Below are 57,671 nucleotides of genomic sequence, written 5' to 3'. Positions count from 1 at the left end.
CAAGCCGCGGGCGATTTGCCGCCGCTCGATTCCTTCAGCATCGAACCCCGTGGCGTATCGATTCAAGCGCGGGTTTACGCCGAAAATCCGGCCAAAGACTTTCAACCTTCCAGCGGCACACTCACGGCGGCGGAATTTCCCGCAGCGGCGCGCGTTGAAACTTGGGTCGAGCGCGGCATCGATGTATCCGCGTTTTACGATCCGATGCTGGCGAAAATCATTGCGCACGCGCCGGACCGGGAAAAAGCCATCGCGCGGTTGCAGGGTGCATTGGAAAGCAGTTCGTTACAAGGCATCGAAACCAATTTGGATTACTTGCAGCAAATTCTCAGCAGCGCGCAATTCCGCAACGGGCAATACACCACCGGCTTTCTCAATGGCTTTCATTATCGCGCGCATACCTTGGACGTTTTAGTCCCCGGCGTGCAGACCACCGTGCAGGATTACCCTGGACGGCTCGGTTACTGGCAGATCGGCGTGCCGCCCTCCGGGCCGATGGATGCGCTCGCGTTCCGCTTGGCCAACCGGCTGGTGAATAATGCCGCAAACCAAGCGGCGCTGGAAATCACCTTGACCGGCCCGACGTTGCGTTTCAACAGCGATTGCCTGATCGCCGTGACCGGCGCGGCGATCGAAGTCTATCTGGACAGCGCGCCGCTGCCCCTATGGCAGTCGCACGAAATCAAGGCCGGGGCGGTGCTGCAATTGGGCAAAATCAAGGATCAGGGTTGCCGGGCATACCTCGCGGTGCAAGGCGGATTTCAAGTGCCGGACTATCTGGGCAGTAAATCGACTTTCACGCTGGGGCAATTCGGCGGCCACGCCGGGCGTGCGCTGCGGGCGGGCGATGTGCTGCACATCACGGCAAAATACGAACCGGCGCAAACCGTGCTGGTGCCGGAATTGATTCCTCACTACACGCATCAATGGGAAATCGGTGTTTTGTACGGCCCGCACGCCGCGCCCGATTTTTTCACCGCTGCGGATATCGAAACGTTCTTCAACACGGATTGGAAAGTGCATCACAATTCCAGCCGCACCGGCGTGCGCCTGCTCGGCCCGAAACCGCAGTGGGCGCGCAGTGACGGCGGCGAAGCCGGTTTGCATCCGTCCAATATTCACGATACCGCGTACGCCATCGGCGCGGTCGATTTTACCGGTGACATGCCGATCATTCTGGGGCCGGATGGCCCGAGCCTGGGCGGTTTTGTCTGTCCCGTGACCGTGGCTCATGCCGAATTATGGAAGGTCGGACAACTCAGACCGGGTGACCAGATCCGCTTCCGCCCGCTGACGATGGAACAAGCGCAAACGCTGGAAAAACAGCAGAACGAATCGATCCGGTCGTTGCATGCGCCGCCCGCATTAGCATCCAGCGGTGCGATTGCAGCATTGCCGAGCCCGATTCTGCATCAGATCGCCGAAGGCCCGCAACAAATGGCGGTGACGTACCGCCAATCGGGCGATCACAACTTGCTGGTGGAATACGGTCCGATGGTGCTGGATCTGGACTTGCGCTTTCGCGCGCATGCCTTGATGGAATGGCTGCAACACGTCAATTTGCCCGGCATTATCGATCTCACGCCGGGAATCCGCTCGCTGCAAATTCATTTCGATGCGCAAATTCTGCCGCGCGACAGCCTGCTGCAAACCTTGCTCGCCGCGGAACAGTCGCTGCCGGACAGCGCCAGCATGTCCGTGCCGTCGCGTATCGTGCATTTACCGCTATCCTGGGACGATGCGGCGACGCGCCTTGCGATCGAGAAATATATGCAATCGGTGCGCAGCGACGCGCCGTGGTGCCCGAGCAATATCGAATTCATCCGCCGTATCAATGGGCTGGATAGTATCGAGGCGGTGCATCGTATCGTGTTTGACGCCAGTTACTTGGTTCTGGGTTTGGGCGATGTGTATTTGGGCGCGCCGGTCTCGATACCGGCCGATCCGCGGCATCGCCTGGTCACCACCAAGTACAATCCGGCGCGAACCTGGACACCGGAAAATGCCGTGGGCATCGGCGGTGCGTACTTATGCATTTATGGCATGGAAGGCCCGGGCGGTTATCAATTCGTCGGGCGCACGCTGCCGGTATGGAACCGCTACCGTCAAACCGCCGATTTCAAGGATGGCAAACCTTGGCTGCTGCGTTTCTTCGACCAGATCCGTTTTTATCCGGTCAGCGAAAGCGAGCTGCTGAAATTGCGCAAGGATTTCATCCGCGGGCAATTTCAACTGCGCGTTGAAGAAACCACGTTCAGTTTGCAGCAACATCACCAGTTTCTGCAACAAAACCAAGCGGCGATCCATGACTTCAAAACCCGGCAGCAAGCCGCCTTTGAAGCCGAGCGCGAACGCTGGAGCATCAACGGGCAAATGGAGTTCGCCAGTGAATCGGATCTCGATGAAGCCGATGCGCAAAGCGAGCTGGATTTACCCGAAGGCAGTCACGCCATCGCCTCGCCGGTCACCGGCACCGTGTGGAAAATACTGGCCCAGGAAGGCCAGCAGGTTAAGGCTGGCGATGTCTTGATCGTCATCGAAGCGATGAAAATGGAAATTGCCGTGGAAGCTCCGCTCAGCGGCACCGTCGAACGCATTCTGTGCCGCCAGGGAGATGGTGTCTCCGCCGGGCAATTGCTCGCCGTACTGAAGAAGACTGCGCCATGATTGACGATAATCCGCAACAACACAGCAGAAAAACATACTGGCTGGAACGGTGGGAGCGGAATGACACCGGTTTTCATCAGAACGGGACCAATCCGTATTTGCTTGAATTCTGGCACACATTGCAACTGAGCCGTGACAGTACCATCTTCGTGCCGCTGTGCGGCAAGAGTCAGGATATGCTGTGGCTGCGTCAACAGGGACATGCGGTGCGGGGTGTCGAGTTAAGCACCACGGCGGCGCAGGCATTTTTCAGCGAAAACGCTTTGACAGCGCAAAGCCATTCGCATGGCCGGTTCATGCGTTGGGAAGCGGATGATATCGCTATTTTGTGCGGCGATTTTTTCGATCTGAGCACAGAAGACATGCGCAATGTCAGCGCTGTATACGACCGCGCCGCGTTAATCGCGTTACCGCCCGATCTGCGCAAACGTTATGTGGAGCATCTGCTGCGGATTGTTCCGGCGAATACGCAAATCCTGCTCATCAAACTCGATTATCCGCAGTATGAAATGACCGGCCCGCCCTTTGCGGTATCCTTGCATGAAGTAACTTCGCTGTTCCGGGCGCATGCCGGAATTACCCTGCTGTCGCAGCACAATGTACTGGCACAAAATCCGCGTTTCAGTGAGCGCGGAGTCAGCCGCTTGGAGGAAAGCGCGGTTCTGCTGAAAACATTGCCGCGGTGACGGTACGGAAAACCGCCAGAATTGCCGGTCAACTTACGCTTTTTTGCGGTTTTCCTGATCGATCAATAATTGCTCAAATTCTTGCTGGGGAACTGCGACCGAATAAAGAAAGCCCTGCACATAATCGCAACCGAAATGCGTCAGCAGATCCTGCTGCGCCTCGGTTTCAACCCCTTCCGCGATGGTCTTGATATCCAATTTATGCGCCATGACGATGATAGCCTCCACCAGCGCGCGATCGGTCGCATTGCCCATTAACTGATGCACAAAGGAGTAATCGATTTTTAGAAAATCGATATCGAACTTTTTCAGATAAGACAATGAGGAAAACCCGGTGCCGAAGTCATCGATGGAAACTTCAATGCCATTATTGCGAAGTTCCAGCAAATTCTGCTGCACCACGGTGGAATCCTTTAGCAACAAGCCTTCGGTAATTTCCACGTTGATGCAGTCACCGGGCAATCCCAGCTGGATCAGACTGTCGAGCCAGCGGTAATCGTTCATGTGCTTGAACTGGACCGGCGAAATATTCACGCTGATTTGTATAACATAACCCAGTCTCTTCCGCCATTGATCGATCAGATCGATCGATTCCCGGAATACCATTTCACCGATTTCCAGAATGAGACCACTCTCCTCCGCCAGCGGGATGAAGATGGCCGGACTGATCATGCCTCGTTTCGAATGATTCCAGCGCAGCAGTGCTTCGGCCTTGACAATGCGTTCGCTGGACAACTCCAGGATCGGTTGATAATAAACACGCAGTTCATTCTTGACGATGGCCTGCCGCAAATCTTGCATCAACAGCATTTTTTCATGCGCCGCTTGCTGCATGGAAGGAGTGAAGTAGCAAAAACGGTTACGCCCTTCCAGTTTCGCCGCATACATCGCCTGATCCGCATGCTTCATCAGGCTTTTCCGGTCGGCGCCGTCTTGCGGATAAAAAACGATACCGATACTGGGGGAAATGTAATGATCAGCCCGGTTATGACGGAGTTTAAAAGGTTTGTTCAGTTTCTGTGTAACCTGTTGCGCGATTGTTTCCGCCGCCTTATTGTCACCGCACTTCGACAGAATAATCGCAAATTCGTCCCCGCCCAAACGCGCAACGGTATCGGTTTTGCTGGCGCAGGATTTAATGCGCGAGGCAACTTCTCTCAGCAGTTCATCCCCTTTGTCATGCCCCAGCGTATCGTTGATATCCTTGAAATGATCCAAGTCCATCAGTAATAACGACAACGGTAATTTGCTGCGCTGCGACTTCTTGATTTCCTGATCCAGCAGCTCCTTAAACAAATTGCGGTTGGGCAATCCGGTTAATGGATCGTAATTGGCTTGAAACAGAATGATTTCGTCTTTTTTCTTTTTCTCGGTGATATCGGAAAACTGCGAAACATAATAATGGACATGCCCGGATGGATGACGGATCACACTGATATTGAGCCATTTGGCATAAATCGAGCCATCCTTGCGCAGATCCCAGATTTCTCCCTGCCAATGGCCTTCATCCAGAAGCTTGCGCTTCATTTCCTGATAAAAGGCTTCATCATGCCGGTTTGAGCGGAACATGGCCGGATCTTTACCCAGTACATCCGCCATCTCGTAGCCGGTCATGCGGGTGAAGGCCGGATTAACCTGAATAATCCGGTTATTCTCATCCATGACCATAATGGCTTCATTGCTCGACTGATAAATCGCCGCCGCCAGGCGCATCGAGTCACTCGCCTGCTTTTGCTTGGAAATATCCTGATAAATTCCGAGCACGCCGATGATTTCCTGCTGGGTACTGAGCAGCGGCACCTTGGAAGTCTCTATCCAAAGCTTTTCACCGGCGGCATTATTCAACGGTTCTTCGTAATACAGCATGGATTTTCCCGAACTGATCACCCGCTTGTCGTCATTACGATAGCGGTCCGCTTGTTCCTTTGTCCAGCTCAGATCGTAATCAACTTTACCGATAATTTCCTGCGGCGATGTCATCCCGGCATCCCGCGCAAAAATAGGATTGCAACCGAGGTAACACGACTGCTCATCCTTCCAGAAAATCCGCGCCGGAACCGTATCGACAATCGTTTTCAGCAGATTGCGCGATTCCGCCAGCTCGGCTTCCTTTATTTTCAGGTCGCTAATGTCGGTGATGGTGCCGACGAAACCCCGCACATTACCATTCTGATCGCGTTCCGCCTGCGCCTGTCCCAGAATCCAGGCCGTTGTCTGTTTATTAGTTTGAAAACGATACTCGCACATGAACGGCTGTTGCAATTGCACGGCTTCATTCCATGCCGCGATGACTCTTTCCCGGTCTTCCGGATGAATGGCTGCAATCCATCCATGACCTGCCGCTGCACCAGCATCCAGGCCGGTCATATGGCGCCAGCGTTCATTCACATATAAGCATTTACCCGCCGCATCGGTGCGGAAGATACCGACCGACGCGGCTTCGGTCAGACTGCGGAAAAGCTGCTCATTTTCCCGTAATGCGGTCTCCATTTGTTTCTGCGGGGTGGCGTCAACCAATACACCGTGCCAACGCGTATTGCCATCGGTTTCCCGCTGCGGTATCGAATAACCGCACAACCATTTCATCCCCATCGGGGTTTGCACGGGAAATTCATAAAACCAGGGGGTTAGCTTTTCCATGGAATCCCGGATGGATTCTTCCAAAGCCGGTACCGCATGGCCGGGTATCATTTGAAACAAAATTTCAACATCCGCCATGCAGTCGGCCGGCGTGCGTCCAACTAAATTTTCTATCCCGTCACTCATGAACGGAAGCGAACGGCATCCGGCGGCATCGACACAAAATTCATACACTGCGCCCGGTATGCTGGCGACCAAATTGCGGAAACGCTTTTCACTGGCTTGCAGCTCGGCAGTCCGCTGAATTACGGTGTGTTCGAGATTTTGCTTCAATGCCAGACTTTCCGCTTCGGCCGCTTTGCGTTCGGTAATATTCCGGAAAATGCCGCGCGTCGCAACCGGCTGGCCATCTGTAGCGTACAGGCTGACATTGCCTTCGACCATGATGGTTTGCCCATCCTTAGTCTGAAAGGGGATCTCGATTAATCCGGCATTCTCTCCCGCCATGATCCGCTGAATGAACGCTTGACACTGCGCATGGTGATTGGGATGAACGACATTGAAGATAGTCAATGTCGCCACTTCGCCGGCTGTATAACCGAGCGCTTCGCGCCAGGCGCGATTGACAAAAAGAAGACGGCCATCCGGTGCAACGCTCTGAATTAAGTCTTTCGTATCATCGAACAACTCTCTCAATTGTTTTTCACTCAGAACAATCGAAGCGAGAATTGCCACATCACAATCTAAAGGGTCCTTCGGAACAAAACCATCACTATTCATGCAATGAACTTACAATAAGAAAAAATTCGGAGCCGTGCTGCTGCTTAATCTTCGGATAGTGAGAGATAAAATTTCTCTCTAAAATACAAATGCCTGCGAATTATAGCGTATATGCGGCTGTTAAAAAATAGGGAATATATCCTATAGAAATAGGTTGAATTAACGGCTACTATCACTCGCCGCAAAAACCGGTGACCGGCATCAAAGCAGCGCTACCATACTCAGCGGCACGGCATAAATGCTGCAAAAAGCAGGCCAGCGCTGAAAATACACCGCGTTGAGGGTATTTAACAGTAAATCATCCGATATACCAATTTCAGGATGTAAATACTTTCAAATTAACCGGTTAATGAATCTTTATATCAAGATTACACCCGCATGTGACAAAAGTCACAAGCATAATTTGAATATATGGGTATATTTCCTCTCTGTTTTCATCTTCAAAGGTACTCAGTAGGTATTAAACTTAAAATCAGTTATCGCAATATCGATAGAGATATCGAAGCCGGAATGTAAAAATTGTCGTGATACTTTTACTGAGGAAGATGTTTTTACATTCGACCGTAGCTTGTGCGATGAATGATTTTATGACGAGGCCCTTTAATCCCTATTGCTTGCAATAGGGATTTTTTTTGCCCCGGCTTAGTCGGTCACCAGTACGGGTGTTATCGCCAGTTGCTGGCTGATGGTGTTGGCTGCCAGTTTCGCAACCGTTTGGTCGGGATAAGGACCGGCGTGAATTTTATACAAGCCGTTATCTTTTGTAATACTGACGGCATTCTTGAGCGACGGAAGCTTCTGCCTGACTTGCGTGAGAAAATTATGCGCGTTATCGGATGAGCCAAATGCGCCCAATTGCAGGTAAACCATATTCATCATCGCATCGCTATCGGCTGCGGGCAGCGATGCGGAGGGTTTGGCGCTGCTGGCCAATACGGCGGAACCTTCCGGCACGATGCTTTCGACTTCAACACGGCCGCTGCCGCCCGCCAGAATGCCCAATTTATAGGCTGCGGTATACGACAAATCGATCAAACGGTCGGACAAAAACGGCCCGCGGTCATTCAAACGCACGATCACGGATTTACCATTATCCAGATTGGTCACCCGGACATAACTGGGCAAGGGCAAGGTAGGGTGAGCCGCGGTCATGGCATACATATCGTAGACTTCGCCCGAAGCGGTATTATTGCCATGATAACGGCGGCCATACCAGGAAGCGATTCCGCGTTTTTTATACGACTTCAATTCCGTCATTGGTTTGAAATTCTTTCCCAATGCGACATAGGGTTGCATATTGGCCTGCCGCAACGGTTCAGCCTTGGGCACGGCATCCGGAATCAGATGCAAGTCAGCCGGGGGATTATCCTCCGGGCCATCGTCCAGATAATATCCTCCGCCTTTTCTGGCGGCTGAACCGGGGCCCTTGCCGGTATCCGGTAGGGACGCAACCCATTTGTTTTTTTGCTTCGAGGCGGTAGTGCCGGGGTACTGCGGTGTAGTGCTGCAAGCGGTCAATAACGCTAACACCATCACCGAGGCCATTCCAGCGCCCGGCGCGGTTCTTCCGGACAAATAGTGATGCGCCTTGTGAAATCTTGAATACAGGTTTGTCATGTCTTTACAAGTTTAGGATGTGTCTGAATACTCATCAAAATACCAAAACCAAGCAACATTGTCACCATCGACGTGCCGCCATAGCTGATCAATGGCAGCGGAACACCGACGATCGGAAGGATACCACTAACCATGCCCATGTTAACGAAGATATAAGTACAAAAAGTCAGTGTAATTGAACCGGCAATCAAGCGCGTGAACTGTGTCGAGGCATTGGCGGTAATCACCAGGCACCGGCCGATCACCAATAAATACAGCAGCAGCAATACCGTATTCCCCATTAAACCGAATTCTTCGGAAAAAACTGCAAAGATAAAATCAGTGCTTTGTTCCGGCAGAAAATCCAGCTGCGTCTGCGTGCCGTTCTGCCACCCTTTGCCCACAACTCCGCCGGAACCGATGGCGATGGACGATTGGATGGTGTGATACCCTGCACCGAGTGGGTCCTGTGAAGGATCAAGCAGCGTGATGATGCGCCGCCGCTGGTAATCATGCATGACCGTCCAGAATACCGGCAAACTGCCCGCCACCGTCACCATTAATCCGGCAATAATGCGCCACGACAACCCCGCCAGAAACAGCACGTAAAAACCGCTCGAGGCAATCAAAATGGCGGTGCCAAGATCGGGCTGGCGCAGAATCAGCAAAACCGGCAACAATAGCAGCACCGTTGCACCGATATAGTCTTTCAGACGCAACGTGATCTCATGTTTATCGAAATACCAGGCCATCATCAGCGGTATAGCGATTTTCATCAATTCGGACGGCTGAATGCGTGTCACGCCGATGTTCAACCAGCGTCTCGCGCCATTGTTGATTTCACCGAACAAAGCCACGCCGACCAGTAAAACCAATCCCAGGATATACATGGGCAAAGCCAGCCGCATAATCTGCTGCAATGGAATATTCGCAACCAGCCACATGATCACCAGCGCAATCAGCATGTTGATCACTTGATTGCTGACCCTGGCCATATTCGCCCCGGTGGCGCTGTACAGCACGATCAATCCGACAGCCATCAATGTCAGCAGCCCGATCAATAAAAAACTATCGATATAGCGTGTCAGAAAATGCCAGATTTTTTTAATGTCGTCCATGCTGGAGAGTTTCAGTATATTGGCGGATGCATCATCCGTAATCGCCTGCCGGTTTGTATTACCTATAAATGTTCATGATGGTGATGATGATCATGATCCGCGGCCGGTTCGGCCAATTGCGCAATCGCCGCTTCGGATGGTTTTCCCAACAGGAAATAATCGAACACTTGCCGGGCTATCGGCGCTGCGGTAGACCCGCCGGTTCCGGTATTTTCCACCAGCACCGCCAGCGCAATCTTAGGATTCTCGGCCGGTGCGTAAGCGATAAACATCGCATGATCGCGATGCCGCTCGTTGATCGCTTTTTCATTGTAGCGCTCCCCTTGCTTGATGGCGATCACTTGCGACGTGCCGGTTTTACCGGCGAAAGTATACGCCGCATTGGCCCCGGCTTTTGCCGCGGTGCCGCCGGGACGGGTCACATCCACCAGTGCGTTCTTGACCACTTCCAGATTCTTCGGTTTGAGATTCAGGCTGTACAGCAGCTTCGCCGGGATATCCTCCACTTCCCCGGTCTGGCTGTTTTGAATCTGTTTCACCAGACGTGGCGCATACGCTTTGCCGTTATTCGCAATGACCATGGTGGCGAACGCCAGCTGGAGCGGCGTGGCCAGATTATAGCCCTGCCCGATGGATACCGAGATGGTATCGCCAGCGTACCACTTTTGTTTATATTGACTCATCTTCCAGGCCGACGATGGCAGCAATCCAGCCACTTCGCCTTCGATATCGATCCCGGTTCTTTTGCCCAGACCGAATTGACCGATAAAGCTATGGATATTGTCGATTCCGAGATCGTTGGCGAGACTGTAGTAATAGGTGTCGCATGAAACAACCAGCGATTTATGCAAATCGACCCGGCCATGCCCGCCCGGTTTCCAGTCGCGGTAACGGCGGTCGACGCCCGGCAGGGAGAAGAAACCGGGATCGCTCATGCTATATTCCGGCGTGCGTTTTCCCAGTTCCAGCGCCGCCAGCGCCATGAACGGTTTGAATGTCGAACCGGGCGGATACACACCGCGCAGCGCCCGGTTGTTGAGTGGCCGGTCAATCGACTTGTTGAGCAGATTCCAGTTTTCCTGATCGATACCGCCGATAAAAAGATTGTTGTCGTACCCCGGCTTGCTGACAAATGCGAGCACTTCACCGTTATTCGGATCCAGCGCAACCAGGGCGCCGCGGCGGTCGCCGAATGCTTTTTCCGCGGCTTCCTGTAACCCGAGATCGAGCGATAGGATCAGATTACTGCCGGAAAGCGGCGGCGTGCGTGACAATACCCGAATGGAGCGCCCCGCCGCATCGGTCTCGACTTCCTCAAAACCGGTGATGCCGTGTAATTGTTTTTCATAACTTTGTTCGATGCCGATTTTGCCGATGTGCTGGGAACCTCGATAATTATGCAGCTCGCCGTTATTTTCCAGTTGATCGAGATCCTGATCGTTGATGCGGCTGATATAGCCGACAATATGCGACACAATCTCTTTCTCCGGGTATTGCCGCAGCACGCGCGCCTTAATTTCAACCCCCGGAAAACGGTAACGGTTCACCGCAAAAGTGGCGATTTCCTCATCGGTCAAGCGGCTTCGAACCGGCAAACTTTTAAAGCGCTTACTTTCCTTCAGCAATTTTTTGAAACGCTGGCGGTCGGTCGGTGTGATCTCGATAATGTCCGCCAATTCATTCAACGTCGCTTCAAGATCCTTGATCTGACTGGGTATGACTTCCAACGTGTAGGCTGAATAATTCTGCGCCAGTATCCTGCCGCTGCGGTCATAAATCAGCCCGCGGTTGGGCACCAGCGGCGAAATGGAAATCCGGTTCGCTTCCGCCAGCGTTTGATAGTGCTCCTGTTGCATAACCTGTAAATAGTAGAAACGCGCATACAAAATCAAAAACAGGATCAATACAAAACCCGCGCTGATGCTGAGGCGAAGACGGAATTTATGTAATTCGGCCGGATGATTTCTCAGTTCAACATGCTGCTTCATAACGCATCAGGATCTGGTTTTTGCCGCAGCAGCAGCGTAAACAGATAAGAAACAGGCACCCAGAGCAGCGCCCCCGCCACCGTAGCTAAATAATATTGCCAATCCGGCAATAAAGAATCCGTCGATAGCGCTACCAAGACAATGACCCATTGCATCATCAGCAGCACCAAACCAATCTGCGGCGCTTGTTTTACCGGCGTAAACAGCCGCAATCGGCGGCCAAAAACCAGAGTGAGATAGACCACGATACAATAAGCCAAGGCGTGCTGCCCCAGTATACCGGCGTTGCCGACATCCATCATCAATCCCAGGCCGAAAGCAACGCTCATACCCATTTTGTGCGGATAATTAATATTCCAATACGCGATCGTAATCGCTAAAAAGTCCGGGCGTAACAACAGGAATTCGCCCTCTAGCGGCAAGAAATTCAGAATCAATGCAACAATCAAACTGGCGGCGACAAACCAATTACTGGCAGGCACGAACACATCCTGTCTGATGAACTGGTCCTTGTTGGCATGGCCCGCTTTAATTTTTCCCGGGTTCAATTGCAGGCGTCTCTTGAGATTCATTGGATTCGGGTTGCACCAGTGCCAGAATCAAAACTTGCCGGTTCCGGTCCACACCGGCAACGGGTGTGCTGATAATCTGCGCGAAATCACCGGTCGGATCGCGCTCGATTCTTAACACCGCCGCAACAGGAATACCGGGAGGATAAACCCCGCCGATTCCGGAGGTAACCAGCAGATCGCCACGTTGAATATCGGTGTTCACGGATAAATAGCGCAATTCCAATTCATCGTTTCTACCGGTGCCGGACACCACCGAACGTAAACTGTTGCGCACCACTTGCACCGGCACCGAATGATCCTTATCGGTGAGCAGCGTGACTTCCGATGACCAGGGATACAACTGCGTGATTTGTCCGACGATGCCTTGATCGTCAATCACCGCTTGACCCAGCTGGATATGATGCTGACTGCCTTTATTCAAAGTAATCTTATGACTGAACGGATCGCGCGGCGTGTACAGAATTTCCGCCAGGACTGCTTTGGTTTTTGTGGCTGTTTCAATTTGCTGCACCGCGCCCAGCAGTTTGCGCAATTGCACATTCTCGGCTTCCAAGGCGTGCAATTTCAGCAGTTGTTCACGATTGTCCAGATAGAGCCGCCTGAGCTTCTCATTTTCCTCCAGCAAATAGAAACTAGCGATGAATTCGCCGATTTGATCGTAAATGCTGGCGGGAATATAAGCGATTTTCTGCAATGGAAAGATGATCACCCCGATAGTCTGGCGGAATTGCGGGAAATATTTGAGACGCGTATCTTCGGCGATGAGCAAACAAGACAATAAGGTGAATACAAACAGCCGCGTGAACGGGCCAGGGCCATGTCTGAAAAACTGAGGAACTGTTTCCATTACGTCCCGTATTCAAGTATCGATTTATTTTTCAACCAATATAAGGAAAGAGATAAAAATAATTAACCCGCCAATCGATTAGTCACGGGCAAAAATGCCGATGGACCGGTCCATGTTCTCCAGCGCGATACCGGCGCCGCGCACTACGCAGGTCAACGGATCATCGGCGACAATAACGGACAACCCGGTTTCTTCCATCAATAACCGGTCAATATCGCGCAACAACGCACCGCCACCGGTCATCACCATGCCTTTGTCGGCGATATCCGAGCCCAGTTCCGGCGGCGTATGTTCCAATGCCGACTTAACCGCACTGACGATGCTGTTCAACGGTTCCGCCAGCGCTTCGAGAATTTCGTTACTGGAAATGGTGAAACTGCGCGGTATGCCTTCCGCCAGATTGCGGCCTTTCACTTCGATTTCGCGCACTTCCGAACCGGGGAAAGCCGAGCCGATTTCCTTTTTAATGATTTCCGCGGTGACCTCGCCGATCAGCATGCCATAGTTACGGCGGATATAGTTGATGATCGCTTCGTCAAACTTATCTCCACCGACACGCACCGAATTGGAATACACGATACCACCCAACGAGATCACACCCACTTCCGTGGTGCCGCCACCGATGTCGACCACCATCGAACCGGTGGGCGATTCAACCGGCATATCCGCACCCAGCGCCGCCGCCATCGGTTCCTCGATCAATTCCACTTTGCGCGCACCTGCGCCATAAGCCGCTTCACGAATCGCGCGGCGTTCCACTTGCGTGGAGCCGTAGGGAACACAGATCACAATGCGCGGATTGGCGGAAAGCAGGCGTGGCGGATTCACTCTGCGGATAAACATCTTGAGCATCTGCTCGGTCACGGTAAAGTCGGCAATCACACCGTCCTTCATCGGACGGATCGCGGTAATGTTTCCCGGTGTGCGGCCCAGCATTTGCTTGGCGGCAAGACCCACTTGCTGGATCATTTTTTTGCCGTTGGCCCCGCTTTCTTCACGGATTGCGACTACAGAGGGTTCATCCAGCACGATACCTTGGCCGTGGACATAAATCAGCGTATTCGCCGTGCCCAGATCAATCGCCATGTCTGTCGAGAAATAGCTTCCAAGGATATTGTTGTTCAAGAAATTAAACATAGTGGCAGAATCCGTTATTAATAATTATGATGAGAGCGAATAATAAATAAAACCATCAAAAAATAATACGCCGGTTAAAACGGGGCATGATACTCTAATAGTTATTTGAATATAAGGTTACCGATTAAAATGACTTTATCTGTTAGCGACGTAAAACGCATTGCTGATCTTGCGTATATCGAAATTGACGACAATGAAGCCAAAGAAACTTTGACTCAGTTGTCCGGTATTTTCAATTTGATTGAATCCATGCAAGCAGTTGATACATCGACAGTGGAACCCATGTCTCATGCGCAAAGTGTCGTGCAGCGTTTGCGTGAAGATGAAGTTACTGAAACCGACCAACGCGAATTATATCAATCAATAGCACCGCAAGTCGAAGCGGGTCTCTATCTCGTTCCACAAGTTATTGAATAAACCAGGAACAGCAGTAGCGAATTGAAGCAAAGAAAGCATAGAATTTAGAAAACCGCCATTATACGCAACATTTTATTTTTCTCTCATCAGTAAATCCATGTTTAACGCCAGCCTTAAACAGCTCTCGATTCAGCTTGCCGGAAAGAAAATTTCCAGCACTGAACTGACCAGCGAATTCCTGCAACGCATCAAGCAGCTCAACCCGGAATACAACGCCTTTATCACCGTCAACGAAGACCTAAGTCTGGCGCAAGCGCGCGCAGCCGACCAAATGATCGCGGCCGGACAAGCCGGTCCGTTAACCGGTATCCCGATTGCGCAAAAAGACATTTTCTGCGCCAAAGGCTGGTTGACCACGTGCGGTTCAAAAATGCTGTCGAATTTCGTTTCACCGTACGACGCCGGTGTCATCGAGCGTTTCAATCAAGCTGGCGCAGTAAATATCGGCAAGACCAACATGGACGAATTCGCCATGGGGTCGAGTAATGAAACCTCCTATTACGGCCCGGTGAAAAACCCCTGGGATCAGGCCGCGGTACCCGGCGGCAGCTCAGGTGGCGCAGCCTGCGCGGTAGCCGCCAGATTGGCCCCGGCAGCGACCGGCACCGATACCGGCGGTTCGATCCGCCAGCCCGCCGCGCTGTGCGGTATTTCGGGAATCAAACCGACTTACGGACTGGTGTCGCGCTACGGCATGATCGCTTTCGCTTCCAGCCTGGATCAAGGCGGTCCGATGGCCAAATCGGCGGAAGACCTGGCGCTGTTGCTGAATGTCATGACTGGCTTCGATCCGCGCGACTCCACCAGTCTGCAACGCGATGTTGAAGATTATGCGCGCGATCTGCAAAAACCGTTAGCAGGCTTGCGTATCGGCCTGCCGAAGGAATATTTCGCCGCGGGCATGAGCAACGACGTTGCCAGCGCAATCGACAAAGCGCTGGATGAATACCGCAAACTGGGTGCGCAAACGGTCGAGATTTCCTTGCCGAATGCACCGCTGGCAATCCCGGTTTATTATGTGCTGGCCCCCGCCGAAGCATCGAGCAACTTATCCCGCTTTGACGGCGTGCGTTACGGTCATCGCGCCGAATCGTACAGCGATCTGGCCGACATGTACCGCAAATCGCGCGCGCAAGGTTTCGGCCCCGAAGTGAAACGGCGCATTCTGATCGGCACATACGTGTTATCGCACGGTTACTACGATGCCTACTACATCAAAGCGCAAAAGCTGCGCCGCCTGATCGCGCAGGATTTTGCCGAAGCCTACCAGCAATGCGACATCATCATGGGTCCGACGACGCCGACGGTCGCCTTCAATCTGGGCGAGAAAAGCGGCGATCCGATCCAGATGTACTTGTCGGATATCTACACCAGCGCGGCCAACCTGACCGGCATGCCGGCCATGTCGATTCCCGTTGGTTTTGGCGATAAAAACCGCCCCATCGGCTTGCACATCATTGGCAATTACTTTAAGGAAGCGCAAATGCTCAACGTTGCGCACCAATACCAATTGGCCACCGATTGGCATAGCCGGTCGCCCGTTTAAAATCAACCTTCATTTGTGAAATACCTATTTAGCTGGAAAATTTATTATGCAGTGGGAAATTGTCATCGGTCTTGAAGTACATGCGCAACTTTCAACGCACTCCAAAATCTTCTCAGGCGCTTCCACCGCCTATGGCGCGCCGCCCAACACGCAAGCCTGCGTGATCGACCTGGCGCTGCCCGGTGTGCTGCCGGTGCTGAACAAAGGCGCGGTGGAACGGGCGATCAAATTCGGCCTGTCGGTCGGCGCAAAAATCAATTCGCCGTCGATTTTCGCGCGCAAGAATTATTTTTACCCCGATTTACCGAAAGGCTACCAAATCAGCCAGTACGAATTGCCGGTGGTGCAAGGCGGTACGATTGCGATTCAAGTCGACGGCGCTGAGAAAATCGTCCGCCTGACGCGCGCGCATTTGGAAGAAGACGCCGGTAAGTCATTGCACGAAGATTTTCACGGCATGAGCGGCATCGATCTGAACCGCGCCGGCACGCCATTGCTGGAAATCGTCTCCGAGCCGGACATGCGCAGCAGCGCCGAAGCCGTGGCGTACGCCAAAACGTTGCACGCACTGGTGCGCTGGATCGGTATTTGCGACGGCAACATGCAGGAAGGCTCGTTCCGCTGTGATGCGAATGTCTCGGTGCGCCCACGCGGCACGGAAAAACTCGGCACGCGCTGCGAAATCAAGAATTTGAACTCGTTCCGCTTTCTGGAAAAAGCCATCGATTACGAAGCCCGGCGGCAAATCGAAATCCTCGAAGACGGTGGTTCGATCCGCCAGGAAACCCGGCTGTACGACGCCAACAAAGACGAAACGCGCACCATGCGCAGCAAGGAAGACGCCAACGATTACCGCTACTTCCCCGATCCGGATTTGTTGCCCGTGGAAATCTCCACCAGCTGGATCGAGCAGGTCAAATCGGCCCTGCCGGAATTGCCGCAAGCGCGGCGCGATCGTTATGTATCGGAATTCGCATTGTCCGCCTATGATGCCGCCGTGCTGACCGGCTCGCGCGAAATGGCGGATTACTTTGAAGCCGCCATCCGGGAATTGCCAACACAAGCCAAACTATGCGCCAACTGGATCATGGGTGAAATCAGCGCGCAACTGAACAAGGAAGGCATCGACATCACCGCCTGCCCGATCAACCCGGCGCAGCTCGCCGCGCTGCTGAAACGCATCGGCGACGGCACAATCTCCGGCAAAGCCGCCAAAACGGTGTTCGAGAGCCTATGGAACGGCGAACTGGACAAGAATGCCGACGCCATCATCGAAGCCAAGGGACTGAAACAAATTTCCGACGACAGCGCCATCGAAAAAATCGTCGATCAGGTACTCGCCGCCAATGCACAGCAAGTCGCCGATTACCGCGCCGGCAAGGAAAAAGCCTTCAACTCGCTGGTCGGCCAGATCATGAAAGCCACCCAAGGCAAAGCCAATCCCGCGCAAGTAAATGCCATGTTGAAGAAAAAGCTGGACGGCTAAAGCATAATCTAAAATCAAGCTTTTTCAGGCGCTACGAGAAGACATGCAGACCGGTATAATGGATAGCGGTTATAGTGCTATACTCGAGAGCCTGTTGTAAGGGTGGAAGAAATAACCGCTGCGTCAGTGGCATCAAACGCTGAATTAAATAACCGGCGCTTTTTCTTTTATTCCGCTTATTACATCTTCTAACGTTAAATATAATGCTGACATCCGTTGTAACCACGTCCATCAATCATGTTTTACGCAGTGAGCGGTGGGCATGCGAGCGATTGCAAACTTTTACCGGCAAAACGATCGGTATCCGGGTGCCGCCGTTGGTTAACTTCAGTGTGCTCATCGACGCAGCGGGAGAAATGCAACAAGCCAGCAATGCTATGTGCGCGGACGCGACGCTTACTTTTTCACCGTTAATTGTCTCCAAGCTGCTGACACGGGAAACAAGCGCATTCGATTCGATCGCCATTACCGGCGACCAATCGCTGGCGGATGAATTGATCGCGATTGGCAAGCAAATCGATCTTCGTATCATTTTTGAGCAGGATCTGAGCAAAACGATCGGTGATATTCCCGCCCATCGGGTTGCGCAAGCAAGCGAGCATCTCATAAGGTGGCCGGTTGAAAATGTTGACCGCTTGTCGCAGGCGCTGGCCGAATATTGGACCGAGGAAAGCGGTTTTCTGACAAAACCCGCGGCTATCGAGCACTTTGCGCAGGAAGTGCAAAACTTGCAGTCCGATACCGGACAATTGGAACAACGATTAAACCGGCTTACCCGGCAAAACATCTAACACATTGAAAAATCATCAGACATGAATAACAATCCATTGGCGCTGTTTTAACGGCCCCGCCAGGCTTCTCTCACCACCGATTTCTCATCAACCATGCGCCTATTCCGCCTCCTAAAAATTCAATACGTCGCGTTCCAATTCGGATTGGACGAATTTGTCCTGAGCCACAGCCAGTTAAGGTTCCTGCGCGTCATTGTCAAGACATTAACGTTCTGGCGGAATCTGGATAAACCACGCGGCGTAAGGTTGCGGCTGGCTTTGGCGACATTAGGCCCGATTTTTGTGAAATTCGGTCAGATGCTGTCGACCCGGCGCGATATATTGCCCCATGATATCGCCGACGAATTGGCCAAGCTTCAGGATCAGGTGCCGCCGTTTGCTTCCGACCTGGTATTTACCATTCTGGAAAAAGAATACGGCCAGAAGGTTGAAGAAGTTTTTTTCAAGTTTGATTCGACCCCCATCGCCAGCGCATCGGTCGCGCAAGTTCATCTGGCGGTGTTGCATGACGGCACCGAAGTCGCTGTCAAAATATTGCGCCCCAATCTCGCGGAAGTGATTGCCCACGACATTGCCTTGATGGACACCGGCGCCTGGCTGGCTGAAGCGCTGTGGGCCGACGGCAAACGCCTGAAATTGCGCCAGGTCGTTTCAGAGTTCGCCCGGCATCTGGACGACGAGCTGGATTTGATGCGCGAAGCCGCCAATTGCAGCCAGCTACGCCGCAATTTCCTGGATTCTCCGCTCTTGCTGGTGCCCGAAGTGTATTGGGACTACTGCCGCAACAGCGTCATGGTGATGGAGCGCGTCAAAGGCATTCCGATCAGCCATGTCGACGAATTAATCGCGCAAGGCACCGATATCCCGCAACTGGCGCGCGTCGGGGTGGAAATATTCTTCACCCAGGTATTCCGCGATGGTTATTTCCATGCCGATATGCACCCGGGAAACATCTTTGTCGGCAAGGATGGCCGCTACATCGCGGTCGACTTCGGCATTATGGGAACGCTCAGCGATGAAGATAAAAATTATCTGGCGCAAAACTTCCTGGCGTTTTTCCGCCGCGATTACGCGCGCGTTGCGCAAGCGCATGTCGAGGCCGGATGGGCGCCTAAGGATACCCGGGTGGACGATTTCGAGTCCGCCATCCGGGCTGTCTGTGAACCGATTTTCGACAAACCGCTGAAAGAAATTTCGTTCGGACGGGTTCTGCTGCAATTATTCCAGGCATCGCGGCAATTCAACGTCGAAATCCAGCCACAATTGGTATTGCTGCAAAAAACCCTGCTCAATATCGAAGGCCTGGGGCGCGACCTGGATCCCAATCTGGATCTATGGAAAACCGCCAAGCCTTTCCTGGAAAACTGGATGTCGGAACAAATCGGCTTGCGCGGATTCGCCAGCCGGGTACAAAAAGAAGCGCCCAACTGGGCTGTCATCCTGCCGGAATTTCCCCGCCTGGTCCATCAGATGCTGTCCGAGAACCGCAATCACGAACTGGAAAAAAGAATGACCGATCTGGTCATTGAAGAGAAACGGCAGAACCGTCTGCTGGCGCTCATCGCGATTCTGCTGGCCGGATTGCTGGCTTGGCAGATATTTCAGTAAAGTTTAAACACACCCGGAAATTCCAAACACCGGAGCCTGACCGTAAACTTAAGAACACACCCTTTCCCCCTGTATCGACACGCCCTTCCTGCTTTCTCCGCTTCACCGTCATCATTAAAAAAATCGCATGCTGCAATCCGGCTGTGAAAGTTTATTTTCCGGATGCAGGGTTTCCGGGTCATTACTGTGTTACAGTCCCTGCATCGCTATGGCAAATTCTATTGATAAAGCCGAGCTGAAAGCACTCTATCAGCATCGCTGGCAACCCAACCTAAAAATTCCTCTGTTTTACGGCATATGGATAGGGCTCGGTATCATCGCCTGGCACGCCCCGCATTGGTCCATCGTTTGGCTCTGCTATCTGGCGATGGGTTACATGCAGATGGGTATCGTGACTTTTATGCACGATTGCACACACAGCGTGCTGTTTAAGGCCAAGTGGAAGAATTGGGTATTCGGCGTTTTCACCATGATACCGCTGGTCATTTCATTCACCGCATTCAAAGAAGATCACCTTCTTCATCATCGTTTCAACCGTTCCACTAAAGATCCGGACGCCTTTACCATGGGTAAGCGAGGGATCGGCGATTACATTCTCTTTTATGCTTATGCCGTCATTGGCGTCCTGCTGACAGCCATCCAGTTCGTTATTATTTTCCCCATCCAAAAATTACGGGGCACAAAAGCACTCGCGCATTGGAGTGAAATAGCGCTGCATGCGGTGGTTACCGTGATGATTTTTGAATGGGCCAGCAGTCAGGGAATCGCAGCTGAGGTTTTCGCGCTTTGGTTCTGGCCGCTCATTTTCTTTGGATTTTTCAATAGCGTCCGTTTTGTGGCGGAACACTATGGAACCCCCTGGGACGCCGGTCAACTTGCCGGTACACGCACCATTATCAGCAATCCGATGAATTCATGGTTCTGGAACAATATTAACTATCACATCGGGCATCATGTATACCCTGCGGTGCCTTGGTACAATCTTCAGAAACTGCATGTGCTCATGCTGCCGGAAATTAACCGCCAGAATGCCATTGTCGATCAAAGCTACTGTGCGGTTTTCTTGGACGCGATGATCAATGGACCGGAAAGTCTCAAGCGGAATAGCGCGCGCAACGAAAAACGGAACGCCGCAACAGCACCCCCTGATTCACCCTCTGCTGCCAATGGCACATCACTGAATAATGAATCGGCTTAATTATTCCCGGTCCGTGTGACCAGGAATAACAGCAATGCTGGCTGGTTTGACCCCTGCTTCATCAATATAAACAGTACGATCCGCCATTGAATTTATACATTCAGCACGGGTATAAACTTTGATACAGTGTCGGTTTTCTCACCGGGAAACGTAATGGCACTGCTCGAAATCAGGAATGTGACCAAGCGGTTTGGCAATTTCACCGCCGTCGATAACATCAGGATCGCCATCGAAGCCGGTGAATTCTTTACGCTGCTGGGCCCATCCGGTTGCGGCAAAACGACATTGTTACGCATGATCGCGGGATTCGACGCACCCGATAGCGGGCAAATTTTGCTGGACGGAGAAGACATCGCCGGTTTACCGCCGGAGCAACGCCCGTTTCATACGGTTTTCCAAAGCTACGCCCTATTCCCGCACATGACGGTCGCCGGCAATATCGGATTCCCGCTGAAAATGGCGGGCAAAACACCGGCGGAAATTAAAACCCGGGTTACCGAGACCTTGGCGGAAGTGGAGCTGACGCCATTCGCCGATCGCTACCCGCATGAATTATCCGGTGGACAAAAACAACGCGTGGCCTTTGCTAGGGGACTCATCAATCAGCCGCGCTTATTATTGCTGGATGAGCCATTAGGCGCTCTGGACGAAAAGTTGCGCGAGAATATGCAACGCGAGCTGATCAATTTGCAGGCCAGCGCCGGTGTCACGTTCATTTATGTCACGCACGCCCAGAACGAAGCCTTGGCGCTATCGCACCGCATCGCCGTGATGAACCGAGGCAGAATAGTACAGATCGACGAACCGTCGCGTATCTACAATTTCCCGGTGAACCGTTTCGTCGCCGATTTCATCGGCAAAATCAATCTGCTGAGCGCCCGGGTAATCGAAGTTTCCGCCTCGCATTTAAAACTAACAGTGACGGGGCTGGGTGAAGTCATTGTGCCGGTCAACGGCGATGTCAAAGCGGGCGATCAGGGCGTTTTCGCCGTGCGGCCGGAACAAGTCCGTATCGTTGCGCAATCCCCGGCGACAGCGACTGAAACGCAACTACTCGGGAAAATAAAGGATTTCCTGTACATCGGCGATGTCACCACGTATATCATCGAACTGACCAACGGCACGTTAATCGAAGCATTGCTTCCCAATTCCGTGCCGGGTCATGCCAAGCTTTTTGACATTGGCGATTCCGTAGTTATCAGCTGGCAAGAACAATCCGCGCAATTTTTGCCTGATTAACCCAATCCCGGGTTTATTCGTTGCAAGCACAAGAAACAAGATTCTGCGCAGGCCGGATTGCATCCGCCGCGATATTATTCGCTCTTACTGTTTGCGATCGCGATCAGGCTCAATGAATCCGGTAAAAAATAATCGAAACCACACAGTCTGAAATCTTCCTCAGTCCAATGCGATCGATGATTCTCCAAGGGATTTGCCTGGACTTCTTGTTCAATGAATTCCTTCGGTGTGCTGACAAGGACAGAACCCTTGCATACCCGCTGACATTCTCTTAGAAAAATAGCGCCCTGCTCTTTTTCAAAATGCTCCAGAATATCGATCGCAAGCACTAAGTCGTAAATTTTATCTCCCAGCCCCGCCAGCAATTCCAGTGCTTCACCGATGTACAGATTAGTATATGAATACTCGTGCACCGGAGTGATATAGCCTGCAAAACCTTCAATCCCGTCGATTCTAACCTTCCATTGATCTCTGCTGCGTTGGCGTGCATTTGCACCGTCAATTTCAAAAAGATTTACATTTTCCAAATTTGTGCGCAGCAAAAATCCATACTGGCCCATTCCAATGCCAATATCGAGAATTGATTCCGGATTCTGCTGCTCAGCGAAACCAACGATTGTGCTGAGCTGATTACTATAGCTAAATGGCATTTTCTTGTCCTTTGCTGGGATTCACATCAATTGATTGATCAGTTTTCACGGGGTCTAAGTATAGGGGAAAAATAAATGCGTTTTATACCAAAAAATGTACCGGCCGCGGCGCTGCGCTGCGCAGCAAATCGATGCCTGAATTAATTAAAAATCTCTTGCATGACCCTCGTGTAAAATAACCACACGGAAACTTCAAGCATCATTCCACTGGATTAATCGCCAAACTAAAAATATGCAAACATCCAGCCGCCTCGTCAAATGGCTCATCAGCGCACCGCCACTCGCTTTCTTGCTGATATTCTTCGCCGCGCCGAGCTTGATCATGATCTTTACTTCCTTCCGCCTGCCGGGCGAATTTGGCGGGCTGGCGCCGGTTCATGTTCTGCCGGGAGATACAACCGTAGATTCCGGTTTGACGATTGAAACGTATCAATTCTTCTTCAGCGATTTCATCTACTTCGAGATATTTCTCAAATCGTTCACGGTGGCTGCCCTCACCACGGTCATTTGCATCGCTATGGCTTATCCGCTGGCGTTGCTGATCGCCCGCAGCGAGAAGAAATTCCGTAATCTGATGATCATGCTGGTGGTGCTGCCGTTTGCCAGTAATTTTCTGATCCGCATTTATGCCTGGATGATCATTCTCGGCCCCGAATCGGTGCTCAGTCACATGATCAACAACGTGCTGGCGGTTTTCGGCATCGCACCGGTGACACTGCTCTTTTCCCCGTTCGCGGTGCTGATCGGGATGATTTATGTCCACCTACCGTTCATGATCCTGCCGCTGTACACCAATCTGGAAAAACACGATCCGATTCTGCTCGATGCCGCGCAGGATTTAGGTGCGAACGGCTGGCAGCGCTTCTGGTATGTCACCTGGCCGCAGTCACTGCCCGGCATATTTTCCGGTTCGGCGCTGGTTTTTATTCCGGTTCTCGGCATGTTCGCCATTCCCGATATTCTGGGCGGAACCGGCGACATCATGATCGGCAATCTGATCAAGGATCAATTTCTCGGCACGCGCGATTGGCCGTTCGGTTCGACACTTTCCATCATGCTGACACTGGCGGTGCTGGGAATCGCCGGATTATTTTCCTGGCTTGCCAAACCGCTCACCAGGATTACATAAAGCCATGCCCAGCTTCCGTGCAAAACAACCGGCAGCGCTGTGGGTCGTCGCGATTCTGGTGTATGCCTTTTTGTACATTCCGCTGATCATTGTGATTGTGTTTTCCTTCAACGACTCGAAACTCAATGCCGAGTGGGTAGGCTTTACGCTGCATTGGTATAACGCGTTATTGCACAATCATGAAATGCTGCTGGCCGCGCGTAATTCGCTGATCATCGCCGTCAGCGCCAGTTTTCTTGCCACCGTGCTGGGCACCATGGCCGGTCTGGCGATTCACCGTTACAAACTGAAAGTATTGCCGGTTCTGGCATTCACGCCGGTGGCCATGCCGGAAATCCTGCTGGGCGTTTCATTGCTGCTGTTTTTTCTGCAAGTGCTCAACCTGACGCTGGGCATGCTTTCGATCATCATTGCCCATACCACTTTCAGCATTGGATTTGTCGCGATTATCGTGCGTGCGCGGTTACAGGGAATGGACGAGTCCATTTTTGAAGCGGCACGCGATCTCGGTGCAACACCGTGGCAGACTTTCCGGCAAATCACCCTGCCGCTGATCAGACCGGCCATCATCGCCGGGGCTTTAATGTCGTTCACGCTGTCGATCGACGATTTCGTCATCACCTTCTTCACCAAAGGCATCGGCGAGCCGATTCTGCCGATTCAAATCTACACGATGATCAAAGTCGCGGTCACACCGGAAGTAAACGCCGTTTCGACTTTATTGATGTTGCTGACGTTAACGCTGATTATCATCGCCACGCGATTCGATAACAGCATGCTGGGTAAATCCTAGTCGTCATGCTTGATCCGTTGCCGCGTTGGGTTGGCTTGAGTGTGGCGTTATTCTGCGTCCTAGCGACCGGATGCGCGCCGCAATCCAACGATGCCGCTCGCAATGAAGCGGCTACGCGCGTCCTGCAATTATTCAACTGGAATAATTACATCGCGCCGGAAACGGTTGAGCGCTTTGAAACCATGTGCGATTGCCACGTCGAGCAGGATTATTTTTCCGATAACGAGGAAATGCTCGCAAAACTGGCCGCTGGCGCAACCGGCTATGATTTGATCGTACCGACCGGCAATGCCATGGATACTTTGATACGCCAAGGCGTTCTGATTCCGTTGGATAACACATTGCTGCCGAATTTGAAAAACATTCATCCCGCGTATCTGAAAACGCGTTTCGACCCGGACAATCGCTATTCTGTCCCGTATGCTTACACGCTGACATTACTGGGATTCAATGCCAATAAAATGCGCGAACTGGGGTTGCCGGTGGATACCTGGGCAGTTATCTTCGAACCGGAATACCTGAAGAAAATCAAAGGGCGCGTGACCGTGCTGGATAGTCCGCGCGAGTTGATGGCGGCTGCGTTGTTATACCTGGGTTATGCCGCGGATGATCAAGATGAAGCGCATTGGAATCAGGCCAAGGAACTGATCATCCGCGCCAAGCCTTATTGGGCTGCGTTCAGTAATACCAGTTACATCCGCGAAATTGCCATCGGCGATTTGTGGGTGGTGCACGGTTATTCCAACGATTTATTTCAAGCAGCGCTGGATGCGCAGAAAACCGGGCGTCACTTCACCATCGATTACGCCATTCCCAAGCAAGGCGCGGTCATGTCGCTGGACAGCATGGTGCTGCATAAGAGCGGAAAGCACCCGGATCTGGCGCATCAGTTTATCAATTTTATGCTCGACGGGAGAAACTCGGCGGAGCTGACCAATCTGATCGGATCGGGCAATCCAAACGTGGCGGCGAAACCATTTATTCGACCCGAATTAGTGCGCAATAACGTGATCTTTCCGGATGAGGAAACGTTGCCGCGGCTGGAGATGATCACGGATTTGAATCATAAACAACGCCGGGTGCTCAGCCGCATGTGGACGGAAATAAAATTGCGTTAAACTTACGCTATTTCAAATTCTTTTTTTGGACCACTCATGAGTTATTACCAATATCACGTTTTTTTCTGCACCAACCAGCGCGAAGGCGGCGCGAAATGTTGCAATAATTTCTGTGCGCAGGAACTGCGCGATTATGCCAAGCAACGCATTAAATCGCTGAAGCTGAGCAGCCAGAAAAAAGTCCGCATCAACAACGCCGGTTGTCTGGATCGTTGCGACGAAGGGCCGGTGATTGTCATTTACCCGGAAGAGACTTGGTATACCTACATCGATAAAGACGACATCGATGAAATCATCGACGAACACCTGATCAAAGGTAATATCGTCGAGCGGCTGAAAATCTGATCCACCTTGCTGACACACATTGAGGCCGATGACTTGGCGCCGGTTACGCAAAAATTTTTTATCGATGGCCCCGCGGGTAAACTCGAAACCGTTCTGGGCGAACCCCAATCCATCCCCAAGGGCCTTGCCGTCATCGCGCATCCGCACCCGCTGCACGGCGGAGCCATGGACAACAAAGTGGTGCATACTTTATTCACGACCTTGCTGGAACTTGGATTCCTCACCGCTAAATTCAACTTCCGGGGAGTCGGTCTGAGCGAAGGTCAGTTCGATCATGGCAACGGTGAGATCGACGATGTAGTGGCGGTCACACAGACAATCCGTGATCAATTCAGTCATCAGGTAGCGGATATTCCGCTGCTGCTGGCGGGATTTTCATTCGGCGGAGCGATTCAACTGCACGTTGCCGAGCGGCTGGCTCCGGAGTTTCTGATTCTGGTCGCACCCTCGGTGGTGAATCTGCAAGCACCGCCAGTGCCTGAAACAACGCAATGCGCTTTGATCGTGCAAGGGGACAAGGACGATATCGTATTACCTGAAACGGTGCTGACATGGGCGGAACCTGCGTCGCAGCCCATTGTGTTCATACCGGGCGCCGAGCATTTCTTTCATGGCAAGCTGGTGATACTGAAACAACTGATACGCAACTACTTCTCTCACCGGCTGTAGCACCGGGAACGGACTTTTTATTCCACCAGCTTATGCTGTATCGCGTACCGCACCAGCTGCGCATTGTTCTTCATGTTCATTTTTTCCAGAATGCGCGAGCGGTAGGTGCTGACCGTTTTGACACTGAGCGACAGTTTATTGGCGATCGATGTCAACGATTCTCCGGCAACGATCAGTTTAAACACATGAAATTCACGGTCCGAGAAGGTCGTATGGGTTAATTTATCCGATTCCATCACCGGATTAAACAGCAGCTTTTCCGCCAGTTCAGGATTGACGTATTTACCGCCTTTGGCCAAACGGCGAATCACCGTAATCAGCTGATCGGTCGGACTGTCTTTGGTTAGATACCCAGAGGCTCCGGAACGGATCGCGCGGATTGCATATTCCTCTTCCGGATACATACTGAGCACCAAAACACATGACGACGCGTTGGTCGTTAAAATTCTTTTCAGGATATCCAGACCGTTGATATCGGGCAGGTTAATATCCAGCAGCGCAATGTCCCAGTCGAATTCCCGTGTTTTCTTTAGAATATCCTTACCGTCTATGGCTTCCGCAACGACATCGATATCGTCCGTTTCATTAAATATTCTTTTGAGCCCATCACGAAATAGCGCATGATCGTCCGCGATCAGAACTTTAATCATGGATTAATTCCCCGACATTGGTTACCGCAATGGTCAGCGGTATTTTGAGTGTTACGACACTGCCCCTAAGGGGAGTGCCATCTATTTCCAGCGTACCGCCAAACTGTTGTGTTCTCTCTTTCATGCCTATAATTCCAAATGACTCGGGATTCAATAGTTGGGATTCCGTAATGCCAACACCATTATCTCTAATGGTAATCACAATATCCGTATCGTCTTCAATGAGTTCGATATCCACTCTCGTGGCGCGCGAATGCCGGGTGATATTGATAAATATTTCCTGAATAATTCTAAAAATACTGGTTTCAAAGTTCTTGTTATTACAAGATATGGCCGATATGACGGATTCCAAGTAGCATTTTATATTAGTACGCTGTTCGAATTCACGCACCAGCCACTCGATGGCGCCGTACAGCCCGAGATTATCCAGTACATTAGGCCGCAAATTGACTGACACCCGGCGTGCAGTCTCAATGGCTTCGCCGGTTAAGGCATACAACGACTTGACCCGCTCATGCATGGGATCGACCGTGATTTTTTTTGACAGCCAATCCAGATCCATTTTCAGAACGGTCAACGTGCCGCCCAGGACATCGTGTATTTCCCGGCCGATCCGGGTTCTTTCCTCTTCCCGGACATCCTGCAGATGCGTTGTTAAATGCCGCAGATTCTCGATCATCCGTTTACGTTCCGTAATGTCTTCAATCATGCACAGATAACAGATTTCCTGGCCATCCATGGATTCAAACGGCACCAAGGACATTTCGATCCAGATAATGGACATATCCGGCCGCAACACTCTTTTGACTATTTTGCTATCGTGAGATTGATGATGAATGAACAGCTCAATCTCCTTCCGGTAAGACAGCACATCGTCCGGGTGGATAATGTCCGATTGATTGAGGTGGAGAAGATCGTCTACGCTGCGGCCTGCAATGCAGGCATACATTGGATTGACATCATAGTATTTTCCAGTCTGCAAGTTGATTAGGGCAACTCCCAGCGGCGCTTTCTCAAACACGGTCTGGAACCGCTTTTGCGCTTTTCTGCTCCCCTCTTCCAAGCGCTTCCGTTCGATCGAATAGCGGATGACACGGGCCAGAACCCCTTCGGTCAGACTGCCTTTCACCAGATAATCCTGCGCACCGGCTTTGATCGCTTTGATCGCCAGTTTTTCATCGTTTCTAAATGACAGAACCGCAATGGGAATACTCGCGGCGCTTTCACGCAGCTGATTGATTGTCGTAATCCCATCGCTATCCGGTAATGTCAGATCGGACAAAATTAAATCAAACGGCTGCTTGCGGATTAATTCGAGCGCGGAACTCAGGCGTTCGGTATGTACCACGGTAATCTGATCGCCCATCGCGAGCTGCAAATCACTTTGCACCAGGATGGCATCCGTTTCATTATCTTCAATCAGCAAAATATGAATTTTAGATGAAGTCATGATCAATCAAGGCTCTGATAAAACTGAAGAAGTAAACCAGAAGTCCTTGATCGATTTCGCAGTTTTTATACAGTCGTCAAAATCCACCGATTTTCTGATATAACTATTTGCATGATGGTTGTACGCCGCTTTGATATCTTCTTTTGTCACGGAAGAGGTATAAACGATGACAGGAATTCTCTTGAAATCGGGGTCTGATTTCAGTTCGGTTAACACTTCCAATCCGCTCTTTCTCGGCATATTCAAATCCAGCAGGATGATGTCCGGACGCGGCGCATGTAGAAATTCGCCTTGCCGCCTTAGAAACTCCAGCGCATAAACGCCATCTTCAGCGACATACACCTCACAATTTCCTTCACAGAACGCAAACGCTTCTTTGATCAATAACACATCGGTCGGGTTATCATCGATCATCAGGATCATTCTGCGATCAATATTTCTTTTCTGTTGCATCTTTAATAATCAACTTTCGGAATTGTGAAATAGAACGAAGAACCGATACCGGGCGCTGACTTGACCCAGATTTTCCCGCCGTGATGTTCCACCACCTTCTTGCAGATGGCCAAACCGATTCCGGTGCCGGCATATTCCCGGCGGCTGTGCAAACGTTGGAATACCCGGAAAATACGGTCCAGATACTGCTCTTCAATGCCAATGCCGTTATCGGTGACCGAGAAAATCCATTCACTTTGATTTTCTTCAACCCCGACATGGATTTGAGGCAATTGGTCTCTGCGAAACTTGAGCGCATTGTTGATCAAGTTGGTAAACAACTGAATCAACTGGAAGCGGATACCTTTGATCACGGGCAGTTTATCGTGCGTCACTACCGCATTGCATTCGCCCACAATGACGGATAAGTCAGTCAACACATTCTCCAACAGCAGCTCGCAATCGATTTCCGCGAGCGTTTGGCATGCATTGACCTGGGCATAGGTCAGCAAGTCATCAATGAGGATTTGCATCCGGTTGGTACCGGCCACCGCATGTGTAATTAATTCCCTGGCGCGTTCATCCAGCTGCTGATCGCAATACTTTTTTAGTAGCTGAACAAAGCTGTTAATGGCGCGGAGCGGCTCTTGCAGATCGTGCGTGACGACGTACGCGAATTGTTCCAGCTCATCATTAGAGCGGGCTAATTCCGCTACCTGCTCTTCCATTTTATGTTCCAGCTGCTTGTAATTCGTTACTTCAGTTCGTATCCCCACGTATTGATAGGGTAATCCATCACCATCAAGAAATGGCACTATCGTCGTGTCGACCCAATAATACGTGCCGTCTTTGGCGCGATTCTTGATTTCTCCGCGCCAGACCTGACCTTGGGTGATAGTAACCCATAAGTCCTCCATGAATTCTTTAGAATGATAACCGGAATTGACAATGCGATGATCTTGACCGATTAATTCACTGGCTGAGTATTGGGAAACCAGGCAAAACTTTTCATTAACGTAGCGTATTTTTCCGGATTGATCGGTTATCGCAACGATGGAATGCGCATTAAATGCGCTTTCGATCATCCGGACATCATGCAGTAATGCATTTTGGGCGTCAGCAAGCTTTTTTTGCTCCAGCCATAATCCGAGATCGCTGGCGATATTTTTTAAAAATAACGTGTCTTCATTTTCCGGCCAGCTGGTAACGCTTATATCCTTGGAAAGTACGCCTACTTGACCGGCCACTTCGCCATGTACCAGCAGCGGAACAGAAAATTTATGCATCAACAAAGATTCGGGTTCGCCTGCTGCATAATAATTGCCATCAATTTCTATGAAAGGAAAAATCAGATCATACGACTGCCACGCGAGCCGCATGTGTTCAATCAACTGCTGACACAACTCTTCAACAGAACGTGTCCTCAGCAAGGCGCGCGAAATTTCATATAAACACGCCAGTTTAGTCAGTCTCTCCTGAGTTCTGATCCCGGCGATTGCGGAATAATCGCTTCCATCATGCGATATACATGAAAGCAGTTGCATTCCGTGCGCCGGCATTGTTGCAGTTGATTTTACTCCGGAATGAATTCCTTGATTATCTGGCGCATCCCAGAGCACATCTGGAGAAAATTTTTCTATCCAACCGGACTCTTTGCGTGCATTCATTCGCCATCAATCCATATGCATATATTCAGATCACCGATCATCGCTATCATTGCAATTATTAGCTGCCCATTTCCGGTTGGATACTTACTAATATTGATAGCCGTTAATAGTATCTGCCTGGAGCGTTAAAAACTATAGGAATATTCTGATTGTATTTTCTGATCACTGAGTTAATTCTCTACATCATACCTAATAAAGATGATCTAAATATTAACGTCTTAGCATTGCGAGAATCGATCAAATCAAAATTCCGTTCATCAAAATTTCTTTTATCAGCAATTTCGATAACATTTTCTCAATGACATATTAACCTAAAAAATTACCAAGCTATCGTCCAGAAATAAGGTAATTTATCAACTTATTTATAAGCAACGTAAGAAATTCCGCTGATAAAACATATGCTAAGTATTCCTCTATTTCTGCTTCACAAAAGCTTTTCAGATCAATAAGATAATTCCTACAAAATATACGGAATATTTTCCTTAGAAAAAAGAAATCACCGACAGAATCTATTTTTTTATATACCGTAAGTCCAGTCTCATACGAACAAACCTCAAGGATAAATCATGAGACTGAATCTTCCGGTGACAAACACCGAGTATCCCATCGACGATGATACGTTAATCGTATCGACAACGGATACTAAAGGCAGGATTACCTATATCAATTCCACATTTGTCGAGGTCAGCGGTTTTTCAGAAGAAGAACTGATCGGTAAAGCACACAATATCGTGCGTCATCCGGACGTGCCTCCCGAAGCATTTGAAGATTTATGGGCCACATTAAAACAGGGTTTGCCTTGGACCGGCTTGGTTAAAAACCGCCGTAAAAATGGCGACTTCTACTGGATCAACGCCAATGCAACCCCTTTAATTGAAAACGGTCAGATCACCGGTTATTTATCGGTCCGCACCAAAGCATCACCGGCGGCAATTGAACAAGCAGCGCCAGCTTATCAGCAAATTCTCGAAGGCAAAGCAAAAAACCTGAAAATCGAGAAAGGGCAAATTGTGCGGACCGATTTCATCGGAAAACTGCAAGCTTTTGTCAAAATGACCACCAGAAAACGCATTGCACTGGCCATGACAATACCCGCTCTATTTTTATTGACGGCCGGCGGCATCGGCTGGTGGGGGTTGTCGCAAACTCAGGCGCACGCATCCCTCGGTAGCATGATCGCCGCAATAACAGCAGCCGGAATCGCATTGATAGCTTATCTGGCCTACGGCATGGTCAAGAATACCCTGACACCGCTACAGCAAGCGATTGATATCGCCAATAAACTGGCCGGTGGCGATTTGACGCATAAATTCTCGGTGAACCGCAGCGATGAATTTGGCGAATTACTGAAAGCATTGAGTCAGATGGGGGTTAATCTGCGCGCAACGGTGCTGGATGTACAGAAAAATGCTGCCTCGGTACGCTTGGCAACCGGAGAAATTGCTTCGGGTAACCTGGACCTCTCGCAGCGCACCGAAGAGCAAGCTTCTTCGCTGGAAGAAACCGCATCCAGTATGGAGGAACTCACCGCGACCGTGCGTCAAAATACGGATAACTCAATCAATGCCAATCAAATCGCGATGACCGCCAGCAATATCACCACCAAAGGCGGTGAAATGATGCAAGAAGTGGTCGCGACCATGTCATCCATCAGTGAAAGCTCAAGCAAAATTGCGGACATTATCAGTGTCATTGATGGCATAGCGTTTCAAACCAACATCCTGGCACTCAATGCCGCCGTTGAGGCTGCACGGGCCGGAGAACAAGGCCGTGGATTCGCCGTGGTGGCCACCGAAGTGCGCAATCTGGCGCAGCGAAGCGCAACAGCGGCGAAAGAAATTAAAACCTTGATCGATGACTCGGTAAAAAAGGTCGATCAAGGCGCTGCACTTGTCAACAAAACCGGGCAAACCATGAATGAAATTGTCATGTCCATCAAAAACCTAACCGAAATCATGTCGGACATCACTTCCGCTTCCAAAGAACAAAACACCGGTATCGAGCAAGTCACGCAAGCGGTATCGCAAATGGATGAAGTCACGCAGCAAAATGCAGCTTTGGTCGAACAAGCCGCCGCAGCAGCCGCATCTTTGGAACAGCAAGCGTACGAATTGGTTGGCGCAATTTCCATTTTCCACCTGTCGCAAAGCAGCAGCAAAAGACCGGCAACCGTGACTCAATTGGCTGGCAAGAACAACGCGGAACAGGATGGATCGGCTGGCCATGCTACAGCGCATAGCACCAGATCAAAATCTTCAAGAAATAAAATCGCTGTCGGCGATCACAATAACCAATGGAGTGAATTCTAGTAGAAGTCGCGCCCCTTCTTTAGTTTTGCTCCGGCCTCACAACAATGGTCAGCCTGAACAGCTGGCCATTGTTGTTTTAGAATCCGCGCAAGTTAGGGTATATTCACTGAAATTAAACAGCGATCAATAACCCGAATGCCGCAGCGTAAAATAATACCCATGCACGGAAACACAATTCCCTTGTATACAAAGCATTACACAGCACCATCCTGGCTGCCCGGTGGCAACCTGCAAACACTCTACCCCTATTTCAATAAACCGGCGCAACGGTTCACTTACCGGCGCGAGCGCTGGGAACTGGATGACGGGGATTTTATCGATGTCGACTGGAGCGATGGCTCGGACGAATCGCCTCTGGTGGTGTTTTTTCATGGTCTGGAAGGCGGTTCATCAAGCCACTATATTCTGAGCATGATCAACAGCCTGAAGCGCCATCACTGGCGTTGCGCCGTGATTCATTTCCGCGGTTGTTCCGGAGAACCTAACCGCTTATCGCGCGCTTATCACGCCGGTGATTCCACCGAAATCGACTGGATGCTGCGGCGGATCACGGCTCAGGCGCAAACAGCCGGTACAGCGCAACCGGTGTATGTGATGGGCGTTTCGCTGGGCGGCAATGCGCTATTAAAATGGCTGGGCGAACAAGGAGAACGCGCCAAAGAACTTGTAGCTGGGGTTGCAACCGTATCCGTACCGCTCGATCTGGCGGCAGCGGGTTCGGCGCTGGACAAGGGCTTCAATCAAGTCTACACGCGCCATTTCCTGGATACACTCAAAGACAAAGCCTTTGATAAATTGCAGCAGTTTCCCGGTTTGTTCGATGCCAATGCACTGAAAAAATGCGCGTCGATTTATGATTTTGACAATATCGTCACAGCACCCTTGCACGGTTTCCGCGATACCGATGATTACTGGCAGCAATCCAGCAGCAAGCAATGGCTGCCGCATGTACAGGTGCCCACGCTGGTGATCAATGCGCGTAACGACCCATTCATGCCTGCATCGGTACTGCCCGCGCAGACTGAAGTATCGCCCATGGTTACATTGGAATTTCCGGAAGAAGGCGGTCATGCCGGATTCATGCAAGGCCCGTTCCCGGGAAAACTAAGCTGGCTACCGCAAAAGATTCTCAGTTTCTTCCATCACCAGTGCCAGCAGGCCGACTCAGAAAAAGCGCGCGACAAAAGCGTTCTGCACATTTCCGGCTAACGGTATCTTGACGCGGTGGCCGCTGCCGGGCGCAATCTGCACCGGCCGTCCGGCACCGTCCAGCATATGCGATAACTCGACAACCTGGTTGCCTTCGGGATGAATAATCTCCAATCGGTCGCCCACTTGAAAGCGGTTTTTCACCAATATTTCCGCCATACCGTTGGTTTCATCGAAACCGGTGATATCGCCGACGTACTGGCTGCGGTTGGATTCCGAATGCCCGCGCAGATAATTTTGCGTTTCCTGCGTGCTATGGCGCTGATAAAAACCGCTGGTGTAGCCGCGATTGGCCAGACCTTCCAGCTCGCCTAACAAGGCCAGATCAAACGGTTTGTCTGCCACGGCGTCATCGATCGCCTTACGGTAAACCTGCGCCGTACGCGCCACATAGTATAGCGATTTGGTACGCCCTTCGATTTTCAGTGAATCGACACCGATCTTGACCAGCCGCTCGACGTGCTCGACCGCGCGCAAATCCTTGGAATTCATGATGTACGTGCCGTGCTCGTCTTCCATGATCGGCATGAGCTGGCCAGGACGCTCTTTTTCTTCGATCAAATACACCTGATCGGCGGCCGGATGCCGTGGAATCGAACCGCACCCGCCAGACAGCGCCGATTGTTCGGATTGCTGCATCGCCTGACCGAAATCAAAATCGATTTTGCCGATCTCCTGGATGTCGCCACTCGGATTCTCTTCGGCGGATTTGACTTTATAATCCCAGCGGCACGAATTGGTGCAGGTGCCCTGGTTCGGATCGCGGTGATTGAAATAGCCCGACAGCAGACAGCGTCCGGAATACGCAATACACAGCGCGCCATGCACGAAAACTTCCAGCTCCATGTCGGGGCAATAATCGCGGATCTGCGCCACTTCATCGAGCGACAATTCACGCGACAAAATCACCCGCGTCAGACCGATTTTCTGCCAGAATTTAACGCCCATGTAATTCACGGTATTGGCCTGCACCGACAGGTGAATCGGCACGTCCGGCCATTTTTCGCGCACCATCATGATCAATCCCGGATCGGCCATGATCAGCGCGTCCGGTTTCATGTCAATAATCGGCGCCATATCGTCCAGATAGGTCTTAATCTTGGCGTTATGCGGCATGGCATTGCTGGCCACCAGGAATTTCTTCCCTAAAGCGTGCGCTTCGGTAATGCCCGTTTTAATTTGCTCCAAGGCAAATTCATTGTTACGCGCACGCAGTGAATAGCGCGGCTGCCCGGCGTACACCGCGTCAGCGCCAAACGCATAGGCAATGCGCATTTTGTCCAAAGAACCGGCTGGAAGTAAAAGTTCAGGTGATTTCAACATAAGGTAGAATAACGCTCGATTGTATAAATGACAGAGTTTCCGCGAACTCGAATTGTACCACCATGCCCGCTCACCCTGCTTTCATTCACTTACGGCTGCACAGCGAATACTCTATTCTGGATAGCACCATCCGCATTCCCGATGTCATTGCCAAGGCGGTAGCGGATCAAATGCCGGCGCTGGCGCTAACCGATCTCGCCAATGTGTTCGGGCTGGTGAAATTTTACCAAAGCGCCTATAAAAACGGCATCAAACCGATACTCGGCTGCGATGTCTGGATCACCAACGAATCCGACCGCAACAAACCGATCCGGTTGTTATTGCTGTGCCAGTCGCGCGATGGTTACTTGTTGTTGTCGCGCCTGCTGTCACGCGCCTACCGGGAAAATCAATATCATGGCCGGGCCGAGATCAGTGAATCGTGGCTGCATCCCGATAAAGGCGGCACGCATGGACTCATCGCGTTATCGGGCGCCCGCTTTGGCGATATCGGCCTGGCCATTTTGCAGAATAATCCGCAACAAGCTGAAATTCAGGCCCGCAAATGGGCCGGTTTGTTTCCCGGGCGTTTTTATCTTGAAATCCAACGCGACGGCCACCCGAATGAAGCCATGCTGGTGCAGCAATCGCTGGCACTGGCGCGCCAATTGAATTTACCCGTTGTAGCCACGCAAGCGGTGCAGTTTCTCAATGCGGATGAATACCGCGCACACGAAGCCCGCGTCTGTATCGCCGAAGGTTACACCTTGGATGACAAGCGCCGCCCGAAAAATTTCACCGGACAGCAATATTTCAAAACCCAGGCCGAGATCACGCAACTGTTCGCCGATATCCCCAGCGCACTGGTGAATACCATCGAGATTGCCAAGCGCTGCAATCTGGTGCTGGAGCTAGGCGTCAACCGCCTGCCGTTGTTCCCCACGCCCAACAACGAAAGTCTTGATGCGTATTTACGCGACCAGGCCGAAATCGGGCTGGAAAAACGCATGGCCGATCTGTTCCCGGATGCCCAAGTACGTGCTGACAAACTGCCGAAATATCAGGCGCGCCTCGATTTCGAGGTAAAAACCATCATCCAGATGGGATTCCCCGGTTATTTTCTGATCGTCGCCGATTTTATCAACTGGGCCAAGCATAACAACGTGCCGGTCGGTCCCGGGCGCGGTTCCGGCGCAGGCTCCCTGGTAGCGTATTCATTGGGCATCACCGATCTCGACCCGCTGCGCTACGACTTGCTGTTTGAACGTTTTCTCAACCCCGAGCGCATTTCGATGCCGGACTTCGATATCGACTTCTGCCAGGACCGGCGCGAATTAGTGATCGAATACGTCAAGCAGCGTTACGGCACCGGCAAAGTCTCGCAAATCGCCACCTTCGGCACGATGGCGGCCAAGGCGGTGATTCGCGACATCGGCCGGGTGATGGATCTGCCGTACAACTTTGTCGACCAGCTCGCCAAATTGATACCGTTCGAGATCGGCATGACGCTCAAGAAAGCGCGCCAGCTCGAACCGCAACTCAATCAGCGCGCCGCCGAAGAGGAAGACGTGCGCAATCTGCTGGAACTGGCGGAAAGTCTCGAGGGCATTACGCGCAACATTGGCATGCACGCCGGTGGTGTACTGATCGCGTCGAGCGAAATCACCGATTTCTGTCCGATTTATTGCACAGAATCCGCCGACTCGGTGGTCAGCCAGCTGGACAAGGACGATGTCGAAAAAATCGGTCTAGTGAAATTCGACTTTCTCGGACTGCGCACGCTAACCATCCTGGATCGTGCTGTCGGCTACATCCGGCAGTCGCATCAGAACAGCGGATCGCTCCCTGTTCAACCCTTTTCACTGGAAACCCTGCCGCTCGACGATGAAGCGACATATGCACTGATGCGCAAAGGCAACGCGGTCGGCATCTTCCAGTTTGAATCGCGCGGCATGATCGATTTGCTGCAAAAAGCCAGACCGGATCGCTTTGAGGATATCATCGCGCTGGTCGCGCTGTACCGCCCCGGCCCGATGGATCTGATTCCGGAATTTATCGACCGCAAGCATGGCCGGAAAACGATCGAGTATCTCGATCCGCGCCTGGAAACGATCCTCGGGCCGACGTACGGCATCATGATTTATCAGGAACAGGTCATGCAGATCGCGCAGGTGATCGGCGGCTACAGCCTGGGCAGCGCGGATTTGCTGCGCCGTGCGATGGGTAAGAAAAAAGTCGAGGAAATGGCGCAGCAGCGCGATATTTTCGTCTCCGGCGCAGTCAACAACAACTTGAGCCAAGAAAAAGCCACCGAACTGTTCGGTTTGATGGAAAAATTCGCCGGTTACGGCTTCAACAAATCGCACGCCGCCGCGTACGCCCTGATCGCTTTCCAAACCGCCTACCTTAAAGCACACTACCCGGCCGAATTCATGGCGGCGTGTTTGTCCGCTGATATGGATGACACCGATAAAGTGCAGATCTTCGTCGAGGACAGCATCGCCAACGGTTTAACGATTCTCCCGCCCGACATCAACCTGTCCGACTACCGTTTTGTTCCCGTGGACGGCAAAACCATCCGCTTTGGTCTCGGCGCGGTCAAAGGCACCGGAGAATCCGCAGTCAACTCGATCGTCGCGGTGCGTGGACAAACCGGCCCATTCAGCGATTTATTCGATTTCTGCAACCGCGTCGACCGGCGCATCGCCAACCGCCGCGTGATGGAATCGCTGATCCGCGTCGGCGCGTTTGATAGCATCGACACCAACCGCGCCAGCCTGATCGCTTCCGTCGGCGTGGCGATCGAATCCGCCGAGCAGATGAGCCGGGCTGCCAGTCAGACCAATTTGTTCGGCGAAACCGGCGACTCCTCGCATCTGCAAACGCAACCGATTCAAACCGAAGCTTGGTCCGAGCGGGAAAAGCTGCACCAGGAAAAAATCGCCCTGGGCTACTACTTCAGCGGCCATCCGTTCGATACCTACGCCGCGGAATTGAAACGCTTCATCCGCACCCGGCTGGACCGGCTCAATCCAAGCCGCGAACCGCAGCTGATCGCCGGTATCATCCACTCGGTGCGGGTGCAAATGACGCGCCGCGGCCGGATGTGCGTCATCAACCTGGACGATGGCAAAGCACGTGTCGAGCTGGTTGTTTTCAGCGAATTGTTCGACGCCAATCGCGCCTGGCTCAAAGAAGATCAACTACTGATCGCCGAAGCCAAAATCAGCAACCGCAACTACAACGGCGAAGAAGGCGACGAACTCCGGATCACCGCCGAACAACTCTACTACCTCGCCGGCATCCGCTCGCGTTTCGCCAGACAGCTCAGAATCCGCTGCGACTCCGTCACTCTCGGTCAAATTTCAACCCTCAAAACATTGCTGACGCCGTTCTCCCCGCAAGCGCAAAAAAACTATGCGAATTACTGCCCGGTTACAGTCGTCTATCGCAATGACTTGGCGAGCGGGGAACTGGAATTAGGGAACGATTGGCGGGTGTATTTGCACAACGATTTGCTGGAATCGTTGAAAGCGCATTTTGCGGATGGGAATGTTGAGGTTGGATATTGAAAAAATTTGACGAAATATACTACATCATTTTGAAAGTAAAATCTTAATTAGGGTTTAAGAGGCATTAATGACAGATCGTATATTTTATTCTTGGCAATCGGATTGTCCTGGAAGCACAAATAGAAATTTTATATCGACAGCATTAGAAAAGGCGATTGAAGAAGTAAGGAACGACGATTCGATTTCTGTAGAACCTGTCATTGATAGGGATACTTTGGGTATTGCAGGATCTCCAGATATTACCGAATCCATTTTTTCTAAAATTGAAAACTCATCAGTTTTTGTATGTGATGTTTCAATAATTGAACAAGAAGCTAAGAAAAGAACTCCCAATCCAAATGTTTTGATTGAGCTTGGTTATGCGATAAAGGTTTTAGGATGGAACAGAATCATTATGATAATGAATACCGAGTTTGGTGATCCTACAGTTCTTCCTTTTGATCTAAGAGCCAAAAGGATATTGACTTATTCGGTTGCAGCTAATACTGAAGAAAAAGCACCTGATCGAAATGCTTTAAAGAAAACCCTCATTGCTGCACTAAAGCTTATCTTTGAGAAAGAGGGAACAAGAGAAATCACAACTAGGGAAGCACTTGTTACGTCTGACACTAAAAAAATCGACCTAAGTTTATTTGAAAAGTTTAAAGAGGTCCTGCCTTCAAAAGGAAGCATCCACTTTATTGCTCAACAAAATATGGCAGGATTCTCTTTTCCAAGAAAGGAACTTGATGACTTAGATAAATTTTATTACGAATGGAATGATGCAGAGCATGAATTTTTAGATAATGAATTAGAACAGTTGCGGCTAAAATTACATGATTTAATTGGAGATTACTTGGGGCAAATAGCTACAAATACTTTTCCTACAAACAATCCAGGCTGGCAGACAGTTCCTCCTGAATGGGAAGATAAAAATTCCAAACACTTTCTCGAAGTAGTTGGAAAATTACATGACACTGCAGGTAAAATTATAATAGTACATCAAGATTTAGTCAGAAAAGCCAGAGTAAAACTCGGCACCTAAGAACTCGAATAAAGCATTTATTCAGATAAACTCTTATCGGTGAGCGTAGTAGCGTTAACTCGACAGGATGCGTCGATACAAAGAGGTGCATCGATTTCATCGGCACCAGGTTTTCTTTCACTTCTCCAACAGCGGGCTCATCGGATACTCCAGCGCCTCTTTCATCGCCACCAGCGACAACACCGCTTCGCGGCCATCGATGATTCTATGATCGTAGGATAAAGCCAGATAATTCATCGGGCGGATGACGATTTGGCCGTTTTCGACCACCGGGCGTTCCTTGGTGGCGTGAATGCCGAGAATGGCGCTTTGCGGCGGGTTGATGATCGGGGTCGACAGCATCGAGCCGAATACGCCGCCATTGGTGATCGAGAAGGTGCCGCCGCTGAGTTCTTCTATGGTCAGTTTGCCGTCTTGCGCGCGTTTGGCAAAATCGGCGATTTGCAGTTCGATTTCCGCCAGCGACAGTCTGTCCGCATCACGGATTACCGGCACCACCAGCCCGCGCGGGCTGCCGACGGCGATACCGATGTCGTAGTAATCGTGGTAGACAATTTCATTGCCTTCCACCGAGGCGTTGACGATCGGGTATTTCTTTAATGCGGCAATCACCGCTTTGACGAAAAACGACATGAAGCCGAGCTTGACGCCATGCTCCTTTTCAAATTCCGCTTTATAGCGCGTGCGCAGATCGATGATCGCTTGCATGTTGACCTCGTTGAACGTGGTCAGAATCGCGGCGGTCGATTGTGACTCCACCAAACGTTCCGCAATACGCTGGCGCAAGCGCGACATGGCCACTCGGCGTTCGGTGCGCGCTCCTATTGCCAGTTTTCCCGTTGTGGATTCAGCTTCAACTTTCGTAGCCGCGCCGGACTTGCTCGCCATATACGCTTGCACATCCTCTTTGGTAATGCGCCCGCCGAGGCCGGTGCCCTTGATCGCCGACGTTTCCGTCGCTTTCAGATTATTTTCTTCCGCCAGTTTGCGCGCTGCCGGCATCAGCATCGGGATTGCGGTATCGACTGCTTCAGCACTCACCTTTTCTGCGCTCACCGTAACAGGGGCTTGCGCCTGCTGACTCGCGGCGGGGGCCGGTTTAACTTCATTTTCCGGTTGCACGGCCGCTTCGGTTTCAATCATCGCGATCACTTCACCGCTGGCCACGGTTGCACCATCCCCTTTCAGTACTTTAGCCAATACACCGGCACTGGGCGCGGGCAGCTCCATCACGACTTTGTCGGTTTCGATGTCGATCAGGTTTTCCGACCGGTTGACGTATTCCCCCGCTTTCTTGTGCCAGGAGATTAGCGTAGCTTCCGCTACGGATTCGGATAATGCGGGAACTTTGACTTCAACTAGCATGGCGCCCTCGTACTAAATTTTTTCTCGGAATGCTGCGACGATTAACTCATTCTGTGTAAATTTGTGTCTTGCCGTGTAGCCGACCGCCGGGGAAGCCGACGATGCGCGCAGCGCATAGCCCAGCACTTGATCCGGTTTCATATGGCGCAATAAATAGTGTTGAATGCGATGCCATGCGCCTTGATTGCCCGGCTCTTCCTGACACCACACCACTTCCTTGGCGTTGCCGAAGCGATCGATCTCGGCTTGAAATTCCTCGTGCGGGAACGGGTAAAGCTGTTCCAAGCGGATAATGGCCATATTTGAGATCTGCTGTTCTTTACGGTACGCCATCAGCTCGTAATAAATTTTCCCGCTGCAAGCAATGATACGTTTTACTTGATTGGAATCCAGATTCTCCGTTTCGGAAATGACCGGATAAAAATGCCCATGCGCCAGTTCATCCAGGCTGGACACCGATTCTTTATGGCGCAGCATGCTTTTCGGACTCATGATAATCAGCGGCTTGCGAATCGGGCGGATCATCTGCCGCCGCAGCACATGGAACATTTGCGCCGGAGTCGACGGCACGCACACTTGAATATTGTAATCCGCGCATAATTGCAGGTAACGCTCCAGCCGCGCGGAAGAATGTTCCGGCCCCTGCCCTTCGTAACCATGCGGCAGCATCATCACCAAACCGCACAAACGGCCCCATTTGGCCTCGCCGGATGCAATGAACTGATCGATCACCACTTGCGCGCCGTTGGCAAAATCGCCAAACTGCGCTTCCCAAATCACCAGTTCGGTCGGTTGCGTGGTGGCGTAACCGTATTCAAAACCCAGTACCGCTTCTTCCGACAGCATCGAATCGATGACAACGAAATCCGGCTGCTCGGGATACAAATGACGCAACGGCACATAAATCCGTTCGTTCTGATCGGCGGCCACTTGGTCATGCAATACTGCGTGGCGGTGAAAAAATGTGCCACGGCCCGAATCCTGTCCCGACAATCTGACCGGATATCCTTCCTTCAATAAAGACGCGTAAGCCAGATTCTCCGCCATGCCCCAATCCAGCGGCAATTCACCATTGCCCATCGAGCGCCGGTCGGCAATGATTTTTTCCACCCGTGAATGCAATTTGAAACCTTCGGGAATATCCGTCAGCCGCAATGCAAGCTGTTTCAGCGTTTGCAGCGCAACACCGGTTTTAACCTTCTTATTCCATTTGCAGGGCTGAACAAAAGGCTCCCAATTGATGGCATACGGCGACTTATAGTCATAGCACACCGTCTTGTTCGGATTGACGCCCTCATCCATCGCTTCGCGGTACACTTGCACCAGCTGCTCCGCGTCTTCCGGTTTGATCACGCCTTCGCCAATCAGCTTGTCGGCATAACGTTTGCGAGTGCCGGGATGCTGGTTGATGATTTGATACATGCGCGGTTGCGTCACCATCGGCTCATCTTGCTCGTTGTGACCGAGGCGGCGGAAGCACACCATATCGATCACGACATCCTTATGAAAGTGCATGCGAAAATCCAGCGCCAATTCGGCTACCATCACCACCGCTTCGGGGTCATCGCCGTTGACATGGAAAATCGGCGCTTCGATCATTTTGGCGACATCGGTGCAGTACAAGGTCGAACGGCTGTCGCGCGGATCGGACGTAGTAAAACCGATCTGGTTATTGATGATGATGTGCACCGTGCCGCCGGTGCCGTAACCGCGGGTTTGCGACAAATTCAGCGTTTCCATCACCACGCCTTGCCCGGCAAAAGCCGCGTCGCCGTGGATCAGCACCGGCAACACGCGATCGCCCAGCTTGTCGTTCAACAAATGCTGACGCGCGCGCACTGAACCTTCGACCACCGGATTGACAATCTCCAGGTGCGACGGATTGAACGCCAGCGCCAAGCGCACGATGCCATCCGCGGTTTTGATCGCAGACGAAAATCCTTGATGATATTTCACGTCGCCGGATGGTAACGCTTCCGGTTGTTTTCCTTCAAACTCGCGAAACAGATCGGCGGGCATTTTCCCCAGCGTATTGACCAGCACATTGAGCCGGGCGCGATGCGCCATGCCCATGATTATCTGTTGAATACCGGTTTTACCCGCTCTATGAATCAGATTATCCAGCAGCGGGATCAGGCTTTCATTGCCTTCTCCGGAGAAGCGCTTTTGCCCGACATAGCGGGTGTGCAGATACTTTTCCAGCCCTTCCGCGGCATTGAGCCGTTCAAGAATATGACGCTTATAATCCGAAGGATAATCCGGATTCGATCGCTGACCTTCCAACCGCGCCTGAATCCAGCGTTTTTGCTCCACTGAAGAGATATACATATATTCGGCGCCAACCGGACCGCAATAGGTTTCCCGCAGAATCTGCAATATCTCGCGCAACGTGGCATGTTCGGGACCGACCAGAGAACCGGTGTTGAATACCTTATCCATATCGGCTTCGGTAAAACCGTAATGCGCCGGATTCAGCTCGGGCACGTCCGCTTGCTGTTTCAGTCCGAGCGGATCCAGTTTGGCCAGATTCAAACCCAGATAGCGATGCATGTTGATCAGTTGCAGCACGGCAACCTGCTTGCGATCGTCCGTATCCGCAGCCACCGCTTCGGGTAATACGGTTTGTGTTTCTCTACCGGAAGGTTTCGCGGTAGGGGCAGCAGCTGTCGCGCCGCTCACCGGCGGTTGTGTTTGCCGCGCTGCGGCAGCTTCCGGTTGTTTTGCAAGCTGGTCAAAGTACTCACGCCAAGCGAGCGCAACCGAATTGGGATTATGCAGATACTCGTCATAAACCGCTTCGACAAACGCGGCGTTCGCGCCGGACAGGAGCGTATCATCCAACAACGGCTTGTTCATAAGGTCAGCAGCCTTAAATAAATGAACGGCTATTTTTTAATGTACGAACTGGGCACATCGCGCATCGTCGTGCCCGTATAGAGCTGACGCGGACGACCGATTTTATAATCCGGATCGGACACCATCTCGCTCCATTGCGCCACCCAGCCAACGGTACGCGCCATCGCGAAAATCGCGGTAAACATGCTGGTCGGGATGCCCAATGCGCGTTGCACGATACCGGAATAAAAATCGACATTCGGATAGAGCTTGCGCGAAATGAAATAATCGTCTTCCAAGGCGATTTTTTCCAGTTGCAGCGCCAGTTTGAACAAGCGGTCGTTTTGCAACCCCAGCTCGTTCAACACTTCGTGGCAGGTTTCGCGCATCAGTTTCGCGCGCGGATCCATGTTCTTATAAACCCGGTGGCCGAAGCCCATGAGCCGGTAATTATCGTCTTTGTTTTTAGCGCGCCGGATGAACTCATCGATACGCGACACATCGCCGATCTCCTCCAGCATATGCAGGCAGGCTTCGTTCGCGCCGCCATGCGCAGGCCCCCACAGGCAGGAAATGCCGGCGGAAATGCAGGCAAACGGATTGGCGCCGCTGGAGCCGGCCAGACGCACGGTCGAGGTGGATGCATTTTGCTCATGATCGGCATGCAAAATCAGAATGCGGTCCAAGGCGCGCACAATGACGGGATTGGCTTCGTATTTTTCCGTCGGTACGGAAAACATCATGTGCAGGAAATTTTCCGCGTAACTCAGATTGTTTTGCGGATAAACATACGGTTGCCCGATATTGTATTTGTACGCCATTGCGGTAATTGTCGGCAATTTGGCGATCAAACGGAACGCCGATTGTTCGCGATGCGACGGATCGGAAATATTCAATGCGTCATGGTAAAACGCCGACAGCGCACCAACCACGCCCACCATCACTGCCATCGGATGGGCGTCACGGCGGAATCCGCTATAAAACCGCACCAGTTGTTCGTGCAACATCGAGTGGCTTTTGATCGCGCCATCAAAGGTTTTTTTCTGTTCCGGCGCCGGTAATTCGCCATGCAGCAGCAAATAGCAGACATCGATGAAATCGCAATGCAGCGCCAGCTGTTCGATCGGATAGCCGCGATACAGCAGAATGCCCTTGTCGCCGTCGATGAAGGTAATGGTGGAGCTATTGCTCGCGGTCGACAAAAAACCGGGATCATAAGTAAACAAGCCACTCTGTGCGTGCAGCTTACGGATATCGATCACATCCGGGCCCATAGTTCCGGATAAAACCGGCAGCTCGATTGGCGCGCTGCCGTTATTCAGATTCAGAGTCGCTGTGCCTTTTTGTGCCATATGACTTCTCCACTTGTTGCGTATGATTTAATGAGTATGCACTGTTATCAGGTTCCAGAGCTGCCAGAATACCACTGGAAACCTAACTCTTTTGTAGTAATTCCAAAACTGCCTGCAAGTCACTATCGCGGTTGATTTGTTTTGCTGCAATCAAATCCCACAGGTCATTATCCGGTAAGGACAGTAATCGTTCAAATTGCTCCAGTCCTTGCTGATCCAGCTGCGCGTAATGCTGATCCATAAAACGCTGCAAAATAATATCCAATTCGAGCAAGCCGCGCCGGCAACGCCAGCGGGCGCGTTCGAATTCCTTCATACCGTTCTTTTGACCATCATGTCCTTGATTTTGCCGATTGCCTCGGTAGGATTCAAGCCTTTAGGACAGGCATCGGCGCAGTTCATGATGGAATGGCAGCGAAACAGCCGGTAAGGATCTTCCAGATTATCCAGCCGTTCAGCGGTCGCCTGATCGCGGCTATCGGCCAAGAACCGGTACGCTTGAAGTAACCCCGCCGGACCAACGAATTTATCCGGATTCCACCAGAACGACGGACAGGAAGTGGTGCAACACGCGCATAAAATGCACTCATAAACACCGTCCAGCGCCGCTCTTTCCTCCGGAGACTGCAACCGTTCCGTTTCGGGCGGCGGATCGTTGTTGATCAAATAAGGTTTGATCGAATGGTACTGCTGAAAGAATTGCGTCATATCCACGATCAGATCGCGAATCACCGGCAATCCGGGTAACGGCCGTATTTCCACCGGCTCTTTCAGACTGCGGATCGGTGTAATGCACGCCAATCCATTGCGCCCGTTGATATTCATCGCATCCGAACCGCACACCCCTTCGCGGCAGGAACGGCGCAGACTCAAACTGTCATCGATCGACTTAATGCGCAACAACGCATCCAGCAACATCTTATCGGTCGCCGCCAGCTGAACGTCGTAATCCTGCATGTAAGGTTTTTCATCTTTATCGGGATCATAGCGGTAAATCGAAAACTTCATGGGCTGGCTCCGGATGGTTTGAATACGGCTTAAATCGATAGAAACAACTCAGAACACTGCAAAGTATACAGATTTGAAGTCAGATTGACAGTGTTTGATCTGTCTTTTTGACCGAACAAGCAAGCATGGAATTGGAAAACATAACGCGATTATGGTGAAGATACCATCAATTTATTACAAACCAATTCGCGCAAACCAGGTACCACGTAATGCGCAGTTATTCCACTCCCAGCCTGATCAAACCCTAAAGCAGCAAGCAGAAAAAGATCGCACGCCATTGACCGGGTAAGTTTCACCGGCAATGATTTGAAACGATGATGAATTCAATCGGGTGTCCTGAACCGGCAACGTGTCGACTGCCAGCAGTTCGCTCGCGATATCCGCGGGTTTCAAATCGCAGCGGACGCCGCGAATCAAGCCGATGAGCTTCAACGCATCCACGCCAAAGGATTCCAGGCTCAACGATTCAAAATAGACTTTTTTCCCTTTGGCATCGATTTGACAGAAATGATCGCTCAAGTGGCACGTCATTCGTATCTCGTTTTCATACTGCCAGCTTGAAAATTTGGTCGAGATTAATTGGGCTAAATCGGATTCGGTAAAACCGCCGCGCTGCATGGCGGCATCGACATCCAAGCGAAAACGCTCAGGCTGATAATTGATGGCAATCGCATAATCATCAGGAATTTCAAATACCAACGCAACGCCGCGATGACTATCGGCATAGTGACTCCACGGCACGGGATCGTCATAGCTTTTAGAAAAACAAATCACGCCATAGCGCTCGTTCGCCCAATCCTTGAATGCTTCCAGTTTGGTTTGGGTATCGCCATCGGAAAAACCGGCAGCACACAATTGAAGAGGATCGTTCAGTTCATTGATGCGCGCAATTTTCAAACGGCGGTCGCGCAAGGCTCTGAGGGCAAATTCTGAAGAAATAAAGTGGTAGACAATCATGAACACACTGCTTGAGTAAATCGTTTAACATCAGGAATAAATTGAAACATCAACGGATTGGAATCTTAACAACCCGGCGCGCCATTGGTATTTATTCCCCTAAATATTGCATAACATAAACATCTTGCGATTGCGCAACTTGGAATAGCGTATTGCGGTGTTTATCGTTACCGTTTGGAAAGTATCCCTTTATTGCAAAGCCAGCAAACAATTCCGCAACGAAATCGAAGCGATGAAAAGCCCTGTAGAAATTTTCTCCTTCGACCGATGCCTGTCCTTCTTCAGCATAACCAGTCCTATCAAATGCCAGAAAATGCACGTGCTGTTGATCGAAAGAATTTCTCACATAAAGTTCTCCATGCAGAGTCACCATCAGGTATCCGTCCTTACGCAGAATACGTTTAAACTCCTGGATCCATTGCTTTTGTGTCTCCAGCGACAAATGCGTAAAAACAGAAATCAAATAGATAAAATCAAATTGATGATCTTGATAGGGCAAAGGAGGATTCAGATGGCTTAACTGGCAATCAATAGGTTGAGGCAAATGCTGTTGCGCCCACTGTATCAACTGCGGATTCAAGTCACAACCATGAAGCCGGATCAGCGGCGTGATCATATGCCAGCCAACCAGCAAACGCCCCGAACCGCAGCCAAAATCAAGCAACGTCTTTATCCGCTCTATATCTACCCCGGATTTTTGCAAATACGATTGCATCGTCAGCACGGCAGGAATAATACCGTTTTGATATTCCTTCGTTTGAGAATGCCCCTGCGTCAAAAAAACCAGCGCGCCATCCGGTGCCGGGATCTGCTGCAATTTGTTTTGATACTCAGCGAATTTGGCTGCTTGTGACCGCACTACATCGACATCATAGGTCAGAAAATCCGCATGCGTTTGATCGCTGAAAACAACATCAATTTGAATTTTTTTGAGCGTTGACGATAGGGCGGGTAACTTGAAGTTAAAACCGCAAGTCCTCGCTGCTGGAATAAAAGGAACATACGCACCTACATCCGGACGCGGCAAGTTGACGGAAAAACTGCCCACAAAAGTCTTATCAGCCGTTACGGCCAGCTCTGAGACTACTTTGTCTCCCCAATAAAATACCCAGCCACTTACCCAGTTTTCACCGTGCAAATCAAATAATTGATATTTTGGAGACTCCAGCCGGTAAACAAGCGGAGAAAAAGAGGCCTTGATTGGCGCCACAGTTTCATCGCTGCCGGAGAAGAATGACTTGAGCCGGTTTTTTAAAGATTCTACAAACATTAGCTTTTGCTCTTTCAATGGAAAAGGCGTCATACCCGCAGAAGGAATTTGTCAGGCCAGATTCACAAAATTATTTCATCATTTCCCGGCGCATTATACTGAATCAAGTTATAAAGTTTTTAGATACTCCAACAAATCTAACCGCTCTTCTTTGGTAAGTGGTTTAAGAATTCTTCCATTCAGTTGTGCTGTTTTACCGGTTGTATACTCGTGCCCAGCATTGCTGTTGCCTTTTAAACTGGTATCAAATTTGAACCCTTCATAACCGCTGCTTTTCAAGCCGACTTTAATTGGATCGAATTCTCTCGAACCCACTTCAAACTGATCTGGACGATATTCTCCGTCTTCTGGATCCCCCTCACGTTTTTTGGGTAATAACAAATCATACAATGTCGGAATAGAGCCATTGTGCAGATACGGTGCGGTTGCCCATATACCATTCAATGAGCGAGCTTTATAGGCGTTTAATGAAGCGAATGGTTTCGCGGTAGTATCTGGATCGTAATTGCCTTGCTTAATAGAAGGATAAGGTGCATTACCTAATAATGTCCTGAAAAAATCAGCGCTTCGATCTAATCGACGCTCAAAAGAATTTTTGTCTGAATCAATTGTAGCAATAGCAGATAGTGCTGCTTTAGTCAGCAGAGCCGCCACTGGAGCTTTTTCACCAAGCAAAATATTGCCGATGCCTACACCGATATATTGATTGCGTAGAATACCGGAATAACCGGTATGACTGAAACTATTCTCAGCCGTCACTGGGTCAGTGCCGATATCGCTGACACGGTACATACTCGGAAGGGTATTGTCATGGCAGCTTGCACAATATTCATTAAAAATATTTTTACCGTGCAACGCACGTTCCTTGTCGATCGCACCCAAAATTTTCTCCGGCCATTGCGGCGATTGAAGTCTCTGCAAATGCAATTCCAATCCGCGCAAATTGAAAATATTGATTGAAGAATTGAAATTTTTTTTAGTCCAATCCAATGAGCCGAATACACCGATGACTTTCTCAGTACTAAATATGATACGACCCAAATTGGAATTCATCATCGCCCCATTCCATTGCACATAATTATGCTGTGATGTATCCCATAAAAATGGATAGCTGACCGGCGCATCCGCAGGATTAAACAATTCCTTGCGCATTCGATCTAATTGTTGCTTGGTTAAATACTGATTGTGAATGAAGTATTCCATCATGCGATCACGTTGATCTCCAGTTGAAATTCTGGGAATCTCTTCCATGATTTTGTTAAATTTTTCATCACCCATGTTGCTGTCGTACATAGTCTTAAGATCAAGCACTAGTTCCCGTAATTCGTTTTCGCTGATCAGGTGCTCCAGCACCCGATTGTAGGTACGACCTAACGCATCCAATCGTGCATAACCATATGGTGTCGGACCACGGTTAATGGTGATGTAGTTAATAAGCTGCTGTTCATATTTCACCAAGTCGCCGAGCACTTCAGTTTCAGATTTATAATGACCTCGCGCCAATACATTCTTGACAAACTGCTTTTTGGTTTCCTCGTTATTACTGGTGTACTGCAATGCTTTTGCCAGACCGATTATGCAGTTTTCCATATCTGCAATAGATGGACCACCGTCAATGCGTATACCGACACCGTTATAGTTGATTTGACCGGTATGGCATGCAGCGCAAGTCAATCCAATATATTTCTGTCCTTTGTAATCGCTCTTGACCCAGCCGACAGGTAATCCATCCGGGTTTCCAGAAGATGCTTTACGGATCAGGTAGCGATAGAAATTCATATTCTCGTTTGAACGAAACAGCTCGCCACCACCTTCCTTTTCTAACACCATAAAGAAATCATAAGGCATCAGATTCGACCCTATCGGAGTGTTGTAAAACCAGTTGCTATCCTCAGGTTGCCAGTTCTGATTAAGGTACCGAATCTCGGTGTAATTATCGCCGAATGAATCTTGACTAACTATAGCAGCATTAATCTCAGAATCCATGTCCGGTTCTGGAATTAGTGTCGCTTGTATCCACAGGGGGGTAATTAAAATAGAAAAAAAGATTGCTGCTACCTTTAAGGCATTATATGACTCATAAAAGGTAATACAAGCAGTAAAAAAGAACAGTAATTTCTTCGGTAACCTATAGAACCACGTTGATTTAAGAATAAGTTTTAGCATCTCATTAAATCTCTTGAGTACTATATGAATCTAATATCAGTTCATTCTAGTAAATACTATCAGATGAAACCTACATGACTATACTACCTGCTCATCAATATAATCCTTCACCACCTGCACATCCGCATCCTTAACCACAAACCGCTGCGGCAAGCTCTCCAGGTGCTCGAAACCTGCTGGCCGTTCGGGTTCTCGCCCGATCGCTTCCTGGATGCTTTCGGCGAATTTGGCGGGTAACGCGGTTTCCAAGCAAATCAGCGGTACACCGGTTTCGCGGTGCGCTTGGCCGACTTTGAGGCCGTCGGCGGTGTGGGTGTCGACCAGCACTTGGTAGCGTTGGTAAATATCACGGATAGTGTTGATACGCGCAGCGTGGTTGCTGCTGCCTGATACGAAGCCATAGTCCTTGATTTTGGCGAATAGCGGCGTTTGCGATAAATCGAAGGCATTGCCTTTGTCGACCGCCGTCCAAAGTTCCTTGACTTGTTGCGCGTTACGGCCGGTCAGATCGAAGATGAAACGCTCGAAGTTAGATGCTTTGGAGATGTCCATCGACGGGCTGCTGGTGTGCTGGGTTTCGGTGGTGGCACGCGGGCGGTACACGCCGGTGCGGAAAAATTCGTCGAGTACGTCGTTTTCGTTGGTCGCCAGAATCAGATGCTTGATCGGCAATCCCATTATGCGGGCGACATGTCCGGCGCAGATGTTGCCGAAATTGCCGGACGGCACGGCGAACGAAACCTGTTCGTCATTGCTTTTGGTCGCGGCGAAATAGCCTTTGAAGTAATACACCACTTGCGCGACGATGCGCGCCCAGTTGATCGAATTGACCGTGCCGATGCGGTGCGCTTCTTTGTAAGCATGATCGTTGCTGACCGCTTTGACGATGTCCTGACAATCGTCGAACACGCCGCGAATGGCGATGTTGAAAATATTCTTGTCTTGCAGCGAGAACATTTGCGCGGTCTGGAAGCGGCTCATTTTGCCGAGCGGCGACAACATGAACACGCGAATCCCGCGCTTACCACGCATCGCGTATTCGGCGCTGGAACCGGTATCGCCCGAAGTTGCGCCGAGAATGTTCAATTCGTCACCGGTTTTATCCAATTGATACTGAAACAGATTGCCGAGCAATTGCATCGCGATGTCTTTGAACGCCAGCGTCGGTCCGTTGGATAATCCCAAAATATGTAGCCCCGGTTCCAGTGTTTTCAGCGGCGTGATATCCGGGGTGCCGAATACTTCGGCGGTGTAGGTTTTATGGATGATGCTGCGCAAATCGTCCGCCGGAATGTCGTCGACGAAGCGCGACAGGATCTCAAACGCCAGCGCCGGATAACTTAAATTGCGCCAGGCCGCGAGTTCCGCTGCCGTGATTTTGGGGTAGGTTTCCGGAATGGCCAGTCCGCCGTCCGGCGACAAACCGCTCAACAGGATTTCAGAGAAAGCTTTGGGCGGCATACCGCCGCGGGTAGAAATATAACGCATGGCTGGTTTCTTCAGGTTATGCAACAGCGCGAGACCGGGGACACGGCAGACGCCCGCAAAGCAGTCCGCCTTCTCCGGACCGGCCATCGCTTTAGTTGTTCAGTTCTTCAATACGCAGACGGAATACTTTGCCGCTGACCACCGGCAGTGCCTCAATGCGTGCAATCGCCGCATTGATGTTTTTCTCGACCGTCAAATGTGTCAGCATGATCACACTGACTTGCTCCGACTCGTCGCTGGCTTCTTTCTGCAGCAAGGCGCTGATGGAAATGTGATTATCCGCGACAATGCGGGTGATTTCCGCCATCACGCCGGGTTTATCGATGACTTGTATGCGCAAGTAATACGAGGTTTCCACGTCTTCCATTGGGATCACCGGCGTATCGGACAGCAAATCCGGCTGGAATGACAACGGCGGCACGCGATGCATCGGATCGGCGGTGTGCAGACGTGTCACATCGACCAGATCGGCGATCACCGAACTGGCGGTTGGTTCCGCTCCGGCGCCGGCGCCGTAGTAGAGCGTAGCGCCCACGGCATCACCCTTGACCACGATGGCGTTCATCACGCCTTCGACATTGGCGATCAAACGCCGCACCGGAATCAATGTCGGGTGCACACGCAGTTCGATGCCCTTCTCCACCCGTTTGGTAATCCCGAGCAATTTGATGCGGTAACCGAGTTGTTCGGCATAACGGATATCTTCGCCGGTCAACTTGGTAATGCCTTCGGTATACACTTTGCTGAATTGCACCGGAATGCCAAACGCAATCGCCGACATCAGGGTGATTTTATGCGCCGCATCGATACCTTCGATATCGTAGGTCGGATCGGCTTCGGCATACCCCAGCTTTTGCGCTTCCGCTAACACTTGCTCGAACGGCAATCCTTTCTCACGCATTTCCGACAAAATAAAATTCGAGGTGCCATTGATAATCCCGGCAATCCAGGTAATGCGGTTGGCTGTCAATCCTTCGCGCAACGCTTTAATGATCGGAATACCGCCAGCTACCGCGGCTTCAAACGCGATAATCACGCCCTTGGCGCGCGCGGCTGCGAATATTTCCGTGCCATGATTGGCCAGCAGCGCTTTGTTGGCTGTTACAACATGTTTGCCGTGCGCCAGCGCTTCCAGGATCAGGTCCTTGGCGATGGTTTGTCCGCCGATCAGCTCGACGACAATATCGATGTCGGGATTGGTTGTAATCTCATGCGCATCGCCGGTGACAATCACATTGCTATCCGCCAGCGCGCGCGCTTTTTCCAGATCCTTATCAGCGATCATTGTGACAATGATTTCCCGGCCTGCGCGGCGGGCAATTTCTTCGCGGTTACGTTTCAAAACAGTGTAGGTGCCGCCACCGACAGTGCCAATTCCTAATAAGCCAATATGGATGGGTTTCATAACATTTATCAGTATAAAAAACAGTGTGTGATTGTATTACTTACCGGATGACAGGAACCGGAAAGCGAGAAAAAATTACTTGAAAGCTTCTTGATTATGTTCCATACCGTTTGCGGTAGCGTTGCAGGAAATGGGCAATGCGTCCCATGGCCTCGGTCAAATCGTCGACATTGGGCAGGAATACCACGCGAAAATGATCCGGACGCTTCCAGTTAAAACCGGTGCCTTGAACCAATAACACTTTTTCTTCCAATAACAGATCCAGCGCAAATTTCTGATCATCCTCAATCGGATAGATCTCCGGATCCAAACGCGGAAACAAGTACAGCGCGGCCTGGGGTTTAAAGCAGCTCACGCCGGGGATTTCCGTCAGTAAATTCCAAGCAACATCGCGCTGCCGCATCAACCGGCCTGTCGGTAATGTCAGATCGTAAATACTTTGATAACCGCCCAACGCGGTCTGAATGCCGAATTGCGACGGCACATTGGCGCATAACCGCATCGAGGCCAGCATATTGAGCCCGGCGATATAATCGCGCGCATGACTCTTTTCACCGGAAACCACCGCCCAGCCGGAACGAAATCCGGCGGCACGGTAATTTTTTGACAGGCCATTGAATGTTACAAACAAGACATCGTCGGCCAATGAGGCAATCGACGTATGCTCGGCATGCTCGTACAAAATCTTGTCGTAAATCTCGTCGGCATAAATGATTAATTGATGCTGACGGGCAATTTCAATGATCTCCAGCAACAGTTCCTTGGGATATAGCGCGCCGGTTGGATTATTCGGATTGATGATGACAATGGCGCGCGTCCTGGAGTTGATTTTCGCGCGGATATCGTCCAGATCGGGTAACCAGCCCGATGCTTCATCACACAGATAATGTTTGGCAATACCGCCCGACAGAACTACCGCGGCAGTCCATAATGGATAATCCGGCATCGGAATCAACACTTCATCGCCATTATCCAGCAGTGCTTGCATCGTCAACACAACCAGCTCGGATACACCGTTGCCGATAAAGATGTCGTCCAATTGCACATTGGGAATTTGCTTTTCCTGGGTGTAATGCATGATCGCTTTGCGCGCGGCAAATAATCCTTTGGAATCGCAATAGCCGGACGCATCGGATAAATTCCGGATAACATCTTGCAGAATTTCTTCCGGTACATCGAAACCGAACGTAGCAGGATTGCCAATATTCAGCTTGATAATGTGATGCCCTTCTTCTTCCATTTGCCGCGCCCGTTCAAGCACGGGGCCGCGAATGTCATAACAGACATTGGTTAATTTACTGGATTTTAAAATTGGACGCATGATAAGCAACGGAATCTGTTGAGACGGAATAAAAAACCTAACCCCAAACCTTGCAATACTGTAATTCTTAGATCAAATGGATCTCAGCATTATATATGTTATCTCCACACTTCCACACTGGAAATACGCTACGTTCCTCATGCGAATGTAGCTTTCCGGTATCTATCACTCAGAAAAAACAGCGCATGCATTCCCGGAATTTGCACTATTTTTCTTTATTAGCCGCGGGAGTAATAAACAAAGCTGGAATTGGTTTATTGGCATGATGCCGGTGCATTGCTTTCTTATGTGATCCATTGGAATCGGCCGTCAAGGCATTCACATCGGAATATTTAGAAACATAAGGCTGCGTAAAAAGCGGATCTTCAGCCTTCTTTGCACGTCTGGCATGGGGGGTTATTTCTCTACCAAAGTGAACAACTTTCTCATCGCTTTTCACCCACGAATTGGGTTTCTTATTTTGCTTGGATGATCCGCCATGCTTCGATCTCTGTTCGCCGGTTATCGATTTTTTATTGGCATCGCGAATCTGCGGTTCTTTTGATTCAAATCCTTCGATTTGTTCTGTTTTAATCTTGATTCCCAATAACTTCTCGATATCAACCAATGCAGTATTTTCTTCCTTGCTGGTTAACGAAATGGCGAATCCTTTTGTTCCGGCACGCCCTGTTCTGCCGATGCGATGCACGTAATCTTCCGGATTATTGGGTAATTCAAAATTAATCACATGAGACAATTCGTCGATATCAAGACCTCTTGCAGCAACGTCCGTTGCAACCAATACACGAATCAGGCCTTGTTTAAAATTATCCAATGCTTTGGTACGCTGCAGCTGATTTCGATCGCCATGTATCGCTTCGCTTGAAATGTCATGCTTGTTGAGCCGCTGCGCTAAACGATCCGCGCCTTGTTTGGTACGCGTAAACACCAGCACCTGTTGCAAATCTTTTTGTTTAATCAGCTGAATCAGTAATTCTTGCTTTCGAGTGGCATCGACCGGATAAACGACGTGAGTTATTAATTCACTCACTGAATTTTGTTTGGCCACTTCGATCAGTACCGGGTTTTTTAATATCTTGCCTGCAAGTTTCTTGATATCTTCCGAAAAAGTCGCTGAAAACATCAAATTTTGACGCTGTTCAGGAAGTAATTGAATAATTTGTTTGATATCGGGCATGAATCCCATATCCAGCATTCGATCGGCCTCATCCAGAACCAATATCTCAACTTTTGTCAGCGTCAAAGTTTTCTGTTGGATATGGTCCAGCAATCGTCCTGGTGTTGCGACTAAAATCTCTATGCCGGAACGAACAATATCAATCTGAGAATCGATATTCACCCCGCCATAAATAACCGTCGATCTGAGTGCTAAGTGCTTTCCGTATGTTTTGACACTGTCATGCACTTGCACAGCAAGCTCTCGTGTCGGGACTAAAATTAATGCACGGATGGGGTGCTTAGCGGGTGACATGCTGGTGTTTGCATGAATTCCCAGCCTCTGCAACATGGGAAGGGTAAAACTCGCTGTTTTGCCGGTACCCGTTTGGGCTCCTCCCATCACGTCTTTTTTTTCTAAAATGACTGGTATTGCTTGTTCTTGAATCGGTGTCGGATTGATATATCCCTGATCAGAGATAGCGCGCAATAATTCGGCAGATAAACCGAGTTGCTCGAATGACATATTTACTGCTCCTGAAAATTTCCTGATTTATTTGCTATATTCATAATTCATCATTGAAGTTTTCGAGAAAAAAGATCCATTATTTTAATGATAGTTATACGATTTCAACAAACAAAAGAACCCGCACAAATTATTTTGTGCGGGTTCTTTTCAAGTTACATCATTAGCCTTATTCAGAATTTTAAAAAACTCTGAAAAGCAAGTAAAAACTGAGCGTAAAAAGTTAAATTACTCTTCATCCTCATCTT

The 57,671-nt window shown here is 50.6% G+C and carries 43 protein-coding genes (1 of these 43 running past the window's edge); 18 read left to right on the top strand and 25 right to left on the bottom strand.

Annotation, left to right across the window (positions count from 1 at the left end; all coding sequences use genetic code 11):
- Together uca and ABD07_RS04825 are read left to right on the top strand one after the other, a co-directional pair.
- Positions 1 to 2,667, top strand: the 3' portion of a protein-coding gene (uca, locus tag ABD07_RS04830) for an urea carboxylase (RefSeq protein WP_160817359.1). It extends 942 nt beyond the left edge of the window; the window shows 2,667 of its 3,609 coding nt (coding positions 943–3,609); its start codon lies off the left edge, out of view; the stop codon is at positions 2,665 to 2,667.
- Positions 2,664 to 3,353 carry a thiopurine S-methyltransferase gene (locus ABD07_RS04825; protein ID WP_160817358.1) on the top strand — a complete coding sequence of 230 codons (690 nt, stop codon included), beginning with the start codon at positions 2,664 to 2,666 and terminating at the stop codon, positions 3,351 to 3,353. The genes uca and ABD07_RS04825 overlap by 4 nt, the downstream gene beginning before the upstream one ends.
- 33 nt (positions 3,354 to 3,386) lie before the next feature.
- Here the strand turns inward: ABD07_RS04825 and ABD07_RS04820 are convergent, their stop codons facing one another.
- From ABD07_RS04820 to ABD07_RS04790, 7 genes are all read right to left on the bottom strand, one after another.
- Complete coding sequence (locus ABD07_RS04820) at positions 3,387 to 6,668, bottom strand: PAS domain S-box protein (RefSeq protein WP_160817357.1); 3,282 nt, start codon at positions 6,666 to 6,668, stop codon at positions 3,387 to 3,389.
- Between the two features lie 687 nt (positions 6,669 to 7,355).
- Positions 7,356 to 8,330: a septal ring lytic transglycosylase RlpA family protein gene (locus ABD07_RS04815; RefSeq protein ID WP_160817356.1), complete on the bottom strand. Its 975-nt coding sequence runs from the start codon at positions 8,328 to 8,330 to the stop codon at positions 7,356 to 7,358.
- Positions 8,327 to 9,427, bottom strand: coding sequence for a rod shape-determining protein RodA (gene rodA, locus ABD07_RS04810; RefSeq protein ID WP_160817355.1), 1,101 nt, complete (start codon positions 9,425 to 9,427; stop codon positions 8,327 to 8,329). Before rodA ends, ABD07_RS04815 begins: the two co-directional genes overlap by 4 nt.
- Positions 9,428 to 9,489: 62 nt before the next feature.
- Positions 9,490 to 11,415: a penicillin-binding protein 2 gene (gene mrdA, locus ABD07_RS04805; RefSeq protein WP_160817354.1), complete on the bottom strand. Its 1,926-nt coding sequence runs from the start codon at positions 11,413 to 11,415 to the stop codon at positions 9,490 to 9,492.
- Entirely contained in the window at positions 11,412 to 11,987 is a 576-nt protein-coding gene (gene mreD, locus ABD07_RS04800; RefSeq protein WP_240142413.1) for a rod shape-determining protein MreD, read from the bottom strand. The genes mrdA and mreD overlap by 4 nt, the downstream gene beginning before the upstream one ends.
- Positions 11,944 to 12,834 (bottom strand): rod shape-determining protein MreC, encoded by an 891-nt coding sequence (mreC, locus tag ABD07_RS04795; RefSeq protein ID WP_108697283.1) that lies wholly within the window; start codon positions 12,832 to 12,834, stop codon positions 11,944 to 11,946. Before mreC ends, mreD begins: the two co-directional genes overlap by 44 nt.
- 78 nt (positions 12,835 to 12,912) lie before the next feature.
- Positions 12,913 to 13,971, bottom strand: a complete 1,059-nt coding sequence (locus ABD07_RS04790; protein ID WP_090317483.1) for a rod shape-determining protein — start codon at positions 13,969 to 13,971, stop codon at positions 12,913 to 12,915.
- A 129-nt stretch (positions 13,972 to 14,100) separates the two neighbouring features.
- Here ABD07_RS04790 and gatC point away from each other — a divergent pair, with 129 nt between their 5' ends.
- The 7 genes from gatC to ABD07_RS04755 all read left to right on the top strand — a co-directional run bounded on the left by gatC (position 14,101) and on the right by ABD07_RS04755 (position 22,256).
- A complete protein-coding gene (gatC, locus tag ABD07_RS04785; protein ID WP_090317486.1) occupies positions 14,101 to 14,388 on the top strand; it encodes an Asp-tRNA(Asn)/Glu-tRNA(Gln) amidotransferase subunit GatC in 288 nt (95 codons plus the stop codon).
- Positions 14,389 to 14,485: 97 nt separating this feature from the next.
- Positions 14,486 to 15,934, top strand: a complete 1,449-nt coding sequence (gene gatA / locus ABD07_RS04780) for an Asp-tRNA(Asn)/Glu-tRNA(Gln) amidotransferase subunit GatA (protein WP_160817353.1) — start codon at positions 14,486 to 14,488, stop codon at positions 15,932 to 15,934.
- Between the two features lie 46 nt (positions 15,935 to 15,980).
- Positions 15,981 to 17,420 (top strand): Asp-tRNA(Asn)/Glu-tRNA(Gln) amidotransferase subunit GatB, encoded by a 1,440-nt coding sequence (gatB, locus tag ABD07_RS04775; protein WP_160817352.1) that lies wholly within the window; start codon positions 15,981 to 15,983, stop codon positions 17,418 to 17,420.
- A gap of 203 nt (positions 17,421 to 17,623) precedes the next feature.
- Positions 17,624 to 18,211: a ubiquinone biosynthesis accessory factor UbiJ gene (locus ABD07_RS04770; RefSeq protein WP_160817351.1), complete on the top strand. Its 588-nt coding sequence runs from the start codon at positions 17,624 to 17,626 to the stop codon at positions 18,209 to 18,211.
- 93 nt (positions 18,212 to 18,304) lie between these two features.
- Positions 18,305 to 19,819: a ubiquinone biosynthesis regulatory protein kinase UbiB gene (ubiB, locus tag ABD07_RS04765; protein WP_160817350.1), complete on the top strand. Its 1,515-nt coding sequence runs from the start codon at positions 18,305 to 18,307 to the stop codon at positions 19,817 to 19,819.
- A 208-nt stretch (positions 19,820 to 20,027) separates the two neighbouring features.
- On the top strand, positions 20,028 to 21,017 hold the full coding sequence (locus ABD07_RS04760) for a fatty acid desaturase family protein (RefSeq protein ID WP_160817349.1): 990 nt from the start codon (positions 20,028 to 20,030) through the stop codon (positions 21,015 to 21,017).
- Positions 21,018 to 21,170: 153 nt separating this feature from the next.
- Positions 21,171 to 22,256: an ABC transporter ATP-binding protein gene (locus tag ABD07_RS04755; RefSeq protein ID WP_160817348.1), complete on the top strand. Its 1,086-nt coding sequence runs from the start codon at positions 21,171 to 21,173 to the stop codon at positions 22,254 to 22,256.
- Positions 22,257 to 22,330: 74 nt separating this feature from the next.
- Here the strand turns inward: ABD07_RS04755 and ABD07_RS04750 are convergent, their stop codons facing one another.
- A complete protein-coding gene (locus ABD07_RS04750) occupies positions 22,331 to 22,906 on the bottom strand; it encodes a class I SAM-dependent methyltransferase (RefSeq protein ID WP_160817347.1) in 576 nt (191 codons plus the stop codon).
- 232 nt (positions 22,907 to 23,138) lie between these two features.
- On the opposite strand from ABD07_RS04750, the gene ABD07_RS04745 reads away from it, so the two are divergent.
- Genes ABD07_RS04745 through ABD07_RS04725 form a run of 5 tightly spaced genes read left to right on the top strand, consistent with a single transcriptional unit; the run spans position 23,139 to position 26,960 of the window.
- Positions 23,139 to 24,035, top strand: a complete 897-nt coding sequence (locus ABD07_RS04745) for an ABC transporter permease (protein ID WP_160817346.1) — start codon at positions 23,139 to 23,141, stop codon at positions 24,033 to 24,035.
- Between the two features lie 4 nt (positions 24,036 to 24,039).
- On the top strand, positions 24,040 to 24,828 hold the full coding sequence (locus ABD07_RS04740; protein WP_160817345.1) for an ABC transporter permease: 789 nt from the start codon (positions 24,040 to 24,042) through the stop codon (positions 24,826 to 24,828).
- A gap of 5 nt (positions 24,829 to 24,833) precedes the next feature.
- Complete coding sequence (locus ABD07_RS04735) at positions 24,834 to 25,946, top strand: ABC transporter substrate-binding protein (RefSeq protein WP_160817344.1); 1,113 nt, start codon at positions 24,834 to 24,836, stop codon at positions 25,944 to 25,946.
- 36 nt (positions 25,947 to 25,982) lie between these two features.
- Positions 25,983 to 26,291, top strand: a complete 309-nt coding sequence (locus ABD07_RS04730) for a (2Fe-2S) ferredoxin domain-containing protein (RefSeq protein ID WP_160817343.1) — start codon at positions 25,983 to 25,985, stop codon at positions 26,289 to 26,291.
- A gap of 6 nt (positions 26,292 to 26,297) precedes the next feature.
- Entirely contained in the window at positions 26,298 to 26,960 is a 663-nt protein-coding gene (locus tag ABD07_RS04725; protein ID WP_240142412.1) for an alpha/beta hydrolase, read from the top strand.
- Between the two features lie 17 nt (positions 26,961 to 26,977).
- On the opposite strand, the gene ABD07_RS04720 is transcribed toward ABD07_RS04725, so the two are convergent.
- The 4 genes from ABD07_RS04720 to ABD07_RS04705 are packed head-to-tail and all read right to left on the bottom strand — an operon-like array spanning position 26,978 to position 31,036.
- Positions 26,978 to 27,610 (bottom strand): response regulator, encoded by a 633-nt coding sequence (locus ABD07_RS04720; protein ID WP_108697265.1) that lies wholly within the window; start codon positions 27,608 to 27,610, stop codon positions 26,978 to 26,980.
- Positions 27,603 to 29,060, bottom strand: a complete 1,458-nt coding sequence (locus ABD07_RS04715) for a hybrid sensor histidine kinase/response regulator (protein ID WP_160817342.1) — start codon at positions 29,058 to 29,060, stop codon at positions 27,603 to 27,605. The genes ABD07_RS04720 and ABD07_RS04715 overlap by 8 nt, the downstream gene beginning before the upstream one ends.
- Before the next feature lie 6 nt (positions 29,061 to 29,066).
- A complete protein-coding gene (locus tag ABD07_RS04710) occupies positions 29,067 to 29,474 on the bottom strand; it encodes a response regulator (RefSeq protein ID WP_240142411.1) in 408 nt (135 codons plus the stop codon).
- A 41-nt stretch (positions 29,475 to 29,515) separates the two neighbouring features.
- On the bottom strand, positions 29,516 to 31,036 hold the full coding sequence (locus ABD07_RS04705) for a sensor histidine kinase (RefSeq protein ID WP_240142410.1): 1,521 nt from the start codon (positions 31,034 to 31,036) through the stop codon (positions 29,516 to 29,518).
- Positions 31,037 to 31,725: 689 nt separating this feature from the next.
- Here ABD07_RS04705 and ABD07_RS04700 point away from each other — a divergent pair.
- The gene (locus ABD07_RS04700; protein ID WP_108697261.1) at positions 31,726 to 33,468 is read left to right on the top strand and encodes a methyl-accepting chemotaxis protein; all 1,743 of its coding nucleotides are present in this window, start codon (positions 31,726 to 31,728) and stop codon (positions 33,466 to 33,468) included.
- Positions 33,469 to 33,627: 159 nt separating this feature from the next.
- Complete coding sequence (locus tag ABD07_RS04695) at positions 33,628 to 34,677, top strand: hydrolase (protein ID WP_160817339.1); 1,050 nt, start codon at positions 33,628 to 33,630, stop codon at positions 34,675 to 34,677.
- Here the strand turns inward: ABD07_RS04695 and trhP are convergent.
- Entirely contained in the window at positions 34,633 to 36,000 is a 1,368-nt protein-coding gene (gene trhP / locus ABD07_RS04690; protein WP_108697260.1) for a prephenate-dependent tRNA uridine(34) hydroxylase TrhP, read from the bottom strand. The genes ABD07_RS04695 and trhP overlap by 45 nt on opposite strands.
- A 62-nt stretch (positions 36,001 to 36,062) precedes the next feature.
- Here trhP and dnaE point away from each other — a divergent pair, with 62 nt between their 5' ends.
- A complete protein-coding gene (gene dnaE, locus ABD07_RS04685) occupies positions 36,063 to 39,551 on the top strand; it encodes a DNA polymerase III subunit alpha (RefSeq protein WP_160817338.1) in 3,489 nt (1,162 codons plus the stop codon).
- 67 nt (positions 39,552 to 39,618) lie between these two features.
- The gene (locus tag ABD07_RS04680) at positions 39,619 to 40,575 is read left to right on the top strand and encodes a nucleotide-binding protein (RefSeq protein ID WP_160817337.1); all 957 of its coding nucleotides are present in this window, start codon (positions 39,619 to 39,621) and stop codon (positions 40,573 to 40,575) included.
- Between the two features lie 117 nt (positions 40,576 to 40,692).
- Here the strand turns inward: ABD07_RS04680 and odhB are convergent, their stop codons facing one another.
- The 12 genes from odhB to ABD07_RS04620 form a co-directional block, all read right to left on the bottom strand.
- Positions 40,693 to 41,940: a 2-oxoglutarate dehydrogenase complex dihydrolipoyllysine-residue succinyltransferase gene (gene odhB, locus ABD07_RS04675; protein WP_160817336.1), complete on the bottom strand. Its 1,248-nt coding sequence runs from the start codon at positions 41,938 to 41,940 to the stop codon at positions 40,693 to 40,695.
- Between the two features lie 12 nt (positions 41,941 to 41,952).
- Complete coding sequence (locus ABD07_RS04670; RefSeq protein WP_160817335.1) at positions 41,953 to 44,796, bottom strand: 2-oxoglutarate dehydrogenase E1 component; 2,844 nt, start codon at positions 44,794 to 44,796, stop codon at positions 41,953 to 41,955.
- Between the two features lie 29 nt (positions 44,797 to 44,825).
- Positions 44,826 to 46,127: a citrate synthase gene (gltA, locus tag ABD07_RS04665; RefSeq protein WP_108697253.1), complete on the bottom strand. Its 1,302-nt coding sequence runs from the start codon at positions 46,125 to 46,127 to the stop codon at positions 44,826 to 44,828.
- 82 nt (positions 46,128 to 46,209) lie between these two features.
- Positions 46,210 to 46,443 carry an FAD assembly factor SdhE gene (locus ABD07_RS04660; protein WP_090322240.1) on the bottom strand — a complete coding sequence of 78 codons (234 nt, stop codon included), beginning with the start codon at positions 46,441 to 46,443 and terminating at the stop codon, positions 46,210 to 46,212.
- Positions 46,440 to 47,135 carry a succinate dehydrogenase iron-sulfur subunit gene (locus ABD07_RS04655; protein ID WP_108697252.1) on the bottom strand — a complete coding sequence of 232 codons (696 nt, stop codon included), beginning with the start codon at positions 47,133 to 47,135 and terminating at the stop codon, positions 46,440 to 46,442. The genes ABD07_RS04660 and ABD07_RS04655 overlap by 4 nt, the downstream gene beginning before the upstream one ends.
- 237 nt (positions 47,136 to 47,372) lie before the next feature.
- Positions 47,373 to 48,092 carry a DUF2971 domain-containing protein gene (locus tag ABD07_RS04650; protein ID WP_160817334.1) on the bottom strand — a complete coding sequence of 240 codons (720 nt, stop codon included), beginning with the start codon at positions 48,090 to 48,092 and terminating at the stop codon, positions 47,373 to 47,375.
- Between the two features lie 91 nt (positions 48,093 to 48,183).
- Positions 48,184 to 49,362 carry a class I SAM-dependent methyltransferase gene (locus tag ABD07_RS04645; RefSeq protein ID WP_160817333.1) on the bottom strand — a complete coding sequence of 393 codons (1,179 nt, stop codon included), beginning with the start codon at positions 49,360 to 49,362 and terminating at the stop codon, positions 48,184 to 48,186.
- A 108-nt stretch (positions 49,363 to 49,470) separates the two neighbouring features.
- Positions 49,471 to 51,528 carry a di-heme-cytochrome C peroxidase gene (locus ABD07_RS04640; RefSeq protein WP_160817332.1) on the bottom strand — a complete coding sequence of 686 codons (2,058 nt, stop codon included), beginning with the start codon at positions 51,526 to 51,528 and terminating at the stop codon, positions 49,471 to 49,473.
- 78 nt (positions 51,529 to 51,606) lie between these two features.
- Positions 51,607 to 53,016, bottom strand: a complete 1,410-nt coding sequence (gene thrC, locus ABD07_RS04635) for a threonine synthase (protein WP_160817331.1) — start codon at positions 53,014 to 53,016, stop codon at positions 51,607 to 51,609.
- 91 nt (positions 53,017 to 53,107) lie between these two features.
- On the bottom strand, positions 53,108 to 54,421 hold the full coding sequence (locus tag ABD07_RS04630) for a homoserine dehydrogenase (protein ID WP_160817330.1): 1,314 nt from the start codon (positions 54,419 to 54,421) through the stop codon (positions 53,108 to 53,110).
- A gap of 94 nt (positions 54,422 to 54,515) precedes the next feature.
- The gene (locus ABD07_RS04625; RefSeq protein ID WP_160817329.1) at positions 54,516 to 55,742 is read right to left on the bottom strand and encodes a pyridoxal phosphate-dependent aminotransferase; all 1,227 of its coding nucleotides are present in this window, start codon (positions 55,740 to 55,742) and stop codon (positions 54,516 to 54,518) included.
- 205 nt (positions 55,743 to 55,947) lie between these two features.
- Positions 55,948 to 57,423, bottom strand: a complete 1,476-nt coding sequence (locus ABD07_RS04620) for a DEAD/DEAH box helicase (RefSeq protein ID WP_160817328.1) — start codon at positions 57,421 to 57,423, stop codon at positions 55,948 to 55,950.
- Positions 57,424 to 57,671: the final 248 nt, after the last annotated feature.

The sequence above is a fragment of the Nitrosomonas oligotropha genome, from assembly GCF_009833085.1.
GTDB lineage: Bacteria > Pseudomonadota > Gammaproteobacteria > Burkholderiales > Nitrosomonadaceae > Nitrosomonas > Nitrosomonas oligotropha.
The sequence above is the reverse complement of the archived record's forward strand: the minus strand, read 5'-3'. Positions and strand labels throughout refer to the sequence as shown.

Excerpts from the sequence above, each read along its gene's own strand:
- ABD07_RS04680 (WP_160817337.1), top strand. The coding sequence starts at position 39,619 with ATGACAGATCGTATATTTTATTCTTGGCAATCGGATTGTCCTGGAAGC.
- ABD07_RS04815 (WP_160817356.1), bottom strand. The coding sequence starts at position 8,330 with ATGACAAACCTGTATTCAAGATTTCACAAGGCGCATCACTATTTGTCC.
- ABD07_RS04695 (WP_160817339.1), top strand. The coding sequence starts at position 33,628 with ATGCACGGAAACACAATTCCCTTGTATACAAAGCATTACACAGCACCA.
- ABD07_RS04670 (WP_160817335.1), bottom strand. The coding sequence starts at position 44,796 with ATGAACAAGCCGTTGTTGGATGATACGCTCCTGTCCGGCGCGAACGCC.
- odhB (WP_160817336.1), bottom strand. The coding sequence starts at position 41,940 with ATGCTAGTTGAAGTCAAAGTTCCCGCATTATCCGAATCCGTAGCGGAA.
- ABD07_RS04745 (WP_160817346.1), top strand. The coding sequence starts at position 23,139 with ATGCAAACATCCAGCCGCCTCGTCAAATGGCTCATCAGCGCACCGCCA.
- mrdA (WP_160817354.1), bottom strand. The coding sequence starts at position 11,415 with ATGAAGCAGCATGTTGAACTGAGAAATCATCCGGCCGAATTACATAAA.
- ubiB (WP_160817350.1), top strand. The coding sequence starts at position 18,305 with ATGCGCCTATTCCGCCTCCTAAAAATTCAATACGTCGCGTTCCAATTC.
- rodA (WP_160817355.1), bottom strand. The coding sequence starts at position 9,427 with ATGGACGACATTAAAAAAATCTGGCATTTTCTGACACGCTATATCGAT.
- ABD07_RS04650 (WP_160817334.1), bottom strand. The coding sequence starts at position 48,092 with ATGATTGTCTACCACTTTATTTCTTCAGAATTTGCCCTCAGAGCCTTG.
- gatA (WP_160817353.1), top strand. The coding sequence starts at position 14,486 with ATGTTTAACGCCAGCCTTAAACAGCTCTCGATTCAGCTTGCCGGAAAG.
- gatB (WP_160817352.1), top strand. The coding sequence starts at position 15,981 with ATGCAGTGGGAAATTGTCATCGGTCTTGAAGTACATGCGCAACTTTCA.
- ABD07_RS04730 (WP_160817343.1), top strand. The coding sequence starts at position 25,983 with ATGAGTTATTACCAATATCACGTTTTTTTCTGCACCAACCAGCGCGAA.
- gltA (WP_108697253.1), bottom strand. The coding sequence starts at position 46,127 with ATGGCACAAAAAGGCACAGCGACTCTGAATCTGAATAACGGCAGCGCG.
- ABD07_RS04760 (WP_160817349.1), top strand. The coding sequence starts at position 20,028 with ATGGCAAATTCTATTGATAAAGCCGAGCTGAAAGCACTCTATCAGCAT.
- ABD07_RS04740 (WP_160817345.1), top strand. The coding sequence starts at position 24,040 with ATGCCCAGCTTCCGTGCAAAACAACCGGCAGCGCTGTGGGTCGTCGCG.
- ABD07_RS04750 (WP_160817347.1), bottom strand. The coding sequence starts at position 22,906 with ATGCCATTTAGCTATAGTAATCAGCTCAGCACAATCGTTGGTTTCGCT.
- ABD07_RS04630 (WP_160817330.1), bottom strand. The coding sequence starts at position 54,421 with ATGAAACCCATCCATATTGGCTTATTAGGAATTGGCACTGTCGGTGGC.
- ABD07_RS04620 (WP_160817328.1), bottom strand. The coding sequence starts at position 57,423 with ATGTCATTCGAGCAACTCGGTTTATCTGCCGAATTATTGCGCGCTATC.
- ABD07_RS04700 (WP_108697261.1), top strand. The coding sequence starts at position 31,726 with ATGAGACTGAATCTTCCGGTGACAAACACCGAGTATCCCATCGACGAT.
- ABD07_RS04655 (WP_108697252.1), bottom strand. The coding sequence starts at position 47,135 with ATGAAGTTTTCGATTTACCGCTATGATCCCGATAAAGATGAAAAACCT.
- mreD (WP_240142413.1), bottom strand. The coding sequence starts at position 11,987 with ATGAATCTCAAGAGACGCCTGCAATTGAACCCGGGAAAAATTAAAGCG.
- ABD07_RS04710 (WP_240142411.1), bottom strand. The coding sequence starts at position 29,474 with ATGATCGATGATAACCCGACCGATGTGTTATTGATCAAAGAAGCGTTT.
- gatC (WP_090317486.1), top strand. The coding sequence starts at position 14,101 with ATGACTTTATCTGTTAGCGACGTAAAACGCATTGCTGATCTTGCGTAT.
- ABD07_RS04715 (WP_160817342.1), bottom strand. The coding sequence starts at position 29,060 with ATGACTTCATCTAAAATTCATATTTTGCTGATTGAAGATAATGAAACG.
- ABD07_RS04790 (WP_090317483.1), bottom strand. The coding sequence starts at position 13,971 with ATGTTTAATTTCTTGAACAACAATATCCTTGGAAGCTATTTCTCGACA.
- ABD07_RS04735 (WP_160817344.1), top strand. The coding sequence starts at position 24,834 with ATGCTTGATCCGTTGCCGCGTTGGGTTGGCTTGAGTGTGGCGTTATTC.
- ABD07_RS04625 (WP_160817329.1), bottom strand. The coding sequence starts at position 55,742 with ATGCGTCCAATTTTAAAATCCAGTAAATTAACCAATGTCTGTTATGAC.
- ABD07_RS04825 (WP_160817358.1), top strand. The coding sequence starts at position 2,664 with ATGATTGACGATAATCCGCAACAACACAGCAGAAAAACATACTGGCTG.
- ABD07_RS04640 (WP_160817332.1), bottom strand. The coding sequence starts at position 51,528 with ATGCTAAAACTTATTCTTAAATCAACGTGGTTCTATAGGTTACCGAAG.
- ABD07_RS04705 (WP_240142410.1), bottom strand. The coding sequence starts at position 31,036 with ATGCAACTGCTTTCATGTATATCGCATGATGGAAGCGATTATTCCGCA.
- ABD07_RS04660 (WP_090322240.1), bottom strand. The coding sequence starts at position 46,443 with ATGAAGGAATTCGAACGCGCCCGCTGGCGTTGCCGGCGCGGCTTGCTC.
- ABD07_RS04720 (WP_108697265.1), bottom strand. The coding sequence starts at position 27,610 with ATGATTAAAGTTCTGATCGCGGACGATCATGCGCTATTTCGTGATGGG.
- ABD07_RS04755 (WP_160817348.1), top strand. The coding sequence starts at position 21,171 with ATGGCACTGCTCGAAATCAGGAATGTGACCAAGCGGTTTGGCAATTTC.
- mreC (WP_108697283.1), bottom strand. The coding sequence starts at position 12,834 with ATGGAAACAGTTCCTCAGTTTTTCAGACATGGCCCTGGCCCGTTCACG.
- trhP (WP_108697260.1), bottom strand. The coding sequence starts at position 36,000 with ATGTTGAAATCACCTGAACTTTTACTTCCAGCCGGTTCTTTGGACAAA.
- ABD07_RS04645 (WP_160817333.1), bottom strand. The coding sequence starts at position 49,362 with ATGTTTGTAGAATCTTTAAAAAACCGGCTCAAGTCATTCTTCTCCGGC.
- ABD07_RS04770 (WP_160817351.1), top strand. The coding sequence starts at position 17,624 with ATGCTGACATCCGTTGTAACCACGTCCATCAATCATGTTTTACGCAGT.
- thrC (WP_160817331.1), bottom strand. The coding sequence starts at position 53,016 with ATGCGTTATATTTCTACCCGCGGCGGTATGCCGCCCAAAGCTTTCTCT.
- dnaE (WP_160817338.1), top strand. The coding sequence starts at position 36,063 with ATGCCCGCTCACCCTGCTTTCATTCACTTACGGCTGCACAGCGAATAC.